52 protein-coding genes and 1 riboswitch (2 of these 53 cut by a window edge) are annotated in these 57671 nt (G+C 34.6%); of the genes, 25 read left to right on the forward strand and 27 right to left on the reverse strand.

The window, feature by feature from the left end:
- The 5 genes in view from NAT50_RS08135 to surE are tightly spaced (at most 38 nt apart) and all read right to left on the reverse strand, a layout consistent with a single transcriptional unit that may run on beyond the window.
- A protein-coding gene (locus tag NAT50_RS08135; RefSeq protein ID WP_250592746.1) for a ComEC/Rec2 family competence protein crosses the window boundary here: on the reverse strand, positions 1 to 100 show its 5' portion. Its footprint begins 1934 nt before the window's first position; only the first 100 of its 2034 coding nucleotides appear in the window; its start codon is at positions 98 to 100; its stop codon lies beyond the left edge, outside the window.
- A gap of 38 nt (positions 101 to 138) precedes the next feature.
- Positions 139 to 669 carry a C40 family peptidase gene (locus NAT50_RS08140; protein ID WP_250592747.1) on the reverse strand — a complete coding sequence of 177 codons (531 nt, stop codon included), beginning with the start codon at positions 667 to 669 and terminating at the stop codon, positions 139 to 141.
- A gap of 9 nt (positions 670 to 678) precedes the next feature.
- Positions 679 to 1812, reverse strand: coding sequence for a lipid-A-disaccharide synthase (gene lpxB, locus NAT50_RS08145; RefSeq protein WP_250592748.1), 1134 nt, complete (start codon positions 1810 to 1812; stop codon positions 679 to 681).
- Position 1813: 1 nt separating this feature from the next.
- The gene (locus NAT50_RS08150; protein WP_250592749.1) at positions 1814 to 2086 is read right to left on the reverse strand and encodes a hypothetical protein; all 273 of its coding nucleotides are present in this window, start codon (positions 2084 to 2086) and stop codon (positions 1814 to 1816) included.
- Complete coding sequence (gene surE, locus NAT50_RS08155) at positions 2083 to 2850, reverse strand: 5'/3'-nucleotidase SurE (protein ID WP_250592750.1); 768 nt, start codon at positions 2848 to 2850, stop codon at positions 2083 to 2085. The genes NAT50_RS08150 and surE overlap by 4 nt, the downstream gene beginning before the upstream one ends.
- A gap of 133 nt (positions 2851 to 2983) precedes the next feature.
- Between surE and NAT50_RS08160 the strand changes: the two genes are divergently transcribed.
- Positions 2984 to 5158, forward strand: coding sequence for a carboxy terminal-processing peptidase (locus tag NAT50_RS08160; RefSeq protein WP_250592751.1), 2175 nt, complete (start codon positions 2984 to 2986; stop codon positions 5156 to 5158).
- A 62-nt stretch (positions 5159 to 5220) separates the two neighbouring features.
- Here the strand turns inward: NAT50_RS08160 and NAT50_RS08165 are convergent, their stop codons facing one another.
- Positions 5221 to 5802 carry a hypothetical protein gene (locus NAT50_RS08165; RefSeq protein WP_250592753.1) on the reverse strand — a complete coding sequence of 194 codons (582 nt, stop codon included), beginning with the start codon at positions 5800 to 5802 and terminating at the stop codon, positions 5221 to 5223.
- Between the two features lie 75 nt (positions 5803 to 5877).
- Here NAT50_RS08165 and NAT50_RS08170 point away from each other — a divergent pair, with 75 nt between their 5' ends.
- Positions 5878 to 6666: a DNA/RNA non-specific endonuclease gene (locus NAT50_RS08170; RefSeq protein ID WP_250592754.1), complete on the forward strand. Its 789-nt coding sequence runs from the start codon at positions 5878 to 5880 to the stop codon at positions 6664 to 6666.
- Between the two features lie 2 nt (positions 6667 to 6668).
- Here NAT50_RS08170 and rodA read toward each other — a convergent pair whose 3' ends face one another.
- The 6 genes from rodA to purH form a co-directional block, all read right to left on the reverse strand.
- Complete coding sequence (gene rodA, locus NAT50_RS08175) at positions 6669 to 7925, reverse strand: rod shape-determining protein RodA (protein WP_250592755.1); 1257 nt, start codon at positions 7923 to 7925, stop codon at positions 6669 to 6671.
- A complete protein-coding gene (gene mrdA / locus NAT50_RS08180) occupies positions 7926 to 9875 on the reverse strand; it encodes a penicillin-binding protein 2 (RefSeq protein WP_250592756.1) in 1950 nt (649 codons plus the stop codon).
- The gene (locus NAT50_RS08185; RefSeq protein ID WP_250592758.1) at positions 9872 to 10378 is read right to left on the reverse strand and encodes a rod shape-determining protein MreD; all 507 of its coding nucleotides are present in this window, start codon (positions 10376 to 10378) and stop codon (positions 9872 to 9874) included. Before NAT50_RS08185 ends, mrdA begins: the two co-directional genes overlap by 4 nt.
- Positions 10371 to 11198, reverse strand: coding sequence for a rod shape-determining protein MreC (gene mreC / locus NAT50_RS08190; protein ID WP_250592761.1), 828 nt, complete (start codon positions 11196 to 11198; stop codon positions 10371 to 10373). The genes NAT50_RS08185 and mreC overlap by 8 nt, the downstream gene beginning before the upstream one ends.
- A gap of 74 nt (positions 11199 to 11272) precedes the next feature.
- Positions 11273 to 12301, reverse strand: a complete 1029-nt coding sequence (locus tag NAT50_RS08195; protein WP_250592763.1) for a rod shape-determining protein — start codon at positions 12299 to 12301, stop codon at positions 11273 to 11275.
- Between the two features lie 140 nt (positions 12302 to 12441).
- A complete protein-coding gene (gene purH, locus NAT50_RS08200; RefSeq protein ID WP_250592764.1) occupies positions 12442 to 13974 on the reverse strand; it encodes a bifunctional phosphoribosylaminoimidazolecarboxamide formyltransferase/IMP cyclohydrolase in 1533 nt (510 codons plus the stop codon).
- 119 nt (positions 13975 to 14093) lie between these two features.
- On the opposite strand from purH, the gene NAT50_RS08205 reads away from it, so the two are divergent.
- Positions 14094 to 15344, forward strand: coding sequence for an ABC transporter permease (locus NAT50_RS08205; protein WP_250592765.1), 1251 nt, complete (start codon positions 14094 to 14096; stop codon positions 15342 to 15344).
- 116 nt (positions 15345 to 15460) lie between these two features.
- Here NAT50_RS08205 and accD read toward each other — a convergent pair whose 3' ends face one another.
- From accD to tamL, 3 genes are all read right to left on the reverse strand, one after another.
- Positions 15461 to 16315 carry an acetyl-CoA carboxylase, carboxyltransferase subunit beta gene (gene accD / locus NAT50_RS08210; RefSeq protein WP_250592867.1) on the reverse strand — a complete coding sequence of 285 codons (855 nt, stop codon included), beginning with the start codon at positions 16313 to 16315 and terminating at the stop codon, positions 15461 to 15463.
- A 77-nt stretch (positions 16316 to 16392) separates the two neighbouring features.
- Entirely contained in the window at positions 16393 to 17460 is a 1068-nt protein-coding gene (fbaA, locus tag NAT50_RS08215; RefSeq protein ID WP_250592767.1) for a class II fructose-bisphosphate aldolase, read from the reverse strand.
- 43 nt (positions 17461 to 17503) lie between these two features.
- Complete coding sequence (gene tamL, locus NAT50_RS08220) at positions 17504 to 20047, reverse strand: translocation and assembly module lipoprotein TamL (protein WP_250592768.1); 2544 nt, start codon at positions 20045 to 20047, stop codon at positions 17504 to 17506.
- A gap of 38 nt (positions 20048 to 20085) precedes the next feature.
- Here tamL and NAT50_RS08225 point away from each other — a divergent pair, with 38 nt between their 5' ends.
- Positions 20086 to 20817, forward strand: coding sequence for a TrmH family RNA methyltransferase (locus NAT50_RS08225; protein WP_250592770.1), 732 nt, complete (start codon positions 20086 to 20088; stop codon positions 20815 to 20817).
- Positions 20818 to 20828: 11 nt separating this feature from the next.
- Here NAT50_RS08225 and porT read toward each other — a convergent pair whose 3' ends face one another.
- The 8 genes from porT to NAT50_RS08265 form a co-directional block, all read right to left on the reverse strand.
- Positions 20829 to 21539: a type IX secretion/gliding motility protein PorT/SprT gene (gene porT, locus NAT50_RS08230; protein ID WP_250592771.1), complete on the reverse strand. Its 711-nt coding sequence runs from the start codon at positions 21537 to 21539 to the stop codon at positions 20829 to 20831.
- Between the two features lie 8 nt (positions 21540 to 21547).
- The gene (ubiE, locus tag NAT50_RS08235; protein ID WP_250592772.1) at positions 21548 to 22279 is read right to left on the reverse strand and encodes a bifunctional demethylmenaquinone methyltransferase/2-methoxy-6-polyprenyl-1,4-benzoquinol methylase UbiE; all 732 of its coding nucleotides are present in this window, start codon (positions 22277 to 22279) and stop codon (positions 21548 to 21550) included.
- A 497-nt stretch (positions 22280 to 22776) separates the two neighbouring features.
- Positions 22777 to 23262, reverse strand: a complete 486-nt coding sequence (locus NAT50_RS08240; protein WP_250592774.1) for a dihydrofolate reductase — start codon at positions 23260 to 23262, stop codon at positions 22777 to 22779.
- Positions 23262 to 23588, reverse strand: coding sequence for a 2TM domain-containing protein (locus NAT50_RS08245; RefSeq protein ID WP_250592775.1), 327 nt, complete (start codon positions 23586 to 23588; stop codon positions 23262 to 23264). The genes NAT50_RS08240 and NAT50_RS08245 overlap by 1 nt, the downstream gene beginning before the upstream one ends.
- A 253-nt stretch (positions 23589 to 23841) precedes the next feature.
- On the reverse strand, positions 23842 to 24666 hold the full coding sequence (locus NAT50_RS08250) for a thymidylate synthase (RefSeq protein WP_250592777.1): 825 nt from the start codon (positions 24664 to 24666) through the stop codon (positions 23842 to 23844).
- A gap of 41 nt (positions 24667 to 24707) precedes the next feature.
- Entirely contained in the window at positions 24708 to 25328 is a 621-nt protein-coding gene (locus NAT50_RS08255) for a bifunctional nuclease family protein (protein ID WP_250592779.1), read from the reverse strand.
- A 211-nt stretch (positions 25329 to 25539) separates the two neighbouring features.
- A complete protein-coding gene (locus tag NAT50_RS08260; RefSeq protein WP_250592780.1) occupies positions 25540 to 26508 on the reverse strand; it encodes an electron transfer flavoprotein subunit alpha/FixB family protein in 969 nt (322 codons plus the stop codon).
- Between the two features lie 75 nt (positions 26509 to 26583).
- Positions 26584 to 27330: an electron transfer flavoprotein subunit beta/FixA family protein gene (locus tag NAT50_RS08265; RefSeq protein ID WP_250592781.1), complete on the reverse strand. Its 747-nt coding sequence runs from the start codon at positions 27328 to 27330 to the stop codon at positions 26584 to 26586.
- 196 nt (positions 27331 to 27526) lie between these two features.
- On the opposite strand from NAT50_RS08265, the gene NAT50_RS08270 reads away from it, so the two are divergent.
- The 5 genes from NAT50_RS08270 (at position 27527) to NAT50_RS08290 (ending at position 34860) form a co-directional block, all read left to right on the forward strand.
- Complete coding sequence (locus NAT50_RS08270) at positions 27527 to 28504, forward strand: pyruvate dehydrogenase complex E1 component subunit beta (RefSeq protein ID WP_250592782.1); 978 nt, start codon at positions 27527 to 27529, stop codon at positions 28502 to 28504.
- Positions 28505 to 28567: 63 nt separating this feature from the next.
- Positions 28568 to 31036, forward strand: a complete 2469-nt coding sequence (locus NAT50_RS08275; protein WP_250592784.1) for a DUF5686 family protein — start codon at positions 28568 to 28570, stop codon at positions 31034 to 31036.
- Positions 31036 to 31647: a DNA-3-methyladenine glycosylase family protein gene (locus tag NAT50_RS08280; protein WP_250592785.1), complete on the forward strand. Its 612-nt coding sequence runs from the start codon at positions 31036 to 31038 to the stop codon at positions 31645 to 31647. Before NAT50_RS08275 ends, NAT50_RS08280 begins: the two co-directional genes overlap by 1 nt.
- Before the next feature lie 85 nt (positions 31648 to 31732).
- The gene (locus tag NAT50_RS08285) at positions 31733 to 32263 is read left to right on the forward strand and encodes an inorganic diphosphatase (RefSeq protein WP_250592787.1); all 531 of its coding nucleotides are present in this window, start codon (positions 31733 to 31735) and stop codon (positions 32261 to 32263) included.
- A 110-nt stretch (positions 32264 to 32373) separates the two neighbouring features.
- Positions 32374 to 34860: a sodium-translocating pyrophosphatase gene (locus tag NAT50_RS08290; protein WP_250592788.1), complete on the forward strand. Its 2487-nt coding sequence runs from the start codon at positions 32374 to 32376 to the stop codon at positions 34858 to 34860.
- Between the two features lie 42 nt (positions 34861 to 34902).
- Here NAT50_RS08290 and NAT50_RS08295 read toward each other — a convergent pair whose 3' ends face one another.
- The 3 genes from NAT50_RS08295 to metK form a co-directional block, all read right to left on the reverse strand.
- Positions 34903 to 35517: a deoxynucleoside kinase gene (locus tag NAT50_RS08295; RefSeq protein WP_250592790.1), complete on the reverse strand. Its 615-nt coding sequence runs from the start codon at positions 35515 to 35517 to the stop codon at positions 34903 to 34905.
- Positions 35517 to 36308 carry a hypothetical protein gene (locus NAT50_RS08300; protein WP_250592791.1) on the reverse strand — a complete coding sequence of 264 codons (792 nt, stop codon included), beginning with the start codon at positions 36306 to 36308 and terminating at the stop codon, positions 35517 to 35519. The genes NAT50_RS08295 and NAT50_RS08300 overlap by 1 nt, the downstream gene beginning before the upstream one ends.
- Positions 36309 to 36388: 80 nt before the next feature.
- Positions 36389 to 37663 carry a methionine adenosyltransferase gene (gene metK / locus NAT50_RS08305; protein WP_250592793.1) on the reverse strand — a complete coding sequence of 425 codons (1275 nt, stop codon included), beginning with the start codon at positions 37661 to 37663 and terminating at the stop codon, positions 36389 to 36391.
- Between the two features lie 872 nt (positions 37664 to 38535).
- On the opposite strand from metK, the gene epsC reads away from it, so the two are divergent.
- The 9 genes from epsC to metF all read left to right on the forward strand — a co-directional run bounded on the left by epsC (position 38536) and on the right by metF (position 50723).
- Positions 38536 to 39366, forward strand: a complete 831-nt coding sequence (gene epsC / locus NAT50_RS08310; protein WP_250592795.1) for a serine O-acetyltransferase EpsC — start codon at positions 38536 to 38538, stop codon at positions 39364 to 39366.
- A gap of 23 nt (positions 39367 to 39389) precedes the next feature.
- The gene (cysK, locus tag NAT50_RS08315) at positions 39390 to 40301 is read left to right on the forward strand and encodes a cysteine synthase A (protein ID WP_250592796.1); all 912 of its coding nucleotides are present in this window, start codon (positions 39390 to 39392) and stop codon (positions 40299 to 40301) included.
- A gap of 450 nt (positions 40302 to 40751) precedes the next feature.
- Positions 40752 to 41732, forward strand: coding sequence for an alpha/beta fold hydrolase (locus NAT50_RS08320; protein ID WP_250592797.1), 981 nt, complete (start codon positions 40752 to 40754; stop codon positions 41730 to 41732).
- A 5-nt stretch (positions 41733 to 41737) separates the two neighbouring features.
- Positions 41738 to 44146, forward strand: coding sequence for a bifunctional aspartate kinase/homoserine dehydrogenase I (gene thrA / locus NAT50_RS08325; protein ID WP_250592798.1), 2409 nt, complete (start codon positions 41738 to 41740; stop codon positions 44144 to 44146).
- Positions 44147 to 44221: 75 nt separating this feature from the next.
- Positions 44222 to 44641: an OsmC family protein gene (locus tag NAT50_RS08330; protein WP_250592799.1), complete on the forward strand. Its 420-nt coding sequence runs from the start codon at positions 44222 to 44224 to the stop codon at positions 44639 to 44641.
- A 1-nt stretch (position 44642) separates the two neighbouring features.
- Positions 44643 to 45818, forward strand: coding sequence for a trans-sulfuration enzyme family protein (locus tag NAT50_RS08335; RefSeq protein WP_250592801.1), 1176 nt, complete (start codon positions 44643 to 44645; stop codon positions 45816 to 45818).
- A 128-nt stretch (positions 45819 to 45946) separates the two neighbouring features.
- A riboswitch (SAM riboswitch) is annotated at positions 45947 to 46049 on the forward strand.
- Positions 46050 to 46100: 51 nt separating this feature from the next.
- The gene (locus NAT50_RS08340) at positions 46101 to 47090 is read left to right on the forward strand and encodes a homocysteine S-methyltransferase family protein (protein WP_250592802.1); all 990 of its coding nucleotides are present in this window, start codon (positions 46101 to 46103) and stop codon (positions 47088 to 47090) included.
- Positions 47090 to 49765 (forward strand): methionine synthase, encoded by a 2676-nt coding sequence (gene metH, locus NAT50_RS08345; protein WP_250592804.1) that lies wholly within the window; start codon positions 47090 to 47092, stop codon positions 49763 to 49765. The genes NAT50_RS08340 and metH overlap by 1 nt, the downstream gene beginning before the upstream one ends.
- 1 nt (position 49766) lies before the next feature.
- Positions 49767 to 50723, forward strand: coding sequence for a methylenetetrahydrofolate reductase [NAD(P)H] (gene metF / locus NAT50_RS08350; RefSeq protein WP_250592806.1), 957 nt, complete (start codon positions 49767 to 49769; stop codon positions 50721 to 50723).
- A 15-nt stretch (positions 50724 to 50738) separates the two neighbouring features.
- On the opposite strand, the gene gldA is transcribed toward metF, so the two are convergent.
- Positions 50739 to 51632: a gliding motility-associated ABC transporter ATP-binding subunit GldA gene (gldA, locus tag NAT50_RS08355; RefSeq protein ID WP_250592807.1), complete on the reverse strand. Its 894-nt coding sequence runs from the start codon at positions 51630 to 51632 to the stop codon at positions 50739 to 50741.
- A 116-nt stretch (positions 51633 to 51748) separates the two neighbouring features.
- Here gldA and NAT50_RS08360 point away from each other — a divergent pair, with 116 nt between their 5' ends.
- From NAT50_RS08360 to NAT50_RS08390, 7 genes are all read left to right on the forward strand, one after another.
- Positions 51749 to 52423: a TetR family transcriptional regulator C-terminal domain-containing protein gene (locus NAT50_RS08360; RefSeq protein ID WP_250592808.1), complete on the forward strand. Its 675-nt coding sequence runs from the start codon at positions 51749 to 51751 to the stop codon at positions 52421 to 52423.
- A gap of 82 nt (positions 52424 to 52505) precedes the next feature.
- A complete protein-coding gene (locus NAT50_RS08365) occupies positions 52506 to 53813 on the forward strand; it encodes an ABC1 kinase family protein (protein WP_250592810.1) in 1308 nt (435 codons plus the stop codon).
- Between the two features lie 41 nt (positions 53814 to 53854).
- Complete coding sequence (locus tag NAT50_RS12390) at positions 53855 to 53944, forward strand: DUF2256 domain-containing protein (protein ID WP_408610662.1); 90 nt, start codon at positions 53855 to 53857, stop codon at positions 53942 to 53944.
- On the forward strand, positions 53922 to 55235 hold the full coding sequence (locus tag NAT50_RS08375; RefSeq protein WP_250592811.1) for a DASH family cryptochrome: 1314 nt from the start codon (positions 53922 to 53924) through the stop codon (positions 55233 to 55235). Before NAT50_RS12390 ends, NAT50_RS08375 begins: the two co-directional genes overlap by 23 nt.
- Positions 55232 to 56758, forward strand: a complete 1527-nt coding sequence (locus NAT50_RS08380; RefSeq protein ID WP_250592813.1) for a cryptochrome/photolyase family protein — start codon at positions 55232 to 55234, stop codon at positions 56756 to 56758. The genes NAT50_RS08375 and NAT50_RS08380 overlap by 4 nt, the downstream gene beginning before the upstream one ends.
- Before the next feature lie 7 nt (positions 56759 to 56765).
- The gene (locus NAT50_RS08385) at positions 56766 to 57077 is read left to right on the forward strand and encodes a TIGR03643 family protein (protein ID WP_250592814.1); all 312 of its coding nucleotides are present in this window, start codon (positions 56766 to 56768) and stop codon (positions 57075 to 57077) included.
- Positions 57074 to 57671: the 5' portion of an SDR family NAD(P)-dependent oxidoreductase gene (locus NAT50_RS08390; RefSeq protein ID WP_250592815.1), read on the forward strand. It continues 86 nt past the right edge of the window; 598 of the gene's 684 nt are visible here — the first part of the coding sequence; its start codon is at positions 57074 to 57076; its stop codon lies off the right edge, out of view. Before NAT50_RS08385 ends, NAT50_RS08390 begins: the two co-directional genes overlap by 4 nt.

Raw genomic sequence — 57671 nt, forward strand, 5'->3', positions numbered from 1 at the left:
CCAGATCTATGGTAAATGGAATGGTTAGATAGTAGGAAAACAAAATCCCTAAAACAAACCAAAAGGTGACTCTTACTATTGGGAATTGAAGTATCTTCATGAGGTTCAAGATACTAAAAAAATGTAAGAATAAAAGTCTTAATTTAGGATTCTATTGATTTGTGCAAAAGATTGACTAAAATAGGGTTCTTTGGTAGAAGAAATCATAACTCCTTTAGAAGTAGAGGAATGCAAAAATTTAATTTCGTTCTCTACTATTTCAACGATCAATCCAACATGGTTGATACTATTTTTTCCATTGGTTTTGAAAAAGATCAAGTCGCCTTTTTGTGCTTCTGATTTTTTTATTGGCTTTCCAGAAGAGGCCATAGCTGTGGAGGTTCTAGGTAGAGCAATATCAAATTCGTTAAAAGTGACTTGTATTAGTCCAGAACAATCCATTCCGGTTTTAGTGGTTCCGCCTGCCCGATAAGGAGTTCCTAAAAAAGTAAGTCCTTTGCGAATTAATCCTTCTGATAGTTGTTTCGAATTATTTTTGGTAAAAGAATCGTTTTTGTAAATACCTGATTTTTGCGCCTCAGATTTAGAGGTGATAATTTTAGAAGATGTTTTACAACTCACCATTACTAGAACGAATCCTAATAATATCAGAAAGGATTTTACACTCATTAGTATTCTTTATAATCCGTTAATATTTTGATTTCTTAAATGAGAAACGATTAAATGGGCCGTTTTATCGCTGGCACCCGCACCTCCTAATTTCTGTTCTAAAAGATCATACTGCGCTAATAGAGTATTACGAGAATCGGATTTTAGTATTTTGGTTAATTCTTCTTTGACTCTTTTAGAATTGCAATCGTCTTGAATCAATTCGGTTACTACTTCTTGGTCCATGATAAGGTTTACCAACGAAATGTATTTTAAGGTAATGATTCGTTTGGCAATCTGATAAGAAAACCAATTTCCTTTGTATAAAACGACTTCAGGAACTTTAAATAAAGCGGTTTCAAGCGTAGCTGTACCCGAAGTTACTAAGGCGGCATGAGCGACACTTAAAAGATCGTACGTTTTGTTTGAAATAAATTTAACTTGACTTTGAGTTAAAAAGGGTTCGTAAAACGAATATTCCTGACTCGGGGCACCCGCAATAACAAATTGGTATTCCGGAAAGTCATTCACCACCGAAAGCATAACCGAAAGCATCTTGGTAATTTCCTGTTTTCTACTTCCTGGCAATAAAGCAATGATAGGTTTATCGGATAGTTGATGTTCTTTCTTAAAAAGATCTGTATCTGTCTTGGTTCTGTTTTGAATAGCATCAATCAGAGGGTGACCTACGAATTCAACCGGGTAGTGGTGTTTCTTTTCGTAAAAATCCTTTTCAAAAGGTAAAATAACATACATTTTGTCTACATCTCGTTTAATCGCTTTGATTCGGTTCTCTTTCCAAGCCCATATTTGAGGAGAAATGTAGTAGTGTGTCTTAATGTTAAGCTCTTTGGCCCATTTGGCTATGCGCATATTGAACCCCGGATAATCTATAAAAATGATTACATCAGGATTGAAGTCGATAATATCTTTCTTGCAGGTTTCTATATTTCTTAAGATGGTGCGAAGATTCAATATTACTTCGGCAAACCCCATAAAGGCTAAATCGCGATAGTGCTTTACCAAGCTTCCTCCGACACTTTGCATTAAATCGCCTCCCCAAAAACGAATTTGAGCTTGCGCATCCTCTTTAAAAATACCTTTCATTAAATTGGATCCGTGTAAATCTCCCGAAGCTTCTCCGGCTATGATGTAATATTTCATTTTAAACGAGTAAGGTTAGAACTGTAAGCAAAATAGTAGCCAAAACGACACCACGAGCCATTAATTCTTTATTTAATTTTAATAATGCAAAAAAAGCAATTAAATTCAAAACAGCACCAATGGCAATGATTTTTCCTAAGTAGCCTAAAGCTTTATAACTTTCTATGCCTTGCATAAAATCAAAATCGGTAAACAGTAGGAAAAATAAAAAAATACCTAAAAAAGTGGTTGCAAAACCAATAAGTACACCAATTAGTAAATCTGTTTTTTTCATAAATTCCAAGTATTCAGTTGTTGTATAGCATGATGTGCAGTCAAATCAAATTGAACGGGAACAATAGAAATGTAACCATTTTTTAATGCCCATTCATCAGTATCTTCTCCTTTGTCTTCGTTGACAAATTCTCCAGATAACCAATAATATTCTTTCCCAAAAGGAGAAACACGTTTATCGAATTTCTCTTGATATTTAGCTCGAGCTTGTCGGCAAATCTTGATGCCTTTAATTTCTTCTCTTTTAAGTTTTGGAAAATTCACATTCAGAATCACACCGTCTGGAAGGTTGTTCGATAATACTTCTTCGATAATTTTTTTAACAAATGGTCTGATCTGCTCAAAATCCGCTTTCCAGCTGAAATCCGCCAGTGAAAATCCTATAGAAGGAATACCTTCAATCCCTGCTTCAATAGCCGCACTCATGGTTCCGGAATAGAGGATATTAATGGAAGAGTTGGCTCCGTGATTAATCCCAGAAACACATAAATCGGGTTTTACTTTTAATATTTCATTTTTAGCAATTTTCACACAATCAGCAGGAGTTCCCGAACACATATACTCGGTAATTTGAGTATTGTCGGATTCTATTTTATGAATCTGAAGTGTGTCGTTTACCGTAATAGCATGACCCATAGCGCTTTGAGGGCTATCTGGTGCCACAACAACAATTTCTCCTAACTCTTTTACAATATCGATGAGGGTTCTGATGCCTGGAGCGTTTATTCCGTCATCATTTGTTACTAATATTAATGGTTTTTTCATTTGGGTTTAGGTTCAAAAAAGTAAGGCTAAAATAAGCATTTTTATATGTAAGTTCTTAATTTTATAGCTTTAACAAATAATTATGTTGTCCCTATTTTTTTGGCATAATTTTTTCACTACATTAGTAACCGTTATGAATGCAATTTGGATTTTTATGAAAAGAAATTATAGAATTTTAATAGCAGTTGTTGCTATATCGGCTACTCTATGGAGTTTTATGCCGAAAGCCCAACAACAAGACCCAGAGAAAGATAAAATGCTCTTGGATTTAATTTCCATTGTCATCGACAATGCGCATTATAGTCCTTCTCGAATGGATGATCAATTTTCTAAGGGTGTTTATGATGATTTTTTAGACGCTGTTGATCCTTCTAAAAGATTTTTCATACAATCCGATATTAATGAGTTCAAGCCCTACGAATTTGAAATAGACGACATGATTAAAAATCGTGACCTTACCTTTTTCAATTTAGTGTATGATAGATTACAGAAGCGCATGACTGAGGCTAAAGTGATTTATCGTGCTTTGAATGATTACCCCTATGATTTTACTGTAGATGAAACAATAAACATTGATTCGGATAAACTTTCTTTTGCAAAAAATTATACCGATTTAAAAAATAGATGGCGTTTGCAGATGAAACTTTCTGTTTTAGCCAATCTGGTAGACAAACAAAAAATTGAGGACGACAAAAAAGCAAAAGATCCTTCTTACACCCCGAAAACGTTCGAACAATTAGAAAAAGAATGTCGTGAGTCTACTTCTAAGTCTTTGGATGAATATTTCGAATTTGTAAATGAATTACAAAAAAGCAATTGGTTCGAGATTTATATAAATTCAATAGTAACACAATACGATCCTCATACATTCTATTTTGCTCCTGAAGAAAAAGAAAAATTCGACATTAGTATGAGTGGAAAATTAGAGGGGATAGGGGCTCGACTACAAAAGAAAAACGATCATACTGAAATTTCTGAACTAATTTCTGGTGGTCCAGCATGGAGAAGTAAGCAGTTAGAAGCGGGAGATATTATTCTAAAAGTGGGTCAAGGTGCTGCCGAACCTGTTGATGTAGCCGGGATGCGTTTGGATGATGTAGTTAAAAAAATTAAAGGACCTAAAGGTACCGAAGTGCGATTGACTGTAAAGAAAGTAGATGGTTCTATTCATGTGATTACACTCAAAAGAGATGTGGTTGAAATTGAGGAAACCTATGCAAAATCAACCATTGTAGATAAAAATGATAAGAAATTTGGGATTATTTATTTGCCTAAATTTTATATCGATTTTGAAAATGACGACAATCGCGATGCAGCAAAAGATGTGGCTGCTGAGGTAGAAAAACTTAAAAAAGCTGGTGTACAAGGAATTGTAATTGACTTACGTGATAATGGTGGAGGTTCTTTAAAAACAGCGGTAGATATTACAGGTTTGTTCATTAACAGTGGTCCTGTAGTACAAATTAAGTCATCAAACGGAAAAAGAGAAGTATTAAATGATCATGATTCTAAGGTGCAATGGGATGGACCATTAGTAGTAATGCAAAATAATTTTTCAGCTTCTGCTTCCGAAATTTTTGCAGCGGCCATTCAAGATTATAAACGTGGAATTGTTTTGGGTAGTAAGCAATCTTATGGTAAAGGAACAGTTCAGAATGTAATTGATTTAAATCAAATTGTAAAAAATAATACTTTTGGAGATTTTGGTGCTTTGAAAACCACAACTCAAAAATTTTATAGAATTAATGGTGGATCAACGCAATTGGAAGGTGTAACAAGTGATATTGCTTTACCAGATCGTTATTCTTACATCAAAATTGGAGAACGTGATGCTAAGAATGCAATGGCTTGGGATAAAATAGAGCAAGCGCCTTATCAACCTACAAAATCTATTTTAAACTATGAGACGGTTATTAGTAACAGCCAGAAACGCGTCGCTGCTAATCCTCAGTTTAAGTTGATTGATGAGAATGCGAAATGGATTAACGATAGAAAGGAAGACAATGTAGTGAGTCTTAGTTTAGATAAGTACAAAAAAGAAGTAGCTGCTATTGAAGAAGCTACTAAGAAGTATAAAGCGATTACTAGCTATAAAAACAATTTAGATTTCAAATCATTACCAGACGAAATTCAGCAGTTTAAAACCAATTCAGATTTGGCTCAAAAGAGAAAAGAATGGCACGAAACCTTAAGTAAAGATGCCTATATTGATGAAGCTTTGAATGTATTAGGTGATATTAAAAGTAATTTTGTAAATAAGGAACCGATGGCTAAGTCACCAAAGACAAAGTTATTAACGAAATCATAAGTAATTAAAAATCTAGGTTTGTAAATAAAATAAAAATGGGGTTATAAACCCCATTTTTGTCTTTATAATTTAGAAGCTTTTTTCTCAGCTTTCTTAACTTTCTCTTTTTGCTTGGCTGATTTTTCTCTTAATTTTTCAATTTTTTCTTGTCTTTTTTCGATATCTTCAGGTGATAATTTTCCTTTCTTTTTATCTTTTTCTAATTTCTTAATTTCTTTTTCTATGTCTTCGTTAATATCTTCTTGTTTGTCTTTTGCATCGCTCACTTTTTCATGAGCATCAGCAACTTTTTTTCTATCTTTCTCATATTCTTTGCGTTCTTTCTCCGCTTTTTCTCTCTCTTTTTCCAATTTTTTTCTTTGGGATTCTATTTCTTTAAGTCGCTTTTCTTCAGCTTCCACTTTTTTTTCTTGGAGCTTTTCTGCTCTTTCTTTTTCCCTTTCAGCATTTTTTCTAGCTTTTTCTGCTTCAATTTCTGCAAGGTGTGCTTTTCTTTCCGCTTCTTTTTGTGCTTGTAGCTCTGTAGCTTTTATCTTAGCTATAGAATCATGACGTTTTTGTTCCATTGGTTTTTCCGCTTCCTGAGCTACTACCGAAAAACCTATAAAAAATGATGTGAGGGTTAGGATTAATTTCTTTTTCATGGATGTACTATTTTGAGTTTATATTTCTTTGTTGCCTATATTTACAACATAAATTTACAATTATTTCTTCGCATTATGAGGTTAGATTTTATAAATATTATTGCTGCTTTCTTTTTTTTAACATTAATCTCTTGCAACAAAAATAATAACGTAACTTCTAGTAATTTATTGGGTGCTGCAGTGGTTTATAACGATTATTTTTTACCCAAGAGTACCACAGGTGTAGTGATTCGTCATCGATTTTATACTCTATCTTATGCAGAAGAGCACGAGCAGGCTGAATGGGTTGCTTATGAGTTGAAGAAAAATGATATTGTTCGCGTAAATTTTAAGAGACCTTATTTTATTGAAGATCCTAAAGTCCCAACAAAATCGGCTAGTTGGAGAAATTATATACGTTCTGGATACGATCGTGGTCATCTTTGCCCAGCGGCTGACAGACGTTTTTCTAGAGAGGCTTTCAATGAAACTTTTTATACCTCAAATGTATCTCCCCAAAGAAACGATTTCAATGCTGGAATTTGGAACAGATTGGAACAGAAGACAAGATATTGGGCGCAGAAATACGATGGAGTATATGTGGTAACGGGAGGTGTTTTAGACAATCATCAGAAAACCATAGGAAAAGAAAGAGTTACTGTTCCGAATTACTTTTACAAAATTTTAATGGATCGATCAGGCGGTGCATACAAAATGATTGCCTTTTTGATGCCACATAAAGAGTCGGATAAGCCTTTATATCACTACGTGGTTTCTGTTGACAAGATTGAAAAAATGACCGGAATAGATTTTTTCCCGAATTTACAAGATGATTTGGAGAAAGATTTGGAACGAAAAGCCGATTATAAACAATGGGCTTTTTAAATTTACCATTCGTTTACTTTGTTGGCATCCATCTTTACAAAAATGAACAGTAATATGGTAAACGCCCATAAACTGGATCCTCCATAGGATAAGAATGGCAAAGGAACTCCAATGGTAGGGAAAATACCAATTACCATAGAAATATTGACAACAAAGTGGGTAAACAATACGGAGGCAACCCCATAGCCGTAAATTCTACTAAATTTAGTTTTTTGATTTTCTGCTAAGTACAAAATACGCAGTAGTAAAGCCACATAAAGAAGAATTAAAACAGCAGAACCAACAAAACCCCATTCTTCTCCAACTGTCGTAAAAATATAATCGGTATGTTGTTCGGGTACAAAATTCCCTTTTGTTTGCGTTCCTTCCAAATAACCTTTGCCAAGCCAACCTCCGGAACCGATAGCTATTTTAGATTGGTTGGTGTTATAACCAACTCCAGCCATATCTACTTCTCTCCCAAAAAGAACATTAAAACGATCTCTATGATGTTGTTTGAATACGTTTTCGAAGACATAATCTACAGATAAGGCGAAACCAACCATTACAATTAAAACTGTTGCACTAGCAATAATATTACGATGAATAGGACGCGATCTCAGATAATGAATTGCTACACCAGCAAAAATAAGTAGTACTACGTATAGAGGTTTGAGCAATAAGGCCATTAAAAATAAAGCTACTGCAAAAAATCCTGTCCATAAATACCATGAGGGAAGACCTTCACGATTTAATACAAAGATGAACATGGTAAAGATAAGGGCACTTCCTGGGTCAGGTTGTGGTAATATTAATAAAATAGGCAAGGCAATGATTAGTAAACCAATGAGTTGATGGTTAAAGTTTTTTAAATTTACCTGTGAATCGCTTAAATATTTTGCTAACGCTAATGCCGTTGCTGCTTTAGCAAATTCGGAAGGTTGTATCGTGAAAGAACCAATGGCATACCAACAACGTTGTCCGGCAACCGTTTTACCAAAGATGAAAAGTCCGGCAAGTAAGACCAAAGATGCTCCAAAAAAGACACTGGCAAAACGTTCATAAATTTTAGCATCAATGGTAAGAATTATGAAAATCAAAACAATGTTACAGCCAATAAAAATTAACTGTTTTCCATAATTTTGAGTAATGTCAAAAATATAATTGGATTCTGGTGTAATATCAGCGGAATAGATGTTCATCCAACCTAATATTACCAGTGCCATATATAAAATTACGGTAATCCAATCGATGTTATTTTTAACACTTTGATTTTTCATTTACACTGAAGTTGAAGTAGTTTGTGCTTTCTTAATAGAATCTAATTTCTTTTGATTTTTAACTCTTTGAACCGAATCTTTGCGTACTTTGATTCGGTACATCGAGTCGACATATTTTCTTGAGAATTTATTGTACTCGTGTTGTAAACTACGATTCATCATATTCTCCTCTCTGACCTTATTGGTAACTTTTCCTTTAATGTATTTTTCAACCATCAAAGAAGTAATCGGTCCTGCAATAGTTGCGCCATAACCTCCATTTTCTACAAATACGGCTATAGCAATTTTTGGATCATTTTTAGGTGCAAAAGCTACAAATATAGAGTGGTCTTCTAGTTGAACTCTTTTACCATTGATTTTAGCAAAGTTTTCAGCAGTTCCTGTTTTACCACACATTTCGATACCTTCAACTCCCAGAAAATAAGCTGTTCCTTTTTTATAAACTTCAGCCAAACCTTCAACAACGGGTTTGTAATATTTAGGATCTATAGAAGTTGTGTGTTTTGTTCTGAATTTCGCATCTATAGGTTTTCCTTTAATCTTTTTAATGATATGAGGAGTGTAATAGTAACCTCTGTTGGCTATGGTAGCCATCATATTAGCCAGTTGGATTGGGGTCATTAGAACTTCACCTTGTCCAATTGAATTCGAAATGATTGCAGTAGATCTCCAACCACCATTTGGATAAATTCGCTCGTAGGTTTTTGATGTCGGCAAGTTACCTCTTCTTCCAGTTGGCAAATCGTATCCCATGAATTGTCCAAGTCCAAAAGTTTTTAAGTGTTGACTCCAATGATCTACCCCAATAGAAGGAGTACTGTATTTATCGATACTGCGCAAGTAAGCATTTGCAAAATAAGTGTTGCACGATTTAGCAATACCCATATGAAGTTTTCGCATACCGCCTCCACAGTGGCATCTCATAAAGCGTCCACGTCCATAACTAAAACCACCACGGCAGGCAAAAGCAGTCGAAGTATCGATAACTTGTTCTTGCAATCCAGCCAAAGCAGTTAGTATTTTAAAAGGTGACCCTGGTGGATATTCTGCTAGTAAACTTCTGTCGTATAGAGGCTTTGCTATAGAATCGTTGTATAATTTTGTGTAATTTCTTGATCTTTGACGGCCCACTAAAATAGCGGGATCATAAGAAGGTGCTGTTACTAGACATAAAATTTCACCCGTTTTAGGTTCAATAGCGATAATTCCACCACGTTTATTCTTCATTAATGCTTCACCGTATTTTTGTAGTTCCGCATCAATAGTTAAGGTGATGTCTTTTCCTTGTAGGGCAATCGTATCGTATTTTCCTTCTTTGTAAGGTCCAATTTCTCGATTAAAGCGGTCTCTTTGTATGTGTTTTACTCCTTTTTGGCCGCGGAGTATTTCTTCATACATTTCTTCAACACCTTGTTTCCCAATTAAATCACCACTTTTGTAATATGGATTTTTGTTGATGATGGCATCGTTTACCTGTGTGATGAATCCAAAAACATTGGCACCAACACTTACTTGATAATCGCGAAGGGAACGTTTTTGAATGTAGAAACCTTCAAATTTTCTTTCCTTTTCTTGAAAAGCGGCGTACTCAAGTTTGTTCAATTGTCCTAAAAACACTGATGGTAGGAGCGGGCTGTATACCACAGCTTTATCAAGACGTTTCTGGAAATCTTCTTTGGTAATATTAAGTAATTTACAAAATTCTAAAGTATCAAGGTTTTTAATTTCCCTTGGAACAACCATGATATCATAAGAAGGTTGATTGGCTACAAGTAAATTGCCATTACGATCATAAATATACCCTCGCTCGGGATATTCGTATTTGATTTTGATGGAGATATTTTCCGATTTCAGTTTTAATTCTTCATCGATTATTTGTAAATAAAAAAGCCTTGCTATGATTAAAATAGCAGAAACTATTATCATACCAGGAAGTAGTAGCTTTCTCATTTTTTAGTGGGCTTGAATAAATAGATGATTAGTATACTAACTAATAACGTAAATACTGTGGTTCCAATTGTTCTTAGTAGTGCATCTAATATAAAATCGAATTTAAAAAACTCTAATAAGAACAATAATAAGTGGTGTGTAAGTATTGAAATAAAAATGAATGTAAATCTTTCAGGAGAAAGACGATCATTGATTTTAATAGTTTGATATTCATAACTTAATCCGAAAGCAAATCGGAAGAAAGCAGGTCGTATTTGAGCTAAAATTAAACAAGCTGTTGCGTGAACTCCTCCAGAATTGGAGAAAATATCCATTGTTAAACCTAAAAAGAAACTGGCAATAAGTAAACCGGACTTATTGGTGTTAACCGGATAGAGTAAAATAAATAGGATATAAGGATAGGGATTCAAAAAGCCAAACAGGTTAATGTTATTGAAAATTATTACCTGTGCTGCAATAAGAAAAACAAAACGAATGATATTAAATAATAAAGTGCTATTCATTTGGTTTAGTTTCGGCTTCTAATTTGTTAATTTCATCAATGTCTTTATTATTGATAATATAAACATGGTTAAGATTGGTCATGTCATTGAATAATCGAACATCTACTGTGTAGTAGTTGGTCTTAGTATCCATATATATTTTATCGATAATTCCTACTGGTATATTTTCTGGGAAAATTTTGGATATACCTCCTGTTACAATCGTATCTCCTTTTCTAACGGAAGCCAACCTTGGAATTTCAACCAATTGCACATATCCAGCATTTTTGGCTGTCCAAATCAGTGATCCAAAGTGGTTGGTGCGTTTTACTTTGGCATTAATTTTAGATTTAATATTCAATACGCTGATTACAGTAGCGTAATTAGAAGATACCTTTTCGATTACCCCAACAATTCCTTGACTGCTAATAACTCCCATGTCAGGTTTTACTCCTTTTAAGGAACCCGAATTGATAGTTAAATAGTTTTCAGGAACATTGTAAGAGTTGTTGATGATTTTGGATTGAATAACTTCGATCTTATCATATCCTTTGACAGAATCTTTAGGTAAGTTAAAGACACTATCTTTTTGGTTAAATAATAATTTGCGCAAGGCTGCATTTTCCTGCGCTAATTTGTCATTTTGTTGTTTTAAACGGAAATAAGTCTCTATCTCGTTTATTTGTTCGTAAACATTTCCTGAAAGAATGTTAGCAGAATTAACTACTTGGCTTCGATGATACGAATGCGATTGAACTACTAATGTTAACGAAGTTATCAAAAGCAGCAAAAACAGTAAGCGATTACTGTTTTTAAATATAAAGTTAAATATTTGCTGCATTGGATATAATTACAAATTTTGAATCTGTTGAACCTCTATCGATCGATGTTTCGATGATAGATTCTGGTCTATTGTTATTTAATTAAAATACTTCTGTATTTGTTGATATTCTTTAAGGCCATTCCTGTTCCTCGAACTACAGCTCTTAATGGATCTTCGGCGATAAATACGGGAAGATCTGTTTTTTGTGAAATACGTTTGTCTAAACCTCGTAACATAGATCCACCACCTGCAAGATAAATACCGGTGTTATAGATATCAGCCGCTAATTCAGGAGGAGTTTGAGATAAAGTCTCCATAATCGCGTCTTCGATACGTTGTATAGATTTATCTAAGGCTTTAGCGATTTCTCTGGAAGAAACTTCAATTTGTTTTGGTTTTCCAGTCAATAAATCACGCCCTTGAACAGACATATCATCTGGTGGAGAGTCTAAATCTTCTGTTGCAGCTCCTATTTCAATTTTAATTTTTTCAGCAGTTGTTTCTCCCACAAATAAATTGTGTTGAGTACGCATATAATAAATGATGTCGTTGGTAAAAACGTCACCGGCAATTTTCACCGATTTGTCACATACAATACCTCCTAATGCAATTACAGCAATTTCCGTAGTACCACCACCTATATCTACAATCATGTTTCCTTTAGGTTGCATAATATCGATTCCGATACCGATAGAAGCAGCCATAGGTTCATGAATCAAATACACTTCTTTTCCATTAACACGCTCAGCCGATTCCTTTACCGCACGCATCTCTACTTCGGTAATTCCTGAAGGAATACATATTACCATACGTAAAGCTGGAGTGAAAAGACGTTTTTGTAAGGCAGGGATACTCTTGATTAACATTTTAATCATTTGTTCTGATGCATCAAAATCAGCAATAACCCCATCTTTCAAAGGACGGATTGTTTTAATATTTTCGTGTGTTTTCCCTTGCATCATGTTGGCTTCTTTACCAACTGCGATTATTTTTCCAGTTATACGGTCGCGAGCAACAATAGAAGGGCTATCGATAACAACTTTGTCGTTGTGAATGATTAAAGTATTTGCGGTACCAAGGTCTATGGCGATATCCTCGGTCATGAAATCAAAAAATCCCATATTTTATTTGAGGGTTAGTATGTTTAATATAGTCTATTCCAAACGCAAAAGTATAAAAATTATTCCGTATAATTCAAAATAAAAAATGCATCAATAAAATTTTATCGATGCATTTGTAAATATTGTAAAATATTTAAGGTTTAGTGTTTAAAATGTCTGATTCCTGTAAAAACCATTGATATCTGATTTTCATTACAGTAATTGATACTTAATTCGTCTTTAATAGATCCTCCAGGTTGAATTACAGAAGTAATTCCGGCATGGTTAGCAATTTCAACACAATCAGGGAAAGGGAAAAAAGCATCGCTTGCCATTACAGCTCCGGTAAGATCGAAATCGAAAGATTTTGCTTTTTCAATAGCCTGACGTAACGCATCTACTCTCGAAGTTTGACCTGTTCCTGAAGCACATAGTTGTTTGCCTTTTGCCAAAACGATAGTATTCGATTTGGTGTGCTTGCATATTTTTGAAGCAAAAAGTAAATCTTCAATTTCTGCTTCGGATGGAGAGGTTTGGGTTACTGTTTTCAGATGTTCTTGGTTGTCGGTTACTAAGTCTTTATCTTGTAGTAAAATTCCGTTTAGACAAGTTCTTACCGTTGTTTTGGAAAGTTCTGTCTCTTTTTGAACCAAAATAATTCTGTTTTTCTTTTCTTCTAGAATATCAATAGCGGCGTTGTCATAACTTGGAGCAATGATTACCTCGCAAAATAATTTATTGATTTCTTCAGCCGTAGCTAAATCGATGTTTCCGTTGGCTATTAAAACACCACCGAAAGCAGAAGTTGGGTCTCCCGCTAACGCATCCAAATAGGCTTCCTTCATTGTTTTTCGAGTAGCAATTCCGCAAGCATTATTATGTTTTAGGATGGCAAAAGTAGGAGCATCGTTTTTGAATTCGTTAATTAGATTGACAGCGGCATCAACATCTAACAAGTTGTTATAGGACAATTCTTTTCCGTGTAATTTGTCAAACATTGCTTCAAAATCACCAAAAAAGAATCCTTTTTGATGTGGATTTTCTCCATAGCGAAGCACATTTCCTTGTGTTTCACTGATTTTAAGAACCGTTTCGGTTTCGTCTTGGTTGAAGTAGTTGAAAATTGCCGAATCGTAATGGGAAGAAACATTAAACGATTTGGTAGCAAAAATCTTTCTTTGTTCTAAAGTCGTTGCTCCGTTTTGCTCGGAAATTATGTTTAAAAATAATTCGTATTCCTTTACTGAAGGAACAATTACAGTGTCTTTGAAGTTTTTAGCAGCAGCTCTGATTAATGAAATTCCTCCGATATCTATTTTTTCAATAATTTCTGAGTCACTGGCACCTGATGCAACTGTTTTCTCGAAGGGATACAAATCCACGATGACTAAGTCAATTTGAGGAATTTCGAACTCGCGCATTTGTTCAATGTCGGTTTCGTTTTCTTGACGGTTCAAAATACCTCCGAAAATTTTAGGATGTAGGGTTTTTACTCTTCCTCCTAGGATAGAAGGGTAGGAAGTAACATCTTCTATTGGAACTACAGGAATACCAAGATTTAAAATAAATTCTTCGGTTCCTCCGGTTGAATAAAAAATAACACCAAGTTCGTGAAGTTTTCTAACGATGGGCTCTAAACCAGTCTTATCGTACACTGAAATCAGTGCCGATTTAATTGTTTTTGTAGTATTCATTGTGTTGTTGTAATTTGTGGTACAAAAGTAATTTATTCCGTTGTAATTACATGGTAATGGAACAAAAAATGTAACAATTATCGTTTTTTTATACTAACATGTTGTAAATAGTACTCGTTATGATGATTTATATTCGTTTGTTGCAGGAGAGTTTTAGCTTCGCAGTCAGTGCTTTGCGCAATAATAAACTTCGTACTTTATTGTCATTATTAGGTGTGACTATTGGAATTTTTTCAATTATAGCGGTACTCACAGCAGTAGATTCTTTAGATAAAAAGATAAAAAAGGATCTTAGTTCACTAGATAAAAATACAATCTATCTGACTAACGTTTCTTTTGGCCCTACTAAAGTACCGAAATGGAAAAGGGAACAGTTTCCTAAAGTTACTTTTGATGAATTTGAATATCTCAAAAAATCGCTCAATAATCTTGATGCCATGTGTTTTCAGTTGTTTACTCGAAACGAAAACATGCAATTTGAAGGGAAAACGGTAAGTTCTGTCAGTATTGGACCTACTACTTTTGAATTGTCCGATATACAAAAATTAGAATTTGAAAAAGGCCGATTTTTTAATGAAGCCGAATCCAATTCGGGGTCGCCGGTAATTGTTTTGGGGTATCAAATCGCTGAAAATTTATTTGATGACTTGGAACCTATAGGGAAAAAGGTAAGACTTTATGGTCAAAGATTTACGGTTATTGGAGTGATGAAGAAAAAAGGTTCTGGTGTTTTTGATGATAATCAGGATACTTCGGTTTATATTCCAGTTAATTTTCTGCGAAGAATGTATGGTGACAATAATGAAATGATTACTCCTGCTATTTTAATCAAACCGGTGGATGGGGTAGATATTGAATCGTTTAAAGAAGAGTTAACTCAAAAACTAAGAAATTATCGTGGACTAAAACAAAATGAAATAGATAATTTTTTCATTAATGTACTTTCTGGATTAACTGAAATGTTAGACGGGATTATTAGTATGATGAATAAAGTAGGTATTGGAATTGCTTTCTTTTCTTTTCTAGTTGGAGGCTTCGGAATTGCTAATATCATGTTTGTTTCTGTGAAAGAAAGAACCAACCTGATTGGGATTCAAAAATCATTGGGAGCCAAAAACAAGTTTATCTTATTCCAATTCTTATTTGAAGCTATTGTTCTGTGTTTTATTGGAGGGCTAGTTGGAATTACTCTCGTTTGGCTTCTATCGATTGCTTTGACGCGTGTGCTTGACTTTGAGTTTGTCTTAAGTATTGGAAATATTTTGTGGGGATTTGGATTATCGATTAGTGTTGGGTTGATTTCTGGAATTATACCGGCTTATATTGCTTCTAGATTAGATCCCGTGGAGGCGATTCGTAGTGGGATGTAGTATTTAATTAATCAAAAATCTACAAGCTCAATAGATTCAACTTTTTCTATTGATATAAAAAAATACCCCAAAACAGTAAGTAACTATTTTGGGGTATTGTATTTTATAAAATTCTATTATCGAATTTCTCTGTTTAAGATCAAATCAAGGTATAAGTTGATTTTATTTTTTAACTCTTTACGATGAGCAATAAAATCAAGGAAACCATGCTCTAATACGAACTCAGCGGTTTGGAAACCTTCTGGTAATTCTTTTCCTGTTGTATCTTTTACTACACGAGGACCGGCAAAACCAATCAAAGCTTTTGGTTCCGCAATATTAATATCTCCTAACATAGCGTAAGAAGCTGTTGTTCCTCCTGTTGTAGGATCTGTACATAAAGAGATGTAAGGAATTTTAGCTTCAGCTAATTGAGCTAATTTGGCAGAAGTTTTTGCTAACTGCATTAATGAGTAAGCGGCTTCCATCATACGCGCACCACCCGATTTTGAAATCATTACAAAAGGGATGTTGTTTTTGATAGAATAATCGATTCCTCTAGCGATTTTTTCACCTACTACAGCTCCCATCGAACCACCAATGAAAGCAAAATCCATACAGCAAACAACTAAATCTTCACCTTTCGATTTTCCAACACCAGTTCTAACCGCATCTTTTAATTTGGTTTTACTCATTGCATCTGTTAGACGATCAGAATATTTTTTGGTATCTGCAAAATGTAGTGGGTCTTTAGAAGTGATATTTTCATCTAATTCAACAAACTCATTGTTGTCAAATAAAATTTGAAAATATTCTTTACTTCCAATTCTCACGTGAAAATCATCTTCAGGACTCACCCATAAATTTCTTGCTAATTCTTCAGCATCTACAATTTTTCCAGTAGGAGATTTGTACCATAATCCTTTTGGAACATCTTTCTTATTTTCAGTGGGAGTAGTAATTCCTTTTTCTTTTCTTTTGAACCAAGCCATAATTTTAAAGTTATGAGTTTTTAAGTTATAATTGATGAGTTGCGAGTCGAAAACTTGTAACTCCTCATTCATAACAATTAAAGTGTATTTACGTTATTTAAATCGGCGAAAGCCTGCTCTAATCTTTTGTTGAAAGTGATTTCACCTTCACGAACCCATTTTCTAGGATCGTAATGTTTTTTGTTAGGAGAATCTGGACCATCAGGACTTCCGATTTGGGTTTTTAAGTAATCAATTTTAGAAGTCATGTAATCTCGAATACCTTCGGTGTAAGCAAACTGTAAATCGGTATCAATGTTCATTTTAATTACTCCGTAAGAAATAGCTTCTCTGATTTCTTCTAATGTCGATCCAGAACCACCGTGGAAAACAAAATCTACAGGATTGTTTCCAGTGTTGTATTTTTTTTGAACATACTCTTGCGAGTTTTTCAGAATTTTAGGGGTTAACTTCACGTTTCCGGGTTTGTATACACCGTGAACGTTTCCGAAAGCAGCCGCAATAGTGAATCTAGGAGAAACTTTCATTAATTCCTCATACGCATAGGCTACTTCTTCGGGTTGTGTGTATAATTTTGAACTGTCTACATCGCTGTTGTCCACTCCATCTTCTTCACCTCCAGTAATTCCTAATTCGATTTCCAGAGTCATTCCCATTTTACTCATACGACTTAAGTACTCTTTGCAAATTTCGATATTTTCATGAAGTGGTTCTTCTGATAAATCGATCATGTGAGAAGAGTATAAAGGTTTTCCTGTTTCGGCAAAATGTTTCTCGGAGGCATCCAACAGACCATCAATCCAAGGTAAAAGGTTTTTAGCACAGTGGTCCGTATGAAGGATAACGGTAGCACCATACGCTTCGGCTAAAGTATGGATGTGTTTTGCTCCTGCAACAGCTCCTGCAATGGCAGACTTCTGATTTTCGTTAGATAATCCTTTACCAGCATTAAATTGTGCACCTCCGTTAGAAAACTGGATAATTACGGGAGCATTCAATTTTGCTGCAGTTTCAAGTACTCCATTAATAGTGCTCGAACCTACTACGTTTACAGCAGGAAGGGCAAAGCCTTTTTCTTTAGCGTAGTTAAAAATTTCCTGTACTTGGTCGCCGGTTGCAACACCTGGTTTTATGTTGTGAGCCATGTAATAGTTTTTTATAAGATTGACAAAATTACAAATTTAGTTTTTAGAATGGATAGTTAATACCAATATTTAGAACTCCTTTATTGAGACGCATCTCTTTAAACCATTTTTCTCCTTCTTTTAAAGCGGGATTATAGGTTTTAAAACCGTAATCAAATCTGACGATGAAAAATTTAAAATCGTATCTGAATCCCATTCCGGTTCCTAGTGCCAAATTTTTTAGCGATTGGACTCCTGAGAAAATCTTTGTTTCATCGGTTTCATTATCAAAAACATTCCAAATATTTCCGCAATCGGCAAAAATAGCTCCATTAAGATCGCCAAAAAACTTAAATCGAAATTCAGTGTTCAAAGCAATTTTCATATTCGCTTCGTTAAAATCGTTCAGACCACCGGAGCTACCTGGACCTAAACTATAGGATTGCCAAGCTCGGTTATCGTTGGTTCCCCCAGCAAAATAACTTCGTGAAAAAGGAATTGATTTAGAATTTCCGTAAGGAATTGCAATTCCGAAAAAGCTTCGAAAGGCAATCGATTTGTTTCGTTTTAAATCCCAATGACGTATAAATTCAAAATCGGTTTTTATGTATTGTGAATAGGTTAATCCAAAAAAGTCTCTGGTTCCATCATCATTTTTTGGTTGATTGCTAAGATCGGAGAGTACGGTTAAAAAGTTTCCTGCTACTTCAACTTTACTACGGAAACTATAAAACTGTCTGTCAAAAAAATCAGTTTTATTGTTTTTACTGAAACTGAAATTGGAAGCGAAGATTAAGTTGTTTTCCGTTAAACGATCTTTTCGTTCTTTAATACTTTTAATGTTTTTATAATCGGTACTATTAGGATCTAAACTAGGATAAATGTTCTGTAGCGCATTTGTTATAAATTGATTGGATCCTGTTGGGATAGTCAAATTTCCGTTGGCATCTACTAAAGTAGGATCAGTATTGTACAATTCTGCTAGATTGTTTAGTCGGTTGTATGAAGAATTGTAAACGTTGAAATAATTGTCGATGTTAACGTTTTTGACGTATTGTAAGTTGATCAAGTCAAGTTTGATATCGGTATTTTTATTTGGAACCCAACTGTAGTTAATGGTAGAAGTAAGGTTTTCTTTATCCAATCCAATATTGGTCTGTTTTGAAAACCCTAAACTAATCAAAGAGTTGGGAAACATTCTTTTGGGAATAATTCTATCGGTGTTAAAAGGAAGAAACAGTCTTGGGAAAGTTAGACGTAAATCTGCACCGACTTCGGATAGATTGAAAAACTGATTGTTCGGATTGGCCAAATCTTTAGAAGAACCAATGTTTCCTCTGAGTCCTAATTCCAATATTTCAGCTCCTCTAAAAATATTTCGAATAGAGAAAGAAGTACTACCGGCAATACCAAAATCCATGATATTGGAATGCGTAAAATCGGCATTGGCTCTAAAACTGTATTTGTCTTTTGAAATTAGATAAATATTGGCTTTGACAGTTTTGGTTAACGTATCTTCAACGTATTGAATGTTAGGGTAATTAAACACTCTGAGGTTGCTTAAAGATCGGAGAGTTAGTGTTCTGTTTTCGTCACTATAAACATTTCCTTTTTGTATAAAAACGGCATCTGTTAATGCTTTGGGTCTGTAGCGAAGTCTGTTGGTGCTATAAATGTTGAAGTTTTTATAGATGGCACTATCGGCTACTTGTTTTTGGTTTCGGTTGGATAAATCATTGGTGAAGATATTTACTTCTCCAATTTTATAAATCTCGTAAGGCTTCGTTTTTGTAGAGTCGTTTATTTTGTATTCACGATTGGTGATATTAACGATAACTGGAGCCTTTTTAGAAGTAGTATCGATTTCAAAAAAAATATTTTGTTGTTGAAAATGGTAAACTCCATTGTTTCTAAAATAGGAAGTCAAACGAGTTCTTTCGCTATCAAAATTTTCTGTTTTGTACTGTTGTCCAATTTTAATCTGCGATTTTCTTTTCACACTTTCATAAAGTGAATCAATCACAGGTGATTGTATATTGGTTGAAATCGTGTCTAGAAAAGTTGGTTCTCCTTTAACAACCTCATAATGTATTTTTCCTTTTTTATTTTTGAGGTAATCTATTTTATGTTTGGCAACAGCATCGAAATAGCCCAAATTAAAATAATGAGCTTTAAGTCTTTTAACAGAGCGTGCTGTTTTTATAGTATCAATGATTACTGGGGCTTCTCCTGTTTTTCTTAAAAAATTATGCCAACCATAATACCAAAAAGATTTACTCAATCTGTTGATTTGTTTTTTGGAAAGAAGCTTGGCTAATCGATAATATTTTTTTGGGTTCTGATTGTATTTTGCTTTAAAAATAGAATCTGTATTTTCTTTGGCTAAATTATACATGTGCAAACGCAACTTAATTCCTAGAATGTTAGAGTTGGGTTGCTGTTGTATGTGCGCTACTACATCTTCGTCTTTTACTTTTTTACCATCCACTTGAAGCGTGTTTTTGGTCAAAAGATGTTGGTTGGCAGGAACTTTTTTTACTGCATCACAGGCAGATAAAAGTACTGCAATTAGAAGAATTAATACTATTTTTGTAGAGAAATTATTCAATAGAATCTGAAATTTAGTTCAAAAATACACTTTTTTTTATGGTTAGTAAAAACCAAATAAAACTTATAACGAGTTTACAACAAAAAAAATATAGAAAACAAAATCAATTATTTATTGCAGAGGGAGTAAAGGTGATTGAGGAACTTTTGCATTCTAGTTTAGAACTAGAGCAATTGTTTGTAACGCATCCCATGTTTTCTGAAATCCCGGAGCATAAAAAAAGTGTTGTAACTACGGCAGAATTAAATAAAATTTCAGCATTAACTACTGCTAACGATTGTTTGGCACTTTTTAAAATCCCTCAAGATAAAGAGGTAAACGATTCGGGATTAGTTGTTGCTTTAGATGATATTCGTGACCCGGGAAATTTAGGAACTATTATCCGTCTCTGTGATTGGTTTGGGATTCAACAAATTGTTTGTTCCGAACAAACTGTAGATGTATATAATCCAAAAGTTGTTCAGGCTACCATGGGGTCTATAGCAAGAGTGAATGTGACTTATGTAGATTTAGAAAGGTATTTGAAGAAAGTTTCAAAAACTGTTTTCGGAACTTTTATGGAAGGTGAAAATATCTACAAACAGGCCTTGCCGCAAGAAGGCATTATTGTTTTAGGAAACGAAGCCAATGGTATTTCTGAGAAAATTGAAAACCTTGTCACTCAAAAAATTTCGATTCCTCGATTTGGAGATTTACAACAAACCGAAAGCCTTAATGTAGCTATGGCAACCGCTATTGTTTTGAGTGAATTTAAGCGTAAAGAGTCCTAACAAAAGGCTTTTTAATGAAAAGCAAAATTGATAAACACTCCGCGGGTAGACATGCTAGCTACGTTTCCTGTCCAAGGACTATTAGGATCTGCGTCGGGAATGATTTCATTCTTTAAACCGAAAACACCTCTGATGGAAGGCGAAAATTTAAAATATTCAAAATACATGTCAATGCCCACGCCTAATTCATAATTGTTAGTGTTTTTCAACATTCTGAAACGGTTTGCAGAATTATCGTCAGGTGAATTGGCATTACTCGACAAATTCATAGAAGTGGATAATCCTCCAATCACATATGGTTTAACATTTCCTAATCGTTTGGAAGAGAATTTAGCCAATAACGGCAAATGAATGTATGTCGATTTCACTTCTCTTAATCGATCTACGGGATCGGTAAGATTCGGGAACGTCAGATTGCGTTGTCCATAGTGTAAACCTGGTTCAAATCGTAAATCGATATATTCGTTGATGCGCAAATTAGAAATCAGTCCTACGTTGAATCCCATCTGACTATCAACCAAAATGTCTTCTCCGTCAAATTTTTTATCTATTTTAAAATCATAGCTATTAAATCCCAAGTAAAAACCAAAGTGAACCCTTTGTTTGTCGAAATTTTCAAGATTAATAAGCGGTTTTTTGGCAAACATGCTTTTCTTGAAAACCTGTGCGTTTGTGATGGTTGTCGCTAAAATTAAAATAGTGATGAAAAGTCTTTTCGTCATTTTGGTCGTTATTTTTTTGATGCGCTATAAATGGTAGCTACCCCAAAAGTTTGAGGAAGGTTTTTTACATCTATAAACCCAATATTACGTAAAATATTGTTTAAACGCTCTCCGTAAGGGAAAATTGATGCCGAATCGGATAAATATTTGTAAGCAACTTTATCTTTTGAAAATAAGCGTCCTATTAACGGTAGGATGTTTTTAGTGTAAAAATTGTAACCTTGTTTGAACGGGAATTTTTCTGGAACCGAAGTTTCTAAAATAATGAATTGACCGTTTGGTTTTAAAACTCTATATATTTCAGACAAGCCAGATTCTAAGTTCTCGAAATTTCTGATTCCAAAAGCAACTGTTATCGCATCAAAAGTATTGTCTTCAAAAGGAATTTTTTCGCTGTCGCCTAAAACCATTTCAATTTTTGAAGAAAGGTTTTTTTGAGCAATCTTTTGCTTTCCAACTTCCAACATTCCTGCAGAAATATCCAAACCAATGATTTTTTCCGCATTAGTTTGCGAAAGTAATATTGCTAAATCTCCGGTTCCGGTAGCTACGTCTAATAGTAATTTTGGATTTTTAGAAGCCACCATCTTTACTATTTTTTTTCTCCAAGACACGTCTATTCCAAATGAAATAACTCTATTTAAATTATCATACTCAGAAGAGATGGTGTCAAACATTTGAGCAACTTGTTCCTTCTTACTAGAGTCGGAATCTTTATATGGTTTAGTACTAATTGACATGATATAATTTTTAACAAAGATAGGATTAAATTTTAATAGCTAAAAACATGTGTTTCATCGAATAATTAGCAATTTTCATCGTTTTTATCATTAAAATCGGGTATTTTTTAAAATACTAACAATTTGGTATTGTGTTGATTGTGTAAAATTACTATTTTTACAATCAGAATAATACTAGAAAATGTTCTTAACATTTAATGATGAAAAAATGAATTAACAGACACGGTTAATTTGTAATTCCAATCATGAGCTGCAATTGTTACCCAATTGCATAAAAGTGTCACAAACGTTCTTTGGGTTAAATTTGTTTTTGGAAATTTAGTTTTGTTGTATTACTTTAGTGGTATTTGGTAATACAGCATAGAGATTCTAATCTCGGTTTTTATTGGCCAATATAATTTTGGTTGAACAGTAAAGACTTTACAAAATTGATTGGAAACATCATATCGGTATTATTTAAAAACACCTCTTAATGAGGTGTTTTTTTTGAATAAATTTTAGATTTTATGATAAGTTTCAAAAGTAAAGGCGAAGGAATGTTTTTCGTCTTTATCATGAAAAGTGCTTTGTGTTAGTTTCCATTTTTTAGAATCAATTTCAGGGAAAAAAGTATCCGCTTCAAAATCACCATCTACTCTGGTAATGTCTAGACAATCTGCTATGGATATAGATTGTTTGTAAATTTCCCCGCCACCAATGACAAACACGTTTTGGTTTTCAGGAACGGCATCAAGAGCTGCTTCTAAAGAATGAACTACAATACAACCCTCGGGAGCGTTATAATTCTTATTCTTTGTAATAATAATATGAGTGCGATTAGGAAGTGGTTTTGGAAAGCTTTCAAATGTCTTTCTACCCATAATTATATGGTGACCGCTAGTTATCGATTTAAACCTTTTGAAATCATCCGGAAGATGCCAAAGCAACTGGTTGTCTTTTCCTAATTCGTTATTTTTACCTACGGCAGCAATTAATGTAATCATTAGCTTTGTTGGTCTAAATCTTTTTGCAATTGTTCTATTCGGCGTTCTTGTTTTGCCATCAGTTTATCAATTTGTTCTCTTTCCCACTTTTTATTCATAAAACTATCGGTTACAAATACTCTAATGAAGTGGAGAATAAAAATGAACAACCAAATAATAATTGCCCAAACGGCCCAATTGGTTTCGGGTAGTATATTCATTAATTTGTTGGAAGCAATAAAGAAAATGCTACCCAATACAAAAAGAACAAAATGAAAGTATAAACGTTTTTTCTGCTTCAATCGAAGCCGTGCGTATTCGTAAAGTTCGTGTTGGTTAATGTCCATAATGTTTAGTTTACGAATTAAAGATACTATTTTTTTGGATTATTTTAAATTAAAATTAATCGGTAAGACATATTTTGCTCTGACTTTTCTTCCGTTTTGAAAACTAAAAACCTTTTTTGTAATCGCTTTTATTTAGAAGTATCTAGTTTTGTAATAATCCTAAACTTCGTATTTGTCGTTTTCAGTCCTAGCCAATAGAAATTAGCGGTTGAAGATAACAGCAAAAAAGATTTTTTTGATTTTTTGACAGAAATTAAACAGATACTTGTCCTTTGATATGAGGATGCGGATCGTAGTCTGTTAAGGAGAAATCTTCAAATTTGAAATCAAAAATATTTTTAACAGCAGGATTCAAAATCATTTTTGGTAACGGTCTTGGCTCTCGACTTAGTTGTAACTCTAATTGTTCCAAATGGTTGTTATAGATGTGAGCATCACCAAAAGTATGGATAAATTCTCCGGGTTGAAGGTCGCAAACTTGAGCAATCATCAAGGTCAATAGCGCATAAGAAGCAATATTGAATGGAACGCCAAGAAAAATATCAGCACTGCGTTGGTACAATTGACACGATAATTTGCCATCAGCGACATAAAACTGAAAAAAAGCATGACACGGAGGCAAAGCGGCCTTACCGTTAGCTACATTTTCAGAGAAAGTTTTTTTATCGTCCGGTAAAACCGAAGGATTCCAAGCAGAAACTAACATTCTACGACTGTTAGGGTTCTTTTTTAAAGTTTCTATGAGTTCTGAAATTTGGTCAATTTCTTGACTATTCCAGTTACGCCATTGATGACCATAAACAGGGCCAAGGTTTCCGTTTTCGTCAGCCCATTCGTCCCAGATTTTTACACCGTTTTCTTTTAAATAATTAATGTTGGTGTCGCCTTTTAAAAACCATAACAACTCATAAATGATCGATTTTAGATGTAGTTTTTTCGTTGTTACCATAGGGAAACCTTCGCTCAAATCAAAACGCATTTGGTATCCGAAGACACTCTTGGTTCCTGTTCCTGTACGATCTCCTTTTTGGTTACCGTTTTCTAAAACGTGCTTTACTAAATCTAAATATTGTTTCATTGTAGTTCTTTCGGTCTTTGATGTTAATAGCGATTTATGAATTAAGATTCTCTTTTCGAAATTTCATCTCTAACTTTCGCAGCTTTTTCATAATCTTCATCTTGTACAGCTTGCTCAAGCATTTCGTGTAATTCGGATAAACTTAATTTTGCGAATGCATTTTGCTTATCGCTAGTTTCCTCTAATCCAAAAGTTTCAGGCGTGGTTAGAATCGCTTCGTCTTCTTCCTGATTTTCAGTTTCAGGATTAATTTTTAGGTAAATTCCAGCTTTGTCTAAAATGTTTTTGTAGGTAAAAATAGGAGCGTTAAAACGCAATGCCAATGCTATAGCATCTGAGGTTCTAGCATCGATAATTTCTTCTATTTTATCTCTTTCGCAAATCATACTAGAATAAAATACCCCATCAACTAATTTATGAATGATTACTTGTTTGATGACAATATCAAAACGGTCTGCAAAGTTTTTAAATAAATCGTGTGTTAAAGGACGAGGCGGTTTAATTTCTTTTTCCAAAGCGATAGCAATCGATTGAGCTTCAAAAGCTCCGATAACTATTGGTAATTTTCGATCTCCGTCTACTTCATTCAATATGAGAGCATAAGCTCCGTTTTGTGTCTGGCTATATGAAATCCCTTTTATTGATAATTTGACTAAACTCATTATGGTTTTAGTTTTCTAATTTTTGATTACGATTGCATTACGGAATGCTCACTGTTATAAACTGTTAAAGGCGAAATGTTTCAGTTTTAATGCATTAAATTATTAACAATTATTGATATGCAAAGTAACGAAAAACTTTGTGCTTCTTAAAATAAAAAAAGAAGAGCCATATAAAAATGACTCTTCCTTTATTTTCCGTTTTTGTTCGGAGTTATGAATTCTGCGCTTTGAAAGCTTTTAATTTTTCAATCAACGCTGGTACTACTTGGAATGCGTCTCCAACCACACCATAATCAGCTACTTTAAAGAAAGGCGCTTCAGGGTCTGTGTTGATAGCTACTTTTACTTTTGAAGAGTTGATACCAGCAATGTGTTGGATAGCTCCAGAGATACCTACAGCAATGTATAAGTTAGTAGCAACTGGTTTACCTGTTTGTCCAACGTGCTCACTGTGAGGTCTCCAACCTAAATCAGAAACTGGTTTAGAGCAAGCCGTAGCAGCACCTAAAACAGAAGCTAATTCTTCAATCATACCCCAGTTTTCAGGACCTTTTAATCCACGTCCTCCAGATACCACAACATCTGCATCAGCGATAGTTACTTTACCTGATCCTTTTTCAACAGATTGAACTTGTACACCAAAGTCAGCATCAGAAATAGTAGGAACAAAATCTTCGGCTGCAGCAGCACCAGAACTTTCTACTAAACCAAAACTGTTTTTACCAATAGCCAATACTTTTACATCAGTATCAATTTGTGTAATCGTGAAAGCTTTGTTTGAAAAAGCGTTTCTTTTTACTTGGAATGGAGCAGTACTTAAAGGTAATGCCACTACGTTTGAAGCATAACCTGCGTTTAAGTTAACCGCTACAAGTGGAGCCATGTATAATGAATCGGTAGTAGAAGATAAAACAACCAATTTAGCAGATTCTTTTTCTGTAGCTTGTTTGATAACATCTGCGTAAGCTTTTGCGTTGAAGTTGTTCAATTTATCGTTAGTAACTTTTAATACTTTATCTACTCCGTATTTTCCTAATTCAGATACATCACCGGCATTAATGGTAACAGCGGTTACAGTTGATCCTGTTGATTCGGCAATTTTTTTTGCGTAAGAAGCTAATTCAAAAGCTACTTTTTTGAATTTTCCTTCTGCTGATTCTGCGTATATTAAAATGGACATAATTTCTATTTTTTTGAATGTTGAATAGTAAATCTTAAATGATACGATTGATCATTTAAAACTCAAAATTTAATATTAGATTACTTTTGCTTCGTTGTGTAGTAAGTTAATTAACTCATCTAAATTGTCTGGGCTAACCAATTTCACAGCTTGTTTAGGAGCTGGTTTTTCAAATTTCACAGCTTTTGTAGCTACTTCAGCACCTACAGGCTCAAGAACAGTTAATGCTTTTGTTCTAGCAGTCATAATACCACGCATGTTAGGAATACGTAAGTCTTTTTCTTCTACTAGTCCTTTTTGTCCTCCAACGATTAATGGTAAAGATGTTGTAACAGTTTCTTTTCCACCATCGATTTCTCTTACGGCGGTAACATTAGAATCTTCGATTTTTAAATCGATACAAGAATTTACAAAGTTAGAACCAAGGATTCCAGCAATCATTCCAGGTACCATACCTCCATTATAATCTAATGATTCTTTACCAGCAATTACTAAATCGTAACCACCATTTTTAATTACTTCAGCTAATTGTTTCGCAACAAATAAACCATCAGTAGGATTAGCGTTTACTCGAATGGCTTCGTTTGCACCAATCGCCAAAGCTTTTCTTAAAGTAGGTTCTGTGTCAGGTCCGCCAACGTTTACAACAGTTACGTTTGCGCCTTGTTGTTCTTGGAACCAAATAGCTCTTGTTAATCCAAATTCGTCATTTGGGTTAATAACATACTGAACACCATTAGTGTCAAATTCTGAATCACCATTGGTAAAATTAATCTTTGAAGTAGTATCAGGAACGTGGCTGATGCAAACTAATATTTTCATATTTAATAAATTGTTTTGTATAATTGGAATACAAATATAAATAAAAATAGCAAATATACTATGCGTGCATAATATTTTTTTCAAAAAATGAATTTGTTTTCATAAAGATTGAATGGTTTTCTTGTGGGGAAGCTGTAAATTGTGATTTAAAATTTCTATTTTTGCTGTTCGAATTTTGAATGTTATATAAAAATATATGAGAACGATACAGTTTAGAGAAGCCGTTTGTGAGGCGATGAGTGAAGAAATGCGTCGCGACGAATCGGTATATTTAATGGGTGAAGAAGTAGCAGAATATAATGGTGCCTACAAAGCTTCTAAAGGTATGCTGGATGAATTTGGTCCAAAGCGTGTAATTGATACACCAATTGCCGAGTTAGGGTTTGCGGGTATTGCTGTAGGTTCAGCGATGAATGGTTGTCGTCCTATTGTGGAGTTCATGACATTCAACTTTTCTTTGGTTGGTATTGATCAAATTATAAATAATGCTGCTAAAATGCGACAAATGTCTGCAGGACAATTTCCAATGCCTATGGTGTTTCGAGGACCAACTGCTTCTGCGGGTCAATTAGGAGCAACGCACTCTCAAGCTTTCGAGAATTGGTTTGCTAATACGCCAGGTTTAAAAGTGGTAGTGCCTTCTACACCGTATGATGCTAAAGGACTGTTGAAATCAGCTATTCGTGATAATGATCCTGTAATCTTCATGGAATCTGAGCAAATGTACGGAGACAAAGGAGAAGTGCCAGAAGGAGAGTACACTATTCCTCTAGGAGTAGCAGATGTGAAAAGAGAAGGAAAAGATGTGACGATAGTATCTTTTGGTAAGATTATTAAAGAAGCATACATTGCTGCTGATGAATTAGAAAAAGAAGGTATTTCTTGTGAAATAATCGATTTACGTACTGTTCGTCCAATGGATTATGATTGTATTATCAATTCTGTGAAAAAGACGAATCGTTTAGTAGTGTTAGAAGAAGCTTGGCCGTTTGCTTCGGTAGCTTCTGAAATTACCTACATGGTTCAAGAAAGAGCTTTTGATTATTTAGATGCTCCTGTTCAAAGAATTACCACTGCAGATACACCTGCTCCATATTCGCCAACTTTATTAAAAGAATGGTTGCCTAATGCGCAGGACGTTATTAAAGCAGTAAAAAAAGTAACCTATAAATAAGATAGTAAACTATCAAAATTAGTATATTTGAACTCCATCATAAAGATGGAGTTTTTTATTATTATGAAAAATATATTCGCCCTTCTTTACCTATTTTTTTCCTTTTCATTATTAGCACAAACTAAAGTAAGTGGAGTAGTCTACGACGATACCAAGCAGACTGTTCCTTATGCGAATGTTTGTTTTAAAGGAACCCGCGAATGTGTCACTTCTGATGAAAACGGTAAGTTTTACATTCAATCGGATAATAATCATTCTGCATTGTTAATTTCTTATGTTGGATTTCAGACTACAGAAATAAAGTTAGACAAACCGGTCTCCTATGGATTGAAAGTAATCTTTCAAGGAACTAATCAATTGGAAGAAGTAAAAATATATGCCGGAAAAACCTCGAAGAAAAACAACCCCGCTTTGGATATTTTGAGAAAAATATGGGAGAAAAAGCGTTCCAACGGATTGTACATGTTCAACCAATATGCCATGAAAAAATATGAAAAAGTAGAGTTTGATATGAATTCTATCGATTCAGCTTTCATGAAAAACAAAGTATTCAAAGGGCTAGAATTTATTTTTAAACAAGTTGATACTTCTAAAATTACTGGTAAGACCTACCTTCCTATATTTATCAATGAGTCTTTATATGACGTATACGGAGATAACCCCAAAGGGAAAAAGAAGGAAGTATTGTTAGGAAACAAGAACTCTGGATTGGGAGAAGGTGCGGGAGTAGAAACTTTTATAAAAGATTTGTATTCTGATTATGATATTTATAACAATTATCTGAATTTCTTCGATAAGAACTTTGTGAGTCCTTTATCTAGAACAGGGATTAATACTTATAATTACGTCTTAACCGATAGTACTTTTATAGATAATAAATGGTGTTACAATATTGTTTTTTATCCGCGACGTAAGAATGAATTAACGTTTAAAGGAGATTTTTGGGTTAATGATACTACGTATGCGATTAAAAAAATTAATCTAACGGCTTCTAAAAGTGCCAATATTAACTGGGTTAAGGATATTTATATCGAACAGGAATTTGATGTTTTAAACGATTCTGTGTTCCTATTGAAAAGAGATTACATGATGTCCGATTTTTCACTTTCTAAAAAAGAAAAATCAAAAGGAGTTTATGGGAAAAGGACAACTATTTTCAGTGATCATAAATTCAACGAAGTTAAACCCGATAAATTCTACAAGGAAACTGTGAACGATTTCGATCCTATGGCATTTAAAAGAGATGAGACCTTCTGGGAAGACAATCGAATGGAGAATTTGAGTAAGGATGAACTCGGGGTTTATAAAATGCTCGATACCCTCAAAACAGTCAGTAAATTCAAGCGCATGTATAACCTGACGACCATTTTGGCGAGCGGTTATATTCAGAAGGGGAATATCGATTTTGGTCCTATTTATTCTATTTTTGGGAATAATGATGTTGAAGGACAGCGTATTCGTTTGGGAGCACGAACGTATTTTGGAACAAACGATTTATGGCGTATTGAAGGATATACCGCCTATGGATTTAAAGATGATAAATTCAAATACGGAATTTCCGGAAAATGGATGGTTAACAAACGCAACAGATTAATTCTTGCCGCAGGAAATAGACGAGATGTAGAACAAATAGGAGTGAGTTTAACTACCTCTAATGACGTTTTAGGAAGAAGTTTTGCTTCTTCATCAGTCTTTGCCAGTGGAGACAATAGTAAACTGACTAATGTGCATCTTTCTTCGTTTTCAGCAGAAATTGAACCTGTGAAAAGCTTAGTATTCAAAGCAGGCTTGTCACACAGAACCTTAGAATCAGCTTCTTCTACTTTTAGTTTGAATTATATTAAAGAAGGAACTATTTTTTCTAAAGTAAATCAGTCCGAGTTGACTTTTGGTGTAGATTATACTCCTAAAAGAAAAACGGTAGGTTACGGTGTGGAACGATTGGAAGTAGATAATAATTATTCCCGAATCTTTATAAACTACAGTCGAGGCGTTAAAGATTTGATGAAGAGTGATTTTAATTACCACAAATTACAATTGTATTACCGTCAACCTATTTATATGGGAGGTATGGGCCGTTTGTTCTCTACTTTTGAAACCGGAAAAATATTTGGACAAGTGCCATTGGGGTTAATGGCAGTAGTGCCGGGGAACCAATCGTATTTTGTGATTGACAATACTTATAATCTGATGAACTATTATGAGTTCGTGACTGATCAGTACACTTCATTGCATTTAGAGCAGCACTTCGGAGGTCGTCTATTCTCTAGAATTCCTTTCATGAAAAAACTCAACTGGAGAGAGATTGTTGGAATTAAAGCGGTTTATGGTAGTGTTTCTGATGAAAATAAAGCCATCAATGCTTCAGGACTTAATTATTTAGCTCCGACCAAAGGGTATTGGGAATATCATGCTGGGGTAGCTAATATTTTTAAAGTATTTCGCGTAGATTTTGCTTGGAGAGGCAACTACTTAGAACTTCCAGATGCTAAAAAGTTTACAGTGAAAGCCGGTTTTGGATTCTATTTTTAATGAAAAAAGCTTTCGATTTCTTAATAGAAAAAGATCATATTTTTAGGCAAATTGTAGATACTTACGGTTTGCCTGAAGTTATTCCGTCAAGACCCGAAGGATTCGAAACCTTAGTATTGTTAATTCTCGAACAACAAGTTTCTATCGATTCAGCCAAAGCTGCTTTTTTAAGAATTCGCCAATTGGTTCAAGAAATTAAACCGGAAAATTTGATCGATTTGACTGAAGAAGAGTTCAGGAATCTAGGAGTTAGTAGACAGAAAGCAAAATATATAAAATCACTTTCGGAAGCCGTATTGACTCAATTGATTCATTTGGAAAGCTTGTCATCTAAAAATGAAGAAGAAATCCGTTCAGAACTCATTCAACTCAAAGGTATTGGCAATTGGACCATCGATATTTATCTCATGTTTTGTCTCAAAAAAGAAGATATTTTACCCTTAGGAGACGTTGCTGTGGTTACTACAATGAAAGAGCTTTTAGAGCTTCAAGACAAAAGCCAAATGGAAGACTATGCTCAAAACTGGGCTCCTTATAGAACCTATGCTTCGTTTTTGCTTTGGCATTATTATTTGCAAAAAAGAGGGCGAAAAATCTCATATCAGTATTAAAATAACAATCTCTTTATGTAAATTTCTTGTACAACGATTTTTTTCTGTTAATTTTGCAGCCTCAAAAAGTTAAAAAAGAAGTAAAATGACTGCAGATAAAGTAAAAACTTTCGACGTTTTAGTTGAAATCCCAAGAGGTAGCCGTAACAAATATGAGTACGACTTCGATTTGAAAAGAATGCGTTTCGACCGTATGTTGTTCTCTTCAATGATGTACCCGGCAGATTACGGTTTCATTCCTGAAACGTTAGCATTAGATGGTGATCCACTTGATGTGTTGGTGCTGGTAACAAAACCGACTTTCCCAGGTTGTGTAATTGAAGTTAAGCCTATTGGTGTTTTTCATATGGCCGATGACAAAGGACCGGATGAAAAAGTTATTTGTGTGCCTATCTCAGATCCAATTTGGAATAAATTGAATGATTTGTCAGATATCAATCCTCACTTATTAAAAGAGATCGAACATTTCTTCGAAGTTTATAAAGATTTAGAAAATAAAAAAGTAGATGTTCAAGGTTGGGGTGATGTAAACGAAGCGCAAAGAATATTAAAAGAGTGCGTAGATCGTTTCAATGCCATCGAAAATAAACCGGAAGGTTTGTTCAGCATAAAATAGTTTTTTGTTTTTTAGTTAGTAAAAGGCAACATTTCTTCGATGAAGTGTTGCCTTTTTTCGTATTGATTTTCATATATTTACGATATTAACAACTAACCAAATAACAAATTATGGAAGCAATGATGATTTATGTACCGCTGGCTATGGCGGTAGTAGGCTTGCTGTTTATGGGTGTAAAAGCCCGATGGGTGAGTAAACAGGATGCCGGAGACGAAAAAATGCAGAGTATCTCTAAAAGTATTCAAGAAGGAGCAATGGCATTTCTTAGAGCAGAATACAGGATTCTGGCCATTTTCGTAATTATAGCGTCAATAGCATTATTTGCAGTTTCTCAAGTCGTTAAAACGTCACACTGGATGATAGTGGTGGCGTTTATTTTTGGCGCTATCTTTTCGGCTCTTGCGGGAAATATAGGAATGAGAATTGCAACGCAATCCAATGTAAGAACTACTCAAGCAGCCAAAACATCTTTGCCACAGGCTCTAAAAGTTTCTTTTGGAGGTGGGACTGTCATGGGGCTAGGAGTAGCGGGACTTGCAGTGCTAGGGTTGAGTATTTTTTTTCTGTTCTTTTTGAATCAGTTTATCACATCAGATAGAAATAATTTTTACGAGGAAATGACCATTGTTTTAGAAACTTTGGCTGGCTTTTCTTTGGGAGCTGAATCCATTGCACTTTTTGCTCGTGTGGGAGGTGGTATATACACTAAAGCGGCTGATGTAGGTGCTGATCTTGTTGGAAAAGTTGAAGCAGGTATTCCTGAAGACGATCCTCGAAATCCGGCAACCATTGCGGATAATGTTGGAGATAATGTTGGAGATGTAGCAGGAATGGGAGCCGATTTGTTCGGTTCTTATGTAGCTACCGTATTAGCTTCAATGGTGTTAGGGAATTACATTATTAAAGACATGACCGAAGCCTCTGGGACTCAGTTTTCAGATGCGTTTAACGGAATGGGACCTATTTTACTTCCTTTAGTTATTGCTGGAGTAGGTATTTTAGCCTCTATTATTGGTACTTTTTTCGTGAGTATTAAAGATAATGATGCCAAAGAAGCTCAAGTGCAATCGGCTTTAAATTTAGGTAACTATATTTCTTTAGCGTTAACTGTGGTTGCTTGTTGGTTTCTGATAAAAATGATGTTGCCGGAAAAAATCAATATGAATTTTTTTGGTGAGGGAATGAAAGAGGTACCTAGTCGTCATGTGTTTTATGCAACTCTAGTGGGATTGGCTGTGGGCTGGTTAATTTCAGCTATAACAGAATATTTTACCGCTTTGGGTAAAAAACCGGTATTGAATATTGTACAAAATTCTTCAACGGGAGCAGCGACGAATATTATTGCTGGTTTGGCTACAGGGATGAAATCAACCTTTGGTTCGGTATTGTTATTCGCTGCGGCAATTTGGGGAGCTTATACTTTGGCAGGATTCTACGGCGTGGCAATTGCGGCTTCTGCCATGATGGCGACCACGGCTATGCAGTTAGCGATTGATGCTTTTGGTCCGATAGCAGATAATGCAGGGGGTGTGGCTGAAATGAGTGAGTTGCCAAAAGAAGTACGTCAGAGAACAGATGTCTTGGATTCGGTTGGAAATACAACTGCAGCCGTAGGAAAAGGTTTTGCCATAGCTTCTGCTGCGTTAACCGCTTTGGCTTTATTTGCAGCTTATGTAACTTTTACAGGAATTGATGGTATTAATATTTTCAAGGCCGATGTGCTTGCAGCTTTATTTATAGGTGGTATGATTCCGGTAGTATTTTCGGCTTTAGCTATGCAATCTGTTGGAAAGGCAGCTATGGATATGGTGAATGAGGTGCGTCGTCAGTTTAGAGAAATTCCAGGAATTATGGAAGGTACTGGCAAACCTGAATATGGCAAATGTGTCGATATTTCCACTAAAGCGGCATTGCGAGAAATGATGTTACCGGGAGCCATCACAATTATCACTCCAATAGTTGTTGGAGCCTTAATGGGAGCTGAAGCCTTAGGTGGTTATATGGCTGGTGTTTGCGTTTCGGGAGTGTTATGGGCAATTTTTCAGAATAATGCAGGAGGAGCATGGGACAATGCCAAGAAATCGTTTGAAGCTGGTGTGATGATAAATGGCGAAATGACTTATAAAGGTTCTGATGCACATAAAGCAGCGGTAACGGGTGATACGGTGGGTGATCCTTTTAAAGATACATCTGGTCCTTCTATGAATATCTTAATCAAGTTAACGTGTTTGGTAGGTTTGGTTATTGCTCCAATATTAGGAGGTGGACACGCTGCATCTGCAACTCCGGGAGGCAATGGTTGTGTTAAAATGGAAAATTGCCATAGAAAAGGAAAAGGACAGCACGATATGAATTGTTGTGCTATGATGTCTAAGGAAGATTGTATTAAAAAAGGTTGTCCTAATGATTGTAAACAAAAAGACTGCGATGGTTCGATGATGATGGGGAAATGCGCTTCAATGACCAAAGAAGAGTGTGCAAAAATGTGCGATAGTTTAGGTTATTCTCCGGAACAAAAGCAAATGTGTTTGTCTCATTATGATAAAGATGGAAAATGGATGCACGGCGAAAGGCAAAAAGCCTGCTGTTCAAAATGATAAAAAAAATCCCGAAGCTTTTTAGTTTCGGGATTTTAAATTTTAGAATAGTCCATTCAATTCGGCATCGATTCGGTTGATAATCATTCCTAAATCTTCCGGATTATTCACGAAATCAATATTATCTACATCTATAATCAATAATTTTCCTTTGGTATAACTTTGAATCCACGCTTCGTAACGTTCATTCAATCGACTTAAATATTCGATAGAAATAGTGTTTTCGTAATCACGGCCGCGCATGTGTATTTGCTTTACCAAATTAGGTATAGAACTTCTCAGGTAAATAAGTAAATCAGGAGCTTCTACCATAGTTTCCATTAATTCGAATAAGGATCGATAGTTTTCAAAATCCCTATTGGTCATTAATCCCATCGCATGAAGATTGGGAGCGAAAATATGTGAATCTTCATAAATCGTTCTGTCTTGAATGATTTTTTTACCACTCTGGCGAATTTGTAAAATTTGACGAAAACGACTATTCAAGAAATAAATCTGTAAGTTGAAACTCCATCGCTCCATCGAATGGTAAAAATCATCCAGATAAGGATTATCAACCACATCTTCAAAATGAGGTTCCCATTTAAAATGTTTCGATAAAAGTCTGGTTAAAGTGGTTTTTCCTGCTCCTATGTTTCCTGCAACGGCTATATGCATTATGGTAAGTTAATTTTATAATTGGTAATTCCTTCGGGAGTAAAAATAGTTAAATTTTGGTTTTTAAAGTAGAAACTTTTAAAGGAGTTTTGAACATTTTCTATTAGGGTTGACTTGTTTTTTGTTACTTCAAAAAGATATAATTTTTGGTCTTTTTCATAAATTAAGGTCAATCCATCATTAAGAGAAATACGATCGTATTCAGGTATTTTGCCTAATCCTTGTTTTTTTCCAAACAGATCACTACGGTATAAAATATTTTCAGTATCAATCCAATAAAAATAATTCAATGCAGTATCGTAATTTTTAATAGTAGTATCAAAAATAGTGCCTATGTTTTGAAATGTTCCAGACGTGTAATGGTATATTTTGAGTTGTTGTGTATTTTGATCAAAAAACCAATATCCGTTTTGAGTAGCATTTCCAACGGCAGTTAAAGTCAAACTATTGTCTATTTCAGAAAAATTGATTCTCTGAATTTCATTCAGTTGATTGTCTAGAACGATGAGGGTATTAAAATTTTGATAAAAAAGCAGAATTCGTAAGGGATTTTGTAAATCAACTTTAGTGATTTTTCCGAAGGATACATTTTTGTAATGAAAAAGTTCGTGTTTGCTTTTTTTGAAGAAACTATTGTTTTTAATGTAATACAGGTTATTGTAAATATCTTCTCCAACGAATTCATCGGCTTCAATAAATTGAGAACTGGTTTTTGAAGCTATAAGACTGGTAGCTTGAGAAAAACATAGGGTGTGTACCAAAATTAAAGTAAAAAAAAGCAGTTTTTTCATGTAAGCTAATTTACAATATAATTTGTCTAAAAATAAAAATCCCGAGCGGATCGGGATTTTTTTATGGTTGTTTTTTAGGATTAAATCCCAAAAGCAGTTTTAATTTTGTCTACGAAGTCTAATTTTTCCCATGTGAATAATTCTACTTCTAATTCTTTAACTTCTCCTGATGGTGAAACAAAACGTTTTTTAACTACTTCGTTTTTACGGCCCATGTGTCCGTAAGCCGCTGTTTCACTGTAAATAGGAGTTCTTAGTTTCAAACGTTGTTCAATAGCATACGGTCTTAAATCGAATAACTCGTTTACTTTTTCTGAAATTTGAACATCTGTTAAACCATTTTTAGCTGTCCCGTAAGTGTTAATGTAAACATTACAAGGTTTTGCAACACCAATAGCATAAGAAACTTGTACCAATACTTCATCTGCAACGCCAGCAGCTACAAGGTTTTTAGCAATATGACGAGTTGCATAAGCCGCAGAACGGTCAACTTTAGAAGGGTCTTTTCCTGAGAAAGCACCTCCACCGTGAGCACCTTTACCTCCGTAAGTGTCTACGATGATTTTTCTTCCAGTTAAACCAGTGTCTCCGTGAGGTCCTCCAATTACGAATTTTCCAGTTGGATTAATATGGTATTCAATTTTATCGTTGAATAAATGTGCGTATTGAGGATATTTAGCGATGATTCTAGGAATTAAAATCTCAATAATATCTTTCTTGATTTTTGCCAACATTTCTGTTTCTTCAGCAAAATCATCATGTTGTGTAGAAATTACAATAGCATCAATGCGAACAGGTTTGTTGTTGTCGTCATATTCTAAGGTAACTTGCGATTTTGCATCAGGACGCAAATAAGTGATTGCCGAATTTTCTCTGCGTAATTCTGCTAATTCTTGCAATAATTTGTGAGAAAGATCTAACGCTAATGGCATAAAATCTTCAGTTTCGTTAGAAGCATATCCAAACATAATACCTTGGTCTCCTGCACCTTGAGCATTTGCTTTCGTTTCAAAATCAGCTTCAGTTTTAATTCGGTCTACACCGCGATTAATGTCGTCAGATTGTTCGTGAATGGCAGATAAAACACCACAAGAATTTGCTTCAAACATATATTCACTCTTAGTGTAACCAATTTTTTTGATTACTTCTCGAGCGATACTTTGTACATCCAAATAGGTTTTAGACTTTACTTCTCCGGCAAGAATTACTTGTCCAGTTGTAACTAAGGTTTCACACGCCACTTTCGATTCAGGATCAAAAGCTAAAAAGTTATCGATTAAAGCGTCGCTAATTTGGTCAGCTACTTTGTCCGGGTGTCCTTCGCTCACTGATTCTGACGTAAATAAATAAGCCATAAAATTTAATTTTAAATTTAATTAGTGAGGAAATAATTGCAGGGATTGCCTAAAGAGTAGTAGTTACTGCTTTAGCATTTTTTTTAAAGAGGTCGCAATCAGTTCAAATTTTTCCTCGTGATTTTCGGTTGCAAATGTATGAAAGGATTTTGAATTGATATGAATATTAACGTTATTTTTTGTCTTGTTGTAATTTAATTTTTTGTAAATAGTGTCTATAGAGGTCTATTTCAAGTGGTACTTAATGGAATATAGCCTTTGTAAAATATTTTCCATAAAAACGATTTTAAAGAATAAAAATCTTTTATTTGTTTTTAAAATAGTAAAATTTAGAAAAATAATTACACTCAATCTGTTTTTACAGAAAATTACACTACTTTTGTGAAGTTAAATTAGTAAAATGAAACAAATTCTTTGCAATACTTGCTGCTACATGTGGAAACCTTCCGCAGAGGATAGTATTGTGTAATTTGTTACAGAAAATATTGAGCCTCTGCCCGAAAGCAGAGGTTTTTTTATTTTTTAAATTAAAAAAGAATGATGATGATCAACCTTTTGAATAATAAATGTAATTGTTGCTGTAAGAAGTGCTGTATGAGTGCTCCAACAGTCTATTACCATATATAAAGACTTAATCTTGTTATAGTTCAACTGTAAAGTCCTTTTGGTAATAGTTCCAAAAGGGCTTTTTTTATGGCGATTATTGTTTTTTAAGTATTAATATAATCAATGGGTTACACTTTTTATTGTAAATTTAAAAGGATATATTTTAAGTCGAGATTGTCTTAAAAATAGTGAATCAAAAGTGAATTTCATTCAGCGTTGAAAGTTGTGTTTTGGTAACGAGTAGACGCTTAATAAAAAATGTGAAGATGAACGTTAAAGAAAAATCTAGTTTAGAGTTATTGTTTCAGCACAATTTGTCGGAACGATGTAGTGTTTTACAAAAGAAGAAAGTAGAGTTTTGGATTGAAAGTTTTGTGGATTGGCTGTTTTGTATAGAACAAGAATATGTCGACTTTGAACGGTTTGTTCAGAAGCAATCAGCCTTCCAAGAAGAATTGAGCGCGTTTTTGGTTCAAGTTAATGTTTCAGAAGCAGAGGTGTTGGTACAGTCTTTTTTTGATGATTTGTACGCCATACATCAAGTATTGTTGTCGGATTTAAATGCTATTTTAGAATTTGACCCAGCGGCAAAATCAAGAATGGAGGTCTTGCTAGCTTATCCTGGATTTTTTTCCATTATAGTGTATCGGATTGCTCATAATCTTTGGGTAAAAAATGTTCCGATTTTACCAAGAGTCTTGTCTGAATATGCGCATAGTAAAACAGGGATTGATATTCATCCAGCGGCAACTATTGGAGAGCGTTTCTTTATCGATCATGGAACTGGAATTGTGATTGGGGAAACAGCTATTATAGGAAACAACGTCAAAATTTACCAAGGAGTTACGCTTGGAGCCTTAAGTGTTAGTAAGGATAAAGCCGAAGAAAAACGACATCCTACGATAGAAGACAATGTGATTGTGTATGCGAATGCCACTATTTTAGGAGGAAAAACAATTATTGGAAGAGGTTCCGTAATTGGTGGAAATGTTTGGATAACCGAAAGTGTTCCGGCTCAATCTTTAGTGTTTCACAAGAGTGAAATAATCATAAAAACAAAAATAGATTATCATAACGTCATAGATTTTAGTATTTAAACAACATAAATAAATTAAGTAAAATGAAAGCAAATAATGTTTTAGAAACTATTGGAAATACACCAGTGGTAAGAATCAACAATTTATATGGGGCGGGTAAAAATGTATGGATTAAATTAGAGAGAACAAATCCAGGGAATAGTATAAAAGACCGAATAGCCTTAGCCATGATTGAAGATGCTGAAGCTAGAGGTGTTTTAAAGCCAGACAGTGTAATCATAGAGCCTACTTCCGGAAATACGGGAATTGGATTGGCTTTAGTTGGAGCGGTAAAAGGATATAAAGTAATCTTGGTGATGCCAGAGTCCATGAGTGTGGAGCGCAGAAAACTAATGCAGGTTTATGGTGCCGAATTTGACTTGACTCCTAGGGAAAAAGGAATGAAAGGGGCTATAGAGCGAGCTGCTGAATTAGTGAGTCAAATCCCCAATGCTTGGTCGCCTTCTCAATTTAATAATAATGCAAATGTTGAAGTGCATCAACGAACAACTGCCCAAGAAATTCTAGCAGATTTCCCTGACCGATTAGATTACATTATTACTGGAGTAGGTACAGGCGGTCATATTACTGGTGTGGCTTCGGTATTGAAAGAAAAATTTCCAGATTTAAAAGTGATTGCTGTCGAGCCAGAATTGTCACCGGTTTTAAGTGGAGGTAGTCCAGCGCCACATCCTATTCAAGGGATAGGAGCCGGTTTTGTTCCTCAAATTTATCAAGAGAATTGGATTGATGAGGTGATTCAGGTTGGTAAAGATGAAGCGTTTGAATTTGCAAGGGCTTTAGCAAAAAAAGAAGGGATATTCGCGGGTATTTCTACAGGAGCTTCACTAGCAGCTGTTGCCAAAAAAGTAGCCTCTTTGCCTGATGATGCAGTAATTTTGACTTTTAATTACGATACTGGAGAACGTTATCTTTCGGTTGAAGGACTTTTCTAAAAGAAACTGAAAGTTGTTTGGTACATTTTAACTTCAAAATTCTATTTGGAGTTATTTTGAACAATGGTAGGTTGGCTAGTTTAATTTTAATCAAACTAACACTTATTTAGAATAAAAATCTATTGATAATTATTTTTTAAACAAAATTTAGAAAAAACAACTATGTATTTTTTTTAAATAGATTTTTATTCTAAATTTGCAGTATAAATATTTTAAAAATGAAAACAACAATGTGCAATTCAATTTCTATGATGTGGAGCTATTCCGCGGAGGATTTTATTGCATAGTTTTTAATATAAAATTTCAATGAACCTCTGCTGTAAAAAGTAGAGGTTTTTTTTTGAATTTTCATTAGTAAAGAATTCAGAGTAATATTCTGGTTATTTGTTTTTTGTTTGTTAGGAGGCTGTCTCCAAATCATATAATTGGAGGCAGCTTTTTTTAAAGAGTATGGGAAATTTAAGTAAAATAAAACTGTCGGGCTTTAGGCTTCAAAATGGGAAACAACTCGAAGAAGTAAAGTTGACTTATCAGATTTTTGGTTTGTCTTTGGGAAGCGCTCCAGTGGTTTTGGTCAATCACGCGCTTACAGGAAATTCGAATGTTTCAGGTGCAGAAGGGTGGTGGAAATCATTGGTAGGACCACAACAAGTGATAGATACCAATAGCTACACAGTGGTTGCTTTTAATATCCCAGGAAACGGATTTGATGACAATGATTTTTTTGAAAATTATAAAGATTTTACAACCCAAGACATTGCTTTGTTGTTTTGGAAAGGGTTAGAGTCTTTGAATGTAAATGAGTTGTATGCCGCTATAGGTGGAAGTTTAGGCGGTGGAATTGTATGGGAAATGACTTTTTTGAAGCCGACAAGTATACGATATGTAATTCCTATCGCTACAAATTGGAAAGCTACCGATTGGTTAATCGCCAATGTATTGGTTCAAGATACAATTTTAAATAATTCTGCAAATCCAATACATGATGCTCGTTTACATGCGATGTTGTTATACAGAACTCCTCAGTCACTTTTGGCGAAATTTAATTTGGAAAAGAATGACCAACAGCAAAATTATAAAGTAGAATCTTGGTTGTTGCATCATGGTAAAAAACTAGAAGACCGATTTGGGTTGTTAGCGTATAAATTGATGAATCATTTGCTTAAAACCATTGGGCAGAACAAAACCCAGTCAGATTTGATTGCGTATGCTCAACAAACCAATGCGAAAATTCATCAAATCGCGATTAATTCAGATTACTTTTTTACGCCAGATGAAAATGTTAAGACACATTATATTTTAAAAGAATATACAAAAAATAGTAATTACCATCAGATTAATTCTATTCATGGGCATGATGCATTCCTAATAGAATATGAGCAGTTGGAGGATATACTCAAACCATTATTTGTAACACACAACAAAAAATAATAAGAATGAAAATTTTAAAATTCGGTGGAAAATCTCTAGCCAATGGCGACGGAATTAATCAGGTAGAAGCAATTATTGCTAAAAAATTTTTTGAAGACGAAACCATAGCGGTGGTCGTTTCGGCAAGAGGAAATGCAACGGATGAGTTGTATGAAATTTTAACGTTAGCACAAAGCGGACAAGCATACGATAAAGCCTGGGAAGCTTTCAAAAAATACCAATCTCAGGGCATAGAAGAAACGGTTTTACAAGAAGATTTTTCTGCATTAGAAAAACTTTTCGAAGGAGTGGCTTTGTTGGGAGATTACAGTGATAAAATTAAAGATCAGGTTCTCGCTTTTGGTGAAATTTTAGCGGCTAAATATGTAACAACGGTTTTAAATTCTAAAGGGTTACAGGCAAATTTTGTAGATGCTCGGTTACTGATTAAAACAGATGCTACTTTTGGAAATGCACAACCGATTGATTCTCTTTCCAAAAAAAATGTTCAAAAATATTTCGAAAACAATCCTGATATTTCCATCATAACCGGATTTATAGCTTCCACAGTCAACGGTGAAACCACTACTTTGGGAAGAAATGGAAGTAATTATACGGCTTCTCTTTTGGCCAATTATTTAAATGCTGCCGAATTTCAAAATTTTACTCACGTTGACGGAATCTACACAGCGAATCCAGAATTGGTAGAGGATGCCAAGAAAATTGAACGTCTCTCTTTTAATGAAGCCAATGAATTAGCCAACTTTGGAGCAACTATTCTTCATGCCAAAACCATTATTCCTTTGGTGGAAAAAAATATTCCTTTGCGAATTTTGAATACTTTCAACCCAGAAAATGAAGGGACTTTAATTACTGCAGAACAAACGGACGAAGGAATTAAATCGCTATCGGTTCTAGAAAATGTTTCTTTGATTAATTTAGAAGGACGTGGATTATTAGGGAAAACTGGCGTTGATGCTAGAATTTTTAAGGTTATGGCCGATAACGGAATCAGTGTCAGCATTATTTCTCAAGGCTCCTCGGAGCGAGGCATTGGTTTAGTAGTAAATACCGATCGGGCAACGGAAGCTTTAGTGGGATTAGAAAAAGAATTTGAAAATGATTTTTATACCCGAGACGTAAATCGCATTTCAGTAGATGATAATATTTCGGTGATTTCCATTATTGGTCAAGATTTAAGTACATTTCACAAGCCTTACACGGCTTTAATTCGAAATAAAATTGTTCCTATCTTATTTAACAATACCACGACGGGTCGAAATATTAGTTTGGTTATTAAAAAGAATGATTTAAAAAGAGCATTGAATGTAATTCATGGAGAGATTTTCGGTGTTACTAAAAAAATTAATATTGCCATTTTTGGACATGGATTAGTGGGCGGAACATTAATCAATCAAATTTTATCTTCTGCTAAAAATATCGAATTAAAAAAGGGAATTAAATTGAATGTTTTTGCCGTTGCTAATTCCTCTCGATTGCTAATTAATAAAAGAGGGATTACCGAGAATTGGAAACAGGAAATAGGACAAAATGGTCAAAAATATACGGTTAATGATATTATTCAATATGCAAAAGACAACCATCTAGAAAACTTAATTGCAGTAGATAATACCGCTAGCAAAGATTTTGTAGAAAACTATATAGAATTAATCGAAAATAGTTTTGATGTGGTTTCTTCCAATAAAGTAGCCAATACTTTAGGGTATGAATTTTACAAAAACATCCGAAAAGCATTGACCAAAAACCAAAAGAATTATTTGTATGAAACCAATGTGGGTGCTGGTTTACCATTAATCGATACCATCAAATTATTGCATTTGTCGGGAGAAAATATTACCAGAATAAAAGGGGTGTTTTCGGGCTCTTTGAGTTTTATTTTCAATAATTTTTCTGTTGAAGACAGACCGTTTAGTGAAGTATTGAAAGATGCGATTGCAAATGGTTACACCGAACCCGACCCGAGAGAAGATTTGTGTGGGAACGATGTAGCTCGAAAATTATTGATTTTAGCCAGAGAGTTAGATTTGCAAAATGAATTTAATGAAATCAAAATACAAAATTTAATTCCAGAACCTTTACGAGAATTGTCAACGAGAGAGTTTCTAGTAAGTTTAGACCAATTAGATGGCTATTATGATGAGGTAAAACAAAATCAAGAACCAGGAAATGTACTGCGTTACATCGGAGAACTATCGGGAGATTTACAACAAGATAAAGGAGATTTAGAAGTAAAATTAGTCTCAGTTCCGGAAAGTTCAGCACTAGGTCAGTTAAAAGGTTCGGATTCTATTTTCGAAATTTACACAGAATCCTACGGAGAAAGACCTATTGTGATTCAAGGTGCTGGAGCTGGAGCTTCGGTAACAGCAAGAGGTGTTTTTGGCGATATACTGCGTTTGGCAGATAAAGGTTAACTAACCACTATTTTAACCTGCAAGTTTTTGGTAACTTGTGGGTTATTTTAATTGAAACACACACAAAAAATAAATATGAAAATTACATTAAAAAGAATCAACGACGATTATCATTTTGAATTACAAAATGAACGTGGTCATAAAGTCTATTTAGATAGTAAGGCAGAATTCGGAGGTCACGATTTAGCGCCGAGTCCCATGGAATTACTTCTTATGGGGGTTGCGGGTTGTAGCGCTATTGATATTATTTCAATCTTAAAAAAGCAAAGACAAAATATAACTGATTATTATGCTGAGGTAGAAGGCGAACGCATCCCGGTAGACGAGGCAAAACCTTTTAAATCCATATTTGTAACTGTTTTTCTTGAAGGAGAAATTGATGAGGATAAAGCGCAAAAAGCGGCACAATTGTCTTTTGACAAATATTGTTCGGTTTCTAAAACTTTAGAGCCTAATGTAGAAGTAAAATACCAAGTTAAAGTAAATCAAAAATAAGATGGCAACAAATCATATAGAAACACAAATCATCAGAACGCAAACAGAGCGCTCTCAATTTCAAGAACACTCAACTCCTTTATATCTAACTTCAAGTTTCGTTTTTGAAGATGCCGAAGACATGCGTGCTTCTTTTGCCGAAGAAATAGATCGAAATATCTACAGTCGATTTTCAAACCCCAATATATCTGAATTTGTGGAGAAAGTTTGTCAAATGGAAGGAGCGGAAGAAGGTTATGCTTTTGCAACAGGAATGGCGGCTATTTATTCCACTTTTGCAGCTCTCTTGAATTCCGGAGATCACATCGTTTCAGCCGGAAGTGTATTTGGTTCAACGCACACACTTTTTACCAAATATTTTCCAAAATGGAATATTACGACAAGCTATTTTGATGTCAATCAACCCAAAACCATAGAAAGTCTGATTCAACCAAATACCAAAATATTGTATGCAGAATCTCCAACAAATCCTGCGGTTGATATCATCGATTTGGAATTATTAGGTCAAATTGCTAAAAAACACAATCTGATTTTAATCATTGATAATTGTTTTGCGACGCCTTATTTGCAACAACCCATTAAGTTTGGTGCCGATTTAGTAATTCATTCAGCGACTAAATTAATGGATGGTCAAGGTAGAGTTTTAGGAGGTGTTGTAGTGGGAAATAAAGAGTTGGTTCGAGAAATTTATTTGTTTTCAAGAAATACGGGGCCTGCTTTGTCACCATTTAATGCTTGGGTATTATCAAAAAGTTTAGAAACATTGCCTATTCGAGTAGAAAAACATTGTGAAAATGCCTTAAAAGTGGCGCAGTTTTTAGAAACTTCAGATAAGGTTGAAGTAGTGAAATATCCGTTTTTACCTTCGCATCCACAATATGAAGTGGCAAAAAAACAAATGAAATTAGGTGGAAATATTGTAGCTTTTGAAGTAAAAGGAGGCATTGATGCAGGAAGAACATTTCTAAATGCCATTCAATTGTGTTCCTTGTCAGCAAATTTAGGAGATACTCGTTCTATTGTTACGCATCCGGCTTCAACTACGCACAGTAAATTATCTCAAGAAGAACGATTGGCGGTGAGTATTACAGATGGATTAGTTCGAGTTTCTGTAGGTTTAGAACATATAGATGATATTATTCAAGATTTAAAACAAGCATTAGCAGTTATTGAATGATTGTAAATTTACAAAAGAAATATTTTTTAGATTAATTTTCTATTGATGTAATGTTTTGGTTTAAAATTTAGAAAATATTTCTTTTTCCATTTTTTTGTGCTACTTTTGCTGAGTTCATTTCATTAATGTCGTTATCACGAAAGCTGGAGGGAATAGACCCAATGAAAGCTTAGCAACCCTACACTGGTAGAAGGTGCTACATTCTATCCGCTATGGCGGAAAAGATAACTTGAAAAATTCTCCTCATTTTTCTTGATAACACTCAAAATAAAGAAGTTATCAATGTCCAAAATACAAGACGAACTCAAAAAAAGAATTTTAGTCCTCGATGGTGCGATGGGCACTATGTTGCAGCGAAATAAATTTGAAGAAGAAGATTTTCGCGGCCAACGTTTTAAAGATTTTCCATATTTACTAAAAGGGAATAACGATTTGTTGTCTATTACTCAGCCAGAGGCAGTGAAAGCGGTACATCGTGCTTATTTTCAAGCAGGTGCCGATATTGTAGAAACCAATACATTCTCAGGAACTACCATAGGAATGGCAGATTATCACATGGAGGATTTGGTGTATGAATTAAATTATCAATCCGCCAAAATTGCTCGTGAAGTTGCCGATGAATTTACCGATAAGCCAAGATTTGTAGCAGGTTCCATAGGCCCCACTAATAGGACCGCTTCTATGTCGCCCGATGTGAATGATCCTGGATTTAGAGCCATAACTTTCGACCAATTAAAAATCGCTTACAAACAACAAGTTGAAGCGTTGATTGATGGTGGTTGTGATTTGTTGTTAGTCGAAACTATTTTTGATACCTTAAATGCGAAGGCGGCTTTATTTGCGATAGAAGAAGTAAAAGAAGAAAGAAAAATCGATATTCCTGTGATGGTTTCAGGAACGATTACTGATGCTTCTGGAAGAACACTTTCAGGTCAAACCGTTGAAGCCTTTTTAATTTCTATCGAACATATACCACTACTAAGCGTTGGCTTTAATTGCGCTTTGGGAGCCGACCAATTGAAACCTTATTTGAAAAGGTTGTCTCAAAATACCAGTTTAAACATCTCTGCACACCCTAATGCCGGTTTGCCCAATGCATTTGGTCAATACGACCAAACACCTGAAGAAATGCAACAGCTAATTCGTGAATATTTACAAGAAAACTTAGTAAATATCATCGGTGGTTGTTGTGGAACCACACCGGAGCATATTAAATTAATTGCTGAGGTAGCCAAAGAATTTAAACCAAGAACTATTGAAGTTGAAGCATAATGGCAGAAGTTGACTGTAAAAAATATTTGAAATTATCAGGTTTAGAACCTTTGATTGTAACGCCGGAATCTAATTTTATCAATGTAGGAGAACGAACCAATGTTACCGGGTCCAGGAAATTTCTTCGTTTAATTAAAGAAGAAAAATACGATGAAGCCTTAGATATAGCAAGGGCTCAGGTTGAAGGCGGTGCGCAAATTATTGATGTAAATATGGATGAAGGAATGTTGGATGGGGTTTATGCCATGACCAAATTCCTAAATCTAATCGCTGCCGAACCCGATATTGCTCGAGTTCCTGTTATGATTGATTCTTCCAAATGGGAAATCATAGAAGCGGGTTTAAAAGTCATTCAAGGAAAAGGTGTGGTAAATTCGATTTCTTTAAAAGAAGGAGAAGAAACATTCATTCATCATGCAAAATTGATAAAGCGTTACGGAGCAGCTGTTATCGTCATGGCTTTTGACGAAAAGGGTCAAGCTGATACTTACGAAAGACGTATTGAAATTTGTAAACGTTCCTATGATATTTTAGTTGAAAAAGTAGGTTTTCCAGCCGAAGATATCATTTTTGATCCTAATATTTTTCCGGTAGCAACAGGAATGGAAGAGCATAGAAGAAATGCTCTTGACTTTTTTTTAGCGACTAAGTGGATTCGTGAAAATCTTTCTTGTGCACACGTTAGTGGTGGTGTGAGTAATGTGTCGTTTTCTTTCCGAGGAAATGATAAAGTGCGTGAGGCTATGCATTCCGCTTTTTTATACCATGCCATTCAACATGGAATGACAATGGGGATCGTAAATCCCGAAATGTTAGAGATTTATGATGAAATTGACCCGGTGCTTTTGGAGCATGTAGAAGATGTATTGTTGGACAGAAGAGACGATGCTACAGAACGATTATTAGATTTGGCCGAAAGTTATAAATCGGAGACAAAATCCACTGAAAAAGCAATTGCCGAATGGAGAAATAGTTCGGTTCAAGAACGATTAACTTATTCATTAGTAAAAGGTATTGACGAGTTCATCGAAATTGATGTGGAAGAAGCCCGTCAACAAGTCGATAAACCTATTGAAGTGATTGAAAATCATCTTATGAATGGAATGAATGTCGTGGGCGATTTGTTCGGTTCAGGAAAAATGTTCTTGCCGCAAGTGGTAAAATCTGCCCGTGTGATGAAAAAAGCGGTAGCTTATCTGCTTCCTTATATCGAAGCTTCCAAAGATGGTAAATCTTCCTCAGCAGGAAAGGTATTGATGGCAACCGTGAAGGGAGACGTACATGATATTGGTAAAAATATAGTTTCGGTTGTTTTGGCGTGTAATAACTTTGAAATCATTGATTTAGGGGTAATGGTGCCGCCTGAAAAAATTATTGAAACAGCTGTAAAAGAAAATGTCGATGTCATTGGTTTAAGTGGATTAATTACACCGTCACTTGATGAAATGGTGTATTTGGCGAAAGAATTGGAAAAATTAAATATCAAAATTCCAATTATGATTGGCGGAGCAACAACTTCAAGGGCACATACAGCTGTGAAAATTGCACCGGAATATCAATCGACTGTAGTTCATGTCAACGATGCTTCAAGAGCTGTAACAGTGGCCAGTAATTTATTGCAACCCGAAATGAAATCTAAATACGCTTCTGATTTAAAAGACGAATATGCAAAATTAAGAGAAGGCTACTTAAACAGAAGCAGAGAAAAGAATTATTTGTCAATTGAAGAAGCAAGAAAAAATAAATTCAAAATAGATTGGGGTACTTATCAACCTTCTATGCCTCATTTCATTGGAAGCAAGACGGTTTACGTTGAATTGTCTGATTTAGTTCCTTACATTGACTGGACGCCCTTTTTTCAATCGTGGGAATTGTATGGAAAATATCCGGCTATTTTAACCGATGAAGTGGTCGGAGAACAAGCCACAAATTTATTTGAAGATGCTCAAAAAATGTTGGCAACCATCATAGATGAAAAATGGTTTGTGGCCAAAGGGATTTTAGGAATTTTTCCGGCAAACTCAGTCAATGATGATGATATTGAGGTAGTCACTTCGGGTGGTGTCGATAAGTTTTTGAGTTTAAGACAACAATCACAAAAAACTGTTGGGGCTCCCAATATTGCGTTGGCTGATTTTATTGCGCCAAAAGATTCCAATATTCAAGATTACATAGGATGTTTTTGTGTAACCACAGGATTTGGTGTAGATGAAAAAGCGAAGGAATTTGAAAAACAATTAGACGATTACAATTCCATTTTAGTAAAAGCATTAGGAGATCGCTTGGCAGAGGCTTTTGCGGAATATTTACACGAAAAAGTACGAAAAGAGATTTGGGGTTATGCTTCGGACGAAAATTTATCCAATGAAGACTTAATCAAAGAAAGTTATAAAGGAATTCGTCCTGCTCCAGGGTACCCGGCTTGTCCTGATCATTTAGAAAAACCTACGATTTGGAAGTTACTGAATATAGAACAAGAAATTGGAGTAAAATTAACCGAAAGTATGGCGATGTGGCCTGCCGCATCGGTTTCAGGGTATTATTTTGCAAATCCTCAGAGTAAGTATTTTGGATTAGGAAAAATTCAAAAAGATCAATTGGCGGATTATGCCCAAAGAAGAAATATTAGTATTGAACAAGCCGAAAAATGGCTAGCACCCAATTTAGCAGATTAACATGAAAGTTACGCAACATATAGAAAAAGCCCAAGGCAAAACTTTATTCTCATTTGAAATTTTACCGCCGTTAAAAGGTCAAAATATCCAATGTATTTTTGATGGAATTGATCCCTTAATGGAATTTAAACCTCCTTTTATTGATGTGACCTACCATCGGGAAGAATATGAATTTAAGGAATTAGAAAATGGTTTGCTTCAGAAAAAAGTCGTAAAAAAACGCCCTGGAACGGTGGGGATTTGTGCAGGAATTCAAAATAAATACAATGTAGATGCTATTCCGCATATTTTATGTGGTGGCTTTACAAAAGAGGATACTGAAAACTTATTGATTGACTTAGATTTCCTTGGAATTGATAATGTAGTAGCGTTGCGAGGTGATGCTGTTAAAAGTGAAATCTATTTCAAACCGGAAAAAGAAGGGAATGCGTATGCATCGGAATTAGTGACCCAAATCAGTAACTTGAATAATGGAATTTATTTGGATGCAGATTTACAAAATAGTAATGCAACCGATTTTTGCATCGGTGTGGCAGGTTATCCTGAAAAGCACATGGAGGCACCAAGTATGGATAGCGATATTCACTTTTTGAAACAGAAAATTAAAAATGGTGCCGATTATATTATTACGCAGATGTTTTATGACAACCAAAAGTTTTTCGACTATGTGGCTAAAGTCAGAGCAGCGGGTATTACTGTACCTATTATCCCGGGATTGAAACCGATTGCAACAAAAAAACAACTGAATTTAATTCCACACCGTTTCAAAGTAGACTTACCGGACGATTTGATCATGGCTGTAGTAAAAGCCAAAGACAATGATGCTGTGAAACAAATCGGGATTGAATGGTGTATTGCGCAAAGTAAAGAGTTAGTAAAAGCAGGAATACCTGTATTACATTATTATTCTATGGGGAAAGCAGATAATATTAAGGCTATAGCAAAAGAGGTTTTCTAATGAAAACCTCTTTTTTTATTTTGTTTTTTCCCTAAACACACTTTCCAAATCTTTATTTTTATTTGAAAGTTGAAGCGTTTTTAGCCCATTGGCTTGAGCAAAATCAAAAATCACTGGACGCATGTCTTCAGTTGTTGTGAAAGTTAATTGCCAAGTATTACCTTGTTGGATGTAATTTGTAATATTAGGAATTTGGGTAATAAGACTTGCTTCAATGGCTTTGTCAAATTCTACTTCAATAATTTGTTCTGTTACTTCGTGAACTAAATTTTCAATCGTATTATCGGTTACAATTTTTCCTTTGTTGATAATAATCACACGATCACAAATCGCTTCGACTTCTTGCATGATATGTGTCGAAAGAAAAACCGTTTTGTCTTTACCAATATTCTTAATCAATTCTCTGATCTCTACTAATTGATTGGGATCTAAACCAGTGGTAGGTTCATCTAAAATTAAAACTTCTGGATTGTGCAATAAAGCGGTAGCTAATCCCACACGCTGGCGATATCCTTTAGAAAGTTGTCCTATTTTTTTGTGACTCTCAGGTGTTAAACCGGTTAAAGCAATCACTTCGTCAATTCGTGAAGAGTGAACTTTGTACACATCAGCATTGAAGGTTAAATATTCTCTGATGTAAAGATCCAAATACAACGGATTGTGCTCCGGCAGATAGCCTACAGATCGCTGTACTTGTTTTGATTCTGACACTACATCGAAGCCATTGACACTTGCTTGTCCTTCATTTGCAGTTAAATAAGTTGTCAATATTTTCATTAATGTCGATTTTCCAGCACCATTTGGGCCTAAAAAACCAACAATTTCACCTTTTTTTACAGAAAAGGAAATAGAATCTAATGCTTTTTGTTCTCCGTATAGCTTAGTGATGTTTTTTACTTCTATTGACATTATTAGTTTTTTACAAAAATAATAAAATTAAATTATCCCAAGGATAGGTTAAAAAAAGTTAAAATGCGTTTTTTGTTTAAAAAATTACTAAATTTGTTAAACAAAATTTTTATATCATGGCAAAGAAAATAACCGTAGAAATAAATAAGGATGCTATTGTGTCCATCTACACAGATTATGTACTAACTCATGGAAAAAAACCAAATTCTATCTATGAGTTTGCAAAAAATAATAGCATGGAGGAAGCAGAGTTCTACAAATACTTTGCCTCTTTTGAAGCTTTAGAAGAACAGTTTTTTTCAGATATGTTGCACTACACCTTAGAAATGTTGTCCAATTCTTCGGATTATGAACATTATGATGCATCACAAAAATTATCTTGTTTTTATTTCACTTTCTTCGAAGTAGCTACAGCTAATAGAAGTTTTGTCATGCATTTGTTGCAACAAGAAAGTATGCCTTTGAAGAATCTAATGAAGTTGAAATCACTGCGAAAAGATTTCTTGTCTTATGTGAAAACAGTATTAGATACTCCGTATAAAATAGAAAATCAACGAATTACCGATATTCAGAATAGAGTCGTGCACGAAGGAGCTTGGTTGCAATTCATGTCTATCTTAAAATATTGGATGGAAGATACCTCTGCTAGTTTCGAAAAAACAGATGTATTCATCGAAAAGTCAGTGAAAGCTAGTTTTGATATGGTGTATAATGTGCCTGTCGAAAGTATTCTAGATTTTGGAAAATTCATCTGGAAAGAAAAATTTGGAAATTTTAAAACAAGTAAATGAAACCTCTACAAATAAATTCTAAAAACCTATTGTTAAAAAAGGGGATTCCATATGTTTCCACTGAAAAATATAACTTAAACAAATGAAAAAGATAGATTCTATTCCAACCAACAAAGTAGAACGTGTAGCGAAATTAGTCACTACAGGGGTGAAAGTAGGTGGAAATTACCTTAAATATTACGGTGAAAGAGTAGTGAATCCTAGTTTGACTAAAGATAAACTACATGAAAATAATGCCGCTGATATATACGATGGTTTGAAAGAATTAAAAGGGAGTGCACTAAAGGTAGCGCAAATGTTAAGTATGGAGAAAAATTTATTACCACAATCGTATGTGGAAAAATTTTCTTTGTCGCAATTCTCTGTACCGCCACTTTCAGCGCCTTTAGTACGTAAAACGTTTAAAAATTATTTTAAAAAATATCCAGAAGATTTATTCGATGAATTTTCACCCGATTCTATCAATGCGGCAAGTATTGGTCAAGTCCATAAAGCAAAAAAATACGGTAAAGACTTGGCGGTAAAAATTCAATATCCCGGAGTTAGAGAAAGTATTAGTACCGATATAGCTTTGGTAAAACCAATTGCGGTTCGCATGTTTAATCTTCAAGGTACTTCCGATGAATATTTTCAAGAAGTAGAAGATAAATTAACAGAAGAAACAGATTATAAACTAGAATTACAACAAAGTGAAGCGGTCCGTAAAGAATGTGAAGTGGTTGAAAACTTAAAATTCCCAAGTTATTATCCGGAATTATCATCAGATAAAATCATCACCATGGATTGGATGAAGGGAGTGCATTTATCTGAATTCTGTAATACCGAAACATCTCAAGAAAAAAGGAATCGAGTGGGACAAACGCTTTGGAATTTTTACATGTTTCAAATTCACCAATTGAAAAAGTTTCATGCAGACCCGCATCCAGGGAATTTCTTAGTAGACGATGAAGCGAATTTAATTGCTATCGATTTTGGTTGTATGAAACAAATTCCGGATTCGTTTTATAAACCTTATTTTGAAGTGTCTACACCAAGTGCTTTGGCCGATATGGATTATTTTAAAAAGAAACTTTTCGAATTAGAAATCTTAAAATCAACAGACAGTCCAAAGGAAATTGAGTTTTTCACCGCTATGTTTCATGAATTACTGACGGTTTTTACGGAGCCTATTCACAAACCGGAATTCGATTTTGCTAATCCAGAGTTTTTCGGAAAAATAGCAGCACTAAGTGAAAAGTTTGCCAATGATAAACAACTGCGAAAAATGAATGGAAATAGAGGTTCTAAACATTTTATCTATGTGAATAGAACGTTTTTTGGCTTATATAATTTAATGTTTGATATCAAAGCCAAAATCAAAATCAACGACTTTGAAAAATACTTATCATAAAGGGAACAAATCGTATTTGCCCAGCAAGATTTGTGTCACTTGTGAAAAGCCATTTTCTTGGCGAAAGAAATGGAAAAAAAAACTGGGAAGAAGTAAAATATTGTAGCGATGCGTGCAGAAAAAGGAAATAAAAAAATCATTTGGTTCAGAAATAATTTGCGAACACATGATGCTGCTTTTTGGAATCATATTCAAGAATCAGACGAAGTGATTGCAGTGTATTGTCTTGAACCAAAATGGTTAGAACCCACTCCATACGGTTGGAAAAAAATGGAAGTTTTTCGTGCGCAATTTTTATTGGAAACTTTAGCAGATTTGCAGCAGAATTTGTCTAAAAACAATATTTCTTTTTACTTTTTTCAAACCGATGCAGTTCGCGCTTTTGAACAAATTCATGAAGTTTTTCCATTTGATACGATCATTACTCAAGCAGAATGGACGTATGAAGAAGTTGCAGTCGAACAAAAATTAAAAACAGCATTTCCAACAGTAGCTTGGAAGGTTGATTATGATCAATTTTTAATTGAACCCTCAAATTTACCTTTTTCCATAGAGCAATTGCCTGATGTTTTTACTTCGTACCGCAAGAAAGTGGAACAAAAATGGGCGGTAAATGAAGTAATTATAAAACCGAATGTGCTCTTCAAAAAAATTGAAATGCCTTTTTCTTCTACAACACCTTCAGTAGAACAATTAGGTTATGAATCTATTGTTGTCGATGAACGCTCGGCTTTTCCTTGTAAAGGAGGAGAGTCAGAAGCCTTACGTCATTTGAAAAAATACATTTGGGAGCACCAACAAATCACAACGTATAAAGAAACTAGAAATGAATTAGTAGGTATTCAATACAGCACTAAATTTTCACCTTGGTTGGCCAATGGGCCTCTGTCGTCTCGAACCATCTATCATGAGGTTAGAAAATTTGAAGACGAAGTTTTAGAAAATGATTCCACTTATTGGGTTTTATTCGAACTATTGTGGCGTGATTTTTTCAAATGTGTAAGCATGAAATACGGGAATCAATTGTTTCAACTTTCTGGGATTTTGAATCGAAATTATCGCTGGAAGACGAATGAAAAAGCCATCAATGATTGGATAAATGGAAAAACCAAATATGATTTTGTCAATGCTAATATGTTGGAACTGAAAAGTACCGGTTGGATGAGCAACAGAGGCAGACAAAACGTAGCGAGTTATTTTGCAAAAGAAATGGAGCAGGATTGGCGTATTGGGGCGAGTTATTTTGAAGCTTATTTAATTGATTATGATGTGCATTCTAATTATGGGAATTGGAATTATTTAGCGGGCGTGGGAAATGACCCTAGAGATCGAAAGTTTAATATTGACTTACAAGCCAAAAATTACGATAATTTTCATGTATTTCGCAACCTTTGGTTAACTAAAAAAGCGGTAGAGTTATGATTTTACGCTTGATTTTAGGTGACCAATTAAATAGTAATCATTCTTGGTTTCAGGAAGAAGACCAATCACGTTATTTATACGCGTTGATGGAAGTACAATCGGAAACCGATTATGTGAGGCATCACCAGCAAAAAGTAGTTGCTTTTTTTGCTGCTATGCGAAATTTTGCCGAAGAATTACAAGCCAAAGGATGTCAGGTTTATTATTTCAAAATCAATGATCAGCATAATCAGCATTCTTTTGAAAAAAACATAGCGTTGTTACAAACGCAATTCGAAATTTCAGCCATACAGTATCAATTGCCAGATGAGTATCGCTTGTATCAAGAATTCAAAAAGTTTAAATCAATTTTTTCTGTTGAAGTAAAAGCCCATGAGTCGGAACATTTCTATTGTAGTTTACAAGATATTGCCGATTTAGGGAAGGAAAAGAAATATTATTTACTTGAAAATTTTTATCGCCATTTAAGAAAGAAACACCAGATTTTAATGGTTCATGACAAACCAGTAGGTGGAAAATGGAATTTCGATTTTGAAAATAGAAATAAATGGAAAAATCAAGTGCCTATTCCAGCAGCTGTTCAATTTAATAATGATGTCACAAACATTGTTGAAGAGTTGAATGAAAAAGGAATTGTCACATTTGGGAAATCAGTAACTACATCAAATTACCCTAAATCAAGAGTCCAAGCATTGGAACAATTATATTATTTCATAAAGCATTTGTTACCTCATTTTGGGACTTATCAAGACGCCATGCATACAGAAGAAGTGTTGCTGTTTCACTCTAACTTATCTTTTGCTATGAATGTAAAAATGTTGAGTCCTAAAGAAGTGGTGCAAAAAGTAGAAGAATATTTCTATAAAAATCAAGAGCATATAGGCTTAGCGCAAGTGGAAGGATTTATACGTCAAATTTTAGGATGGAGAGAATACGTAAGAATGGTGTACTGGAATAAGTTCGAAGAAGTAAAATCCAGTAATTTTTTAGATAACAAATATCTATTGCCTGAAGTTTTTTGGACAGGGAAATCGCAAATGAAGTGTGTGACAACTTGTGCGCAAAATTCATTGGAACATGCTTATGCGCATCACATTCAACGATTAATGGTTTTAGGGAATTATGCGCTTTTAATGGAAACAAATCCAGATGAAGTGGATGCTTGGTATTTAGGCGTGTATGTAGATGCTATCGAATGGGTGCAATTACCTAACACTAGAGGAATGAGTCAGTTTGCTGATGGTGGAATTGTGGCTACAAAACCGTATATCTCATCAGGGAATTATATCGATAAAATGAGTAATTATTGTTCGTCTTGTACCTACGACAAAAAAACAAAAACAGAAGAAAATAGTTGTCCTTTTAATAGTTTGTATTGGCATTTTTTAGACCGAAATAGAAGTCGTTTTGAAACAAATCAGCGCATGAAAATGATGTATGCTTTATTAAACAAAATGGATTCAGAAGAAATAAATAAGATTAATCAACGGGCTCAGTATTTAATTCAAACCAGAAATTGTTAGATCAAAAATGAGTGTAGCGAAAATTATAGCGCCAAGAACCAATTCGGCATTTACAGAGGCTGAAATTGATAGAATCATAGAAATGGCATGGGAGGACAGAACGCCTTTTGAAGCTATTGAATATCAATTTGGAATTCCTGAAAAAGAGGTAATCCAAATCATGAGAAAAGAATTAAAACGTTCTTCTTTTAATCTCTGGCGAAAAAGAGTGAACTCGGGTGTAAGTCAAAAACATGCACAAAAACGCAATCCAGAGATTAACCGATTTAAGTGTGCTTTACAAAGACAAATAACAGGAAATAAGATATCAAAAAGATGAAAAAATATTTAATAATAGGAGGAAGCAAAGGCATCTCCAAAGAAATAGTCAAACAAATTTCTGCTCAAGGTGATTTTTGTTATGTGATTTCTAGAACAACTCCCGATTATACTTTCAATGGAACTCATTTTACTCTAAATGCGTTAACAGATGATTTACCAACAATCGAGAGTTTAGATGGGTTAGTGTATGGAATTGGAACTATTAATTTAAAACCTTTTAATAGACTTTCAGCGAATGATTTTCTAAATGATTGGCAAGTAAATGTAATGGGAGCTGTGAAAATAATCCAACATTATTTACCTCAATTAAAGAATTCGGAGCAAGCGAGTATTGTATTGTTTAGCTCAGTGGCAGCACAACGAGGCATGTCTTTTCATGCGAGTATAGGGGCAGCAAAAGGTGCAGTTGAAGGATTAGTGAAAAGTTTAGCAGCTGAGTTAGCTCCAAAAATACGTGTAAATGCTATTGCTCCTTCCATCGTAGAAACGCCTTTGGCGGCAGGCATTTTAAGAAATGAAACCATCAAGGAAAATATGGTGGCTAAACATCCATTGAAACGCATTTTACAACCTGAAGATGTGGCTAAAACGG

It is taken from the genome of Flavobacterium luminosum, assembly GCF_023635005.1.
Classification (GTDB): domain Bacteria; phylum Bacteroidota; class Bacteroidia; order Flavobacteriales; family Flavobacteriaceae; genus Flavobacterium; species Flavobacterium luminosum.

What these genes read in the sequence shown, in the direction of transcription:
- NAT50_RS08140 (WP_250592747.1), bottom strand. Translation starts at nt 669, where the DNA reads ATGAGTGTAAAATCCTTTCTGATATTATTAGGATTCGTTCTAGTAATG.
- lpxB (WP_250592748.1), bottom strand. Translation starts at nt 1,812, where the DNA reads ATGAAATATTACATCATAGCCGGAGAAGCTTCGGGAGATTTACACGGA.
- NAT50_RS08150 (WP_250592749.1), bottom strand. Translation starts at nt 2,086, where the DNA reads ATGAAAAAAACAGATTTACTAATTGGTGTACTTATTGGTTTTGCAACC.
- surE (WP_250592750.1), bottom strand. Translation starts at nt 2,850, where the DNA reads ATGAAAAAACCATTAATATTAGTAACAAATGATGACGGAATAAACGCT.
- NAT50_RS08160 (WP_250592751.1), top strand. Translation starts at nt 2,984, where the DNA reads ATGAATGCAATTTGGATTTTTATGAAAAGAAATTATAGAATTTTAATA.
- NAT50_RS08165 (WP_250592753.1), bottom strand. Translation starts at nt 5,802, where the DNA reads ATGAAAAAGAAATTAATCCTAACCCTCACATCATTTTTTATAGGTTTT.
- NAT50_RS08170 (WP_250592754.1), top strand. Translation starts at nt 5,878, where the DNA reads ATGAGGTTAGATTTTATAAATATTATTGCTGCTTTCTTTTTTTTAACA.
- rodA (WP_250592755.1), bottom strand. Translation starts at nt 7,925, where the DNA reads ATGAAAAATCAAAGTGTTAAAAATAACATCGATTGGATTACCGTAATT.
- mrdA (WP_250592756.1), bottom strand. Translation starts at nt 9,875, where the DNA reads ATGAGAAAGCTACTACTTCCTGGTATGATAATAGTTTCTGCTATTTTA.
- NAT50_RS08185 (WP_250592758.1), bottom strand. Translation starts at nt 10,378, where the DNA reads ATGAATAGCACTTTATTATTTAATATCATTCGTTTTGTTTTTCTTATT.
- mreC (WP_250592761.1), bottom strand. Translation starts at nt 11,198, where the DNA reads ATGCAGCAAATATTTAACTTTATATTTAAAAACAGTAATCGCTTACTG.
- NAT50_RS08195 (WP_250592763.1), bottom strand. Translation starts at nt 12,301, where the DNA reads ATGGGATTTTTTGATTTCATGACCGAGGATATCGCCATAGACCTTGGT.
- purH (WP_250592764.1), bottom strand. Translation starts at nt 13,974, where the DNA reads ATGAATACTACAAAAACAATTAAATCGGCACTGATTTCAGTGTACGAT.
- NAT50_RS08205 (WP_250592765.1), top strand. Translation starts at nt 14,094, where the DNA reads ATGATGATTTATATTCGTTTGTTGCAGGAGAGTTTTAGCTTCGCAGTC.
- accD (WP_250592867.1), bottom strand. Translation starts at nt 16,315, where the DNA reads ATGGCTTGGTTCAAAAGAAAAGAAAAAGGAATTACTACTCCCACTGAA.
- fbaA (WP_250592767.1), bottom strand. Translation starts at nt 17,460, where the DNA reads ATGGCTCACAACATAAAACCAGGTGTTGCAACCGGCGACCAAGTACAG.
- NAT50_RS08225 (WP_250592770.1), top strand. Translation starts at nt 20,086, where the DNA reads ATGGTTAGTAAAAACCAAATAAAACTTATAACGAGTTTACAACAAAAA.
- porT (WP_250592771.1), bottom strand. Translation starts at nt 21,539, where the DNA reads ATGACGAAAAGACTTTTCATCACTATTTTAATTTTAGCGACAACCATC.
- ubiE (WP_250592772.1), bottom strand. Translation starts at nt 22,279, where the DNA reads ATGTCAATTAGTACTAAACCATATAAAGATTCCGACTCTAGTAAGAAG.
- NAT50_RS08240 (WP_250592774.1), bottom strand. Translation starts at nt 23,262, where the DNA reads ATGATTACATTAATTGCTGCCGTAGGTAAAAATAACGAATTAGGAAAA.
- NAT50_RS08245 (WP_250592775.1), bottom strand. Translation starts at nt 23,588, where the DNA reads ATGGACATTAACCAACACGAACTTTACGAATACGCACGGCTTCGATTG.
- NAT50_RS08250 (WP_250592777.1), bottom strand. Translation starts at nt 24,666, where the DNA reads ATGAAACAATATTTAGATTTAGTAAAGCACGTTTTAGAAAACGGTAAC.
- NAT50_RS08255 (WP_250592779.1), bottom strand. Translation starts at nt 25,328, where the DNA reads ATGAGTTTAGTCAAATTATCAATAAAAGGGATTTCATATAGCCAGACA.
- NAT50_RS08260 (WP_250592780.1), bottom strand. Translation starts at nt 26,508, where the DNA reads ATGTCCATTTTAATATACGCAGAATCAGCAGAAGGAAAATTCAAAAAA.
- NAT50_RS08265 (WP_250592781.1), bottom strand. Translation starts at nt 27,330, where the DNA reads ATGAAAATATTAGTTTGCATCAGCCACGTTCCTGATACTACTTCAAAG.
- NAT50_RS08270 (WP_250592782.1), top strand. Translation starts at nt 27,527, where the DNA reads ATGAGAACGATACAGTTTAGAGAAGCCGTTTGTGAGGCGATGAGTGAA.
- NAT50_RS08275 (WP_250592784.1), top strand. Translation starts at nt 28,568, where the DNA reads ATGAAAAATATATTCGCCCTTCTTTACCTATTTTTTTCCTTTTCATTA.
- NAT50_RS08280 (WP_250592785.1), top strand. Translation starts at nt 31,036, where the DNA reads ATGAAAAAAGCTTTCGATTTCTTAATAGAAAAAGATCATATTTTTAGG.
- NAT50_RS08285 (WP_250592787.1), top strand. Translation starts at nt 31,733, where the DNA reads ATGACTGCAGATAAAGTAAAAACTTTCGACGTTTTAGTTGAAATCCCA.
- NAT50_RS08290 (WP_250592788.1), top strand. Translation starts at nt 32,374, where the DNA reads ATGGAAGCAATGATGATTTATGTACCGCTGGCTATGGCGGTAGTAGGC.
- NAT50_RS08295 (WP_250592790.1), bottom strand. Translation starts at nt 35,517, where the DNA reads ATGCATATAGCCGTTGCAGGAAACATAGGAGCAGGAAAAACCACTTTA.
- NAT50_RS08300 (WP_250592791.1), bottom strand. Translation starts at nt 36,308, where the DNA reads ATGAAAAAACTGCTTTTTTTTACTTTAATTTTGGTACACACCCTATGT.
- metK (WP_250592793.1), bottom strand. Translation starts at nt 37,663, where the DNA reads ATGGCTTATTTATTTACGTCAGAATCAGTGAGCGAAGGACACCCGGAC.
- epsC (WP_250592795.1), top strand. Translation starts at nt 38,536, where the DNA reads ATGAACGTTAAAGAAAAATCTAGTTTAGAGTTATTGTTTCAGCACAAT.
- cysK (WP_250592796.1), top strand. Translation starts at nt 39,390, where the DNA reads ATGAAAGCAAATAATGTTTTAGAAACTATTGGAAATACACCAGTGGTA.
- NAT50_RS08320 (WP_250592797.1), top strand. Translation starts at nt 40,752, where the DNA reads ATGGGAAATTTAAGTAAAATAAAACTGTCGGGCTTTAGGCTTCAAAAT.
- thrA (WP_250592798.1), top strand. Translation starts at nt 41,738, where the DNA reads ATGAAAATTTTAAAATTCGGTGGAAAATCTCTAGCCAATGGCGACGGA.
- NAT50_RS08330 (WP_250592799.1), top strand. Translation starts at nt 44,222, where the DNA reads ATGAAAATTACATTAAAAAGAATCAACGACGATTATCATTTTGAATTA.
- NAT50_RS08335 (WP_250592801.1), top strand. Translation starts at nt 44,643, where the DNA reads ATGGCAACAAATCATATAGAAACACAAATCATCAGAACGCAAACAGAG.
- NAT50_RS08340 (WP_250592802.1), top strand. Translation starts at nt 46,101, where the DNA reads ATGTCCAAAATACAAGACGAACTCAAAAAAAGAATTTTAGTCCTCGAT.
- metH (WP_250592804.1), top strand. Translation starts at nt 47,090, where the DNA reads ATGGCAGAAGTTGACTGTAAAAAATATTTGAAATTATCAGGTTTAGAA.
- metF (WP_250592806.1), top strand. Translation starts at nt 49,767, where the DNA reads ATGAAAGTTACGCAACATATAGAAAAAGCCCAAGGCAAAACTTTATTC.
- gldA (WP_250592807.1), bottom strand. Translation starts at nt 51,632, where the DNA reads ATGTCAATAGAAGTAAAAAACATCACTAAGCTATACGGAGAACAAAAA.
- NAT50_RS08360 (WP_250592808.1), top strand. Translation starts at nt 51,749, where the DNA reads ATGGCAAAGAAAATAACCGTAGAAATAAATAAGGATGCTATTGTGTCC.
- NAT50_RS08365 (WP_250592810.1), top strand. Translation starts at nt 52,506, where the DNA reads ATGAAAAAGATAGATTCTATTCCAACCAACAAAGTAGAACGTGTAGCG.
- NAT50_RS08375 (WP_250592811.1), top strand. Translation starts at nt 53,922, where the DNA reads ATGCGTGCAGAAAAAGGAAATAAAAAAATCATTTGGTTCAGAAATAAT.
- NAT50_RS08380 (WP_250592813.1), top strand. Translation starts at nt 55,232, where the DNA reads ATGATTTTACGCTTGATTTTAGGTGACCAATTAAATAGTAATCATTCT.
- NAT50_RS08385 (WP_250592814.1), top strand. Translation starts at nt 56,766, where the DNA reads ATGAGTGTAGCGAAAATTATAGCGCCAAGAACCAATTCGGCATTTACA.